Origin of the sequence: Lysinibacillus sphaericus (assembly GCF_000600105.1) — a bacterium.
Taxonomy (GTDB): Bacteria; Bacillota; Bacilli; order Bacillales_A; family Planococcaceae; genus Lysinibacillus; species Lysinibacillus sphaericus.
This window is the reverse complement of the sequence record NZ_CP006837.1, coordinates 1,038,089-1,095,759: the sequence shown is the minus strand read 5'-3', so window position 1 is coordinate 1,095,759 and position 57,671 is coordinate 1,038,089. Positions and strand designations below refer to the sequence as shown.

Annotated in this window: 60 protein-coding genes (2 of these 60 running past the window's edge); all 60 read right to left on the bottom strand. The window is 38.7% G+C overall.

Going from position 1 to position 57,671, the window contains the following annotated elements; translation table 11 throughout:
- A protein-coding gene (locus T479_RS05015; RefSeq protein WP_024362012.1) for a chemotaxis protein CheC crosses the window boundary here: on the bottom strand, positions 1–484 show its 5' portion. Its footprint begins 149 nt before the window's first position; only the first 484 of its 633 coding nucleotides appear in the window; it begins with the start codon at positions 482–484; its stop codon lies off the left edge, out of view.
- A 10-nt stretch (positions 485–494) separates the two neighbouring features.
- Complete coding sequence (locus T479_RS05010; RefSeq protein ID WP_024362013.1) at positions 495–941, bottom strand: chemotaxis protein CheW; 447 nt, start codon at positions 939–941, stop codon at positions 495–497.
- A 27-nt stretch (positions 942–968) separates the two neighbouring features.
- Positions 969–3,035, bottom strand: coding sequence for a chemotaxis protein CheA (locus tag T479_RS05005; RefSeq protein ID WP_025218800.1), 2,067 nt, complete (start codon positions 3,033–3,035; stop codon positions 969–971).
- A 16-nt stretch (positions 3,036–3,051) separates the two neighbouring features.
- The gene (locus T479_RS05000) at positions 3,052–4,206 is read right to left on the bottom strand and encodes a protein-glutamate methylesterase/protein-glutamine glutaminase (RefSeq protein WP_025218799.1); all 1,155 of its coding nucleotides are present in this window, start codon (positions 4,204–4,206) and stop codon (positions 3,052–3,054) included.
- Positions 4,207–5,082 (bottom strand): MinD/ParA family protein, encoded by an 876-nt coding sequence (locus T479_RS04995; protein WP_024362016.1) that lies wholly within the window; start codon positions 5,080–5,082, stop codon positions 4,207–4,209.
- Positions 5,079–6,275, bottom strand: a complete 1,197-nt coding sequence (gene flhF, locus T479_RS04990; RefSeq protein WP_025218798.1) for a flagellar biosynthesis GTPase FlhF — start codon at positions 6,273–6,275, stop codon at positions 5,079–5,081. Before flhF ends, T479_RS04995 begins: the two co-directional genes overlap by 4 nt.
- Positions 6,272–8,305, bottom strand: coding sequence for a flagellar biosynthesis protein FlhA (gene flhA / locus T479_RS04985; protein WP_024362018.1), 2,034 nt, complete (start codon positions 8,303–8,305; stop codon positions 6,272–6,274). Before flhA ends, flhF begins: the two co-directional genes overlap by 4 nt.
- A gap of 24 nt (positions 8,306–8,329) precedes the next feature.
- Positions 8,330–9,418, bottom strand: coding sequence for a flagellar biosynthesis protein FlhB (flhB, locus tag T479_RS04980; RefSeq protein ID WP_024362019.1), 1,089 nt, complete (start codon positions 9,416–9,418; stop codon positions 8,330–8,332).
- Position 9,419: 1 nt separating this feature from the next.
- The gene (gene fliR / locus T479_RS04975; protein WP_024362020.1) at positions 9,420–10,196 is read right to left on the bottom strand and encodes a flagellar biosynthetic protein FliR; all 777 of its coding nucleotides are present in this window, start codon (positions 10,194–10,196) and stop codon (positions 9,420–9,422) included.
- Between the two features lie 4 nt (positions 10,197–10,200).
- Positions 10,201–10,470 carry a flagellar biosynthesis protein FliQ gene (gene fliQ, locus T479_RS04970; protein ID WP_024362021.1) on the bottom strand — a complete coding sequence of 90 codons (270 nt, stop codon included), beginning with the start codon at positions 10,468–10,470 and terminating at the stop codon, positions 10,201–10,203.
- A 13-nt stretch (positions 10,471–10,483) separates the two neighbouring features.
- Positions 10,484–11,149 carry a flagellar type III secretion system pore protein FliP gene (fliP, locus tag T479_RS04965; RefSeq protein WP_024362022.1) on the bottom strand — a complete coding sequence of 222 codons (666 nt, stop codon included), beginning with the start codon at positions 11,147–11,149 and terminating at the stop codon, positions 10,484–10,486.
- Positions 11,146–11,817, bottom strand: a complete 672-nt coding sequence (locus tag T479_RS04960) for a flagellar biosynthetic protein FliO (RefSeq protein ID WP_227665413.1) — start codon at positions 11,815–11,817, stop codon at positions 11,146–11,148. Before T479_RS04960 ends, fliP begins: the two co-directional genes overlap by 4 nt.
- 10 nt (positions 11,818–11,827) lie before the next feature.
- The gene (locus T479_RS04955; protein ID WP_004269288.1) at positions 11,828–12,190 is read right to left on the bottom strand and encodes a response regulator; all 363 of its coding nucleotides are present in this window, start codon (positions 12,188–12,190) and stop codon (positions 11,828–11,830) included.
- Positions 12,191–12,211: 21 nt separating this feature from the next.
- On the bottom strand, positions 12,212–13,444 hold the full coding sequence (gene fliY / locus T479_RS04950; protein WP_024362024.1) for a flagellar motor switch phosphatase FliY: 1,233 nt from the start codon (positions 13,442–13,444) through the stop codon (positions 12,212–12,214).
- Positions 13,437–14,432 (bottom strand): flagellar motor switch protein FliM, encoded by a 996-nt coding sequence (fliM, locus tag T479_RS04945; RefSeq protein WP_024362025.1) that lies wholly within the window; start codon positions 14,430–14,432, stop codon positions 13,437–13,439. The genes fliY and fliM overlap by 8 nt, the downstream gene beginning before the upstream one ends.
- Positions 14,433–14,465: 33 nt before the next feature.
- Positions 14,466–14,894, bottom strand: coding sequence for a flagellar basal body-associated protein FliL (gene fliL, locus T479_RS04940; RefSeq protein ID WP_024362026.1), 429 nt, complete (start codon positions 14,892–14,894; stop codon positions 14,466–14,468).
- Positions 14,884–15,105 carry a flagellar FlbD family protein gene (locus T479_RS04935; RefSeq protein ID WP_025218797.1) on the bottom strand — a complete coding sequence of 74 codons (222 nt, stop codon included), beginning with the start codon at positions 15,103–15,105 and terminating at the stop codon, positions 14,884–14,886. The genes fliL and T479_RS04935 overlap by 11 nt, the downstream gene beginning before the upstream one ends.
- A gap of 208 nt (positions 15,106–15,313) precedes the next feature.
- A complete protein-coding gene (gene flgG, locus T479_RS04930; protein ID WP_025218796.1) occupies positions 15,314–16,261 on the bottom strand; it encodes a flagellar basal body rod protein FlgG in 948 nt (315 codons plus the stop codon).
- 85 nt (positions 16,262–16,346) lie between these two features.
- Positions 16,347–16,718 carry a TIGR02530 family flagellar biosynthesis protein gene (locus tag T479_RS04925; RefSeq protein WP_025218795.1) on the bottom strand — a complete coding sequence of 124 codons (372 nt, stop codon included), beginning with the start codon at positions 16,716–16,718 and terminating at the stop codon, positions 16,347–16,349.
- Between the two features lie 15 nt (positions 16,719–16,733).
- The gene (gene flgD, locus T479_RS04920) at positions 16,734–17,402 is read right to left on the bottom strand and encodes a flagellar hook assembly protein FlgD (RefSeq protein WP_025218794.1); all 669 of its coding nucleotides are present in this window, start codon (positions 17,400–17,402) and stop codon (positions 16,734–16,736) included.
- Between the two features lie 3 nt (positions 17,403–17,405).
- Positions 17,406–18,689, bottom strand: coding sequence for a flagellar hook-length control protein FliK (locus tag T479_RS04915; protein ID WP_025218793.1), 1,284 nt, complete (start codon positions 18,687–18,689; stop codon positions 17,406–17,408).
- Positions 18,690–18,716: 27 nt separating this feature from the next.
- Positions 18,717–19,325 carry a MotE family protein gene (locus tag T479_RS04910; RefSeq protein WP_024362032.1) on the bottom strand — a complete coding sequence of 203 codons (609 nt, stop codon included), beginning with the start codon at positions 19,323–19,325 and terminating at the stop codon, positions 18,717–18,719.
- A gap of 4 nt (positions 19,326–19,329) precedes the next feature.
- Positions 19,330–19,779 (bottom strand): flagellar export protein FliJ, encoded by a 450-nt coding sequence (gene fliJ, locus T479_RS04905; protein ID WP_024362033.1) that lies wholly within the window; start codon positions 19,777–19,779, stop codon positions 19,330–19,332.
- Position 19,780: 1 nt separating this feature from the next.
- A complete protein-coding gene (gene fliI, locus T479_RS04900) occupies positions 19,781–21,106 on the bottom strand; it encodes a flagellar protein export ATPase FliI (RefSeq protein ID WP_024362034.1) in 1,326 nt (441 codons plus the stop codon).
- 5 nt (positions 21,107–21,111) lie between these two features.
- Entirely contained in the window at positions 21,112–21,897 is a 786-nt protein-coding gene (gene fliH / locus T479_RS04895; RefSeq protein ID WP_025218792.1) for a flagellar assembly protein FliH, read from the bottom strand.
- Positions 21,890–22,903, bottom strand: a complete 1,014-nt coding sequence (gene fliG, locus T479_RS04890; protein WP_024362036.1) for a flagellar motor switch protein FliG — start codon at positions 22,901–22,903, stop codon at positions 21,890–21,892. Before fliG ends, fliH begins: the two co-directional genes overlap by 8 nt.
- Before the next feature lie 15 nt (positions 22,904–22,918).
- Positions 22,919–24,511, bottom strand: a complete 1,593-nt coding sequence (gene fliF, locus T479_RS04885; RefSeq protein WP_025218791.1) for a flagellar basal-body MS-ring/collar protein FliF — start codon at positions 24,509–24,511, stop codon at positions 22,919–22,921.
- Between the two features lie 147 nt (positions 24,512–24,658).
- On the bottom strand, positions 24,659–24,964 hold the full coding sequence (gene fliE / locus T479_RS04880; protein ID WP_025218790.1) for a flagellar hook-basal body complex protein FliE: 306 nt from the start codon (positions 24,962–24,964) through the stop codon (positions 24,659–24,661).
- A gap of 24 nt (positions 24,965–24,988) precedes the next feature.
- Positions 24,989–25,450 (bottom strand): flagellar basal body rod protein FlgC, encoded by a 462-nt coding sequence (flgC, locus tag T479_RS04875; RefSeq protein WP_024362038.1) that lies wholly within the window; start codon positions 25,448–25,450, stop codon positions 24,989–24,991.
- Between the two features lie 3 nt (positions 25,451–25,453).
- Positions 25,454–25,846: a flagellar basal body rod protein FlgB gene (flgB, locus tag T479_RS04870; protein WP_024362039.1), complete on the bottom strand. Its 393-nt coding sequence runs from the start codon at positions 25,844–25,846 to the stop codon at positions 25,454–25,456.
- A gap of 874 nt (positions 25,847–26,720) precedes the next feature.
- Positions 26,721–27,500, bottom strand: a complete 780-nt coding sequence (gene codY, locus T479_RS04865; protein ID WP_024362040.1) for a GTP-sensing pleiotropic transcriptional regulator CodY — start codon at positions 27,498–27,500, stop codon at positions 26,721–26,723.
- An 86-nt stretch (positions 27,501–27,586) separates the two neighbouring features.
- A complete protein-coding gene (hslU, locus tag T479_RS04860; RefSeq protein WP_024362041.1) occupies positions 27,587–28,987 on the bottom strand; it encodes an ATP-dependent protease ATPase subunit HslU in 1,401 nt (466 codons plus the stop codon).
- A complete protein-coding gene (gene hslV, locus T479_RS04855) occupies positions 28,987–29,532 on the bottom strand; it encodes an ATP-dependent protease subunit HslV (RefSeq protein ID WP_024362042.1) in 546 nt (181 codons plus the stop codon). The genes hslU and hslV overlap by 1 nt, the downstream gene beginning before the upstream one ends.
- A gap of 22 nt (positions 29,533–29,554) precedes the next feature.
- Entirely contained in the window at positions 29,555–30,454 is a 900-nt protein-coding gene (gene xerC, locus T479_RS04850) for a tyrosine recombinase XerC (RefSeq protein ID WP_024362043.1), read from the bottom strand.
- A 285-nt stretch (positions 30,455–30,739) separates the two neighbouring features.
- Complete coding sequence (gene trmFO / locus T479_RS04845; RefSeq protein ID WP_024362044.1) at positions 30,740–32,053, bottom strand: FADH(2)-oxidizing methylenetetrahydrofolate--tRNA-(uracil(54)-C(5))-methyltransferase TrmFO; 1,314 nt, start codon at positions 32,051–32,053, stop codon at positions 30,740–30,742.
- Positions 32,054–32,071: 18 nt separating this feature from the next.
- On the bottom strand, positions 32,072–34,150 hold the full coding sequence (gene topA / locus T479_RS04840; protein WP_024362045.1) for a type I DNA topoisomerase: 2,079 nt from the start codon (positions 34,148–34,150) through the stop codon (positions 32,072–32,074).
- Positions 34,151–34,241: 91 nt separating this feature from the next.
- Positions 34,242–35,138: a DNA-processing protein DprA gene (gene dprA / locus T479_RS04835; RefSeq protein WP_025218789.1), complete on the bottom strand. Its 897-nt coding sequence runs from the start codon at positions 35,136–35,138 to the stop codon at positions 34,242–34,244.
- 222 nt (positions 35,139–35,360) lie between these two features.
- Positions 35,361–36,263, bottom strand: a complete 903-nt coding sequence (sucD, locus tag T479_RS04830; protein ID WP_024362047.1) for a succinate--CoA ligase subunit alpha — start codon at positions 36,261–36,263, stop codon at positions 35,361–35,363.
- A 17-nt stretch (positions 36,264–36,280) separates the two neighbouring features.
- Complete coding sequence (gene sucC, locus T479_RS04825) at positions 36,281–37,441, bottom strand: ADP-forming succinate--CoA ligase subunit beta (RefSeq protein WP_024362048.1); 1,161 nt, start codon at positions 37,439–37,441, stop codon at positions 36,281–36,283.
- A gap of 140 nt (positions 37,442–37,581) precedes the next feature.
- Complete coding sequence (locus T479_RS04820) at positions 37,582–37,905, bottom strand: EscU/YscU/HrcU family type III secretion system export apparatus switch protein (protein ID WP_024362049.1); 324 nt, start codon at positions 37,903–37,905, stop codon at positions 37,582–37,584.
- Positions 37,902–39,797 carry a TP0910 N-terminal domain-containing protein gene (locus T479_RS04815; protein WP_025218788.1) on the bottom strand — a complete coding sequence of 632 codons (1,896 nt, stop codon included), beginning with the start codon at positions 39,795–39,797 and terminating at the stop codon, positions 37,902–37,904. Before T479_RS04815 ends, T479_RS04820 begins: the two co-directional genes overlap by 4 nt.
- 15 nt (positions 39,798–39,812) lie before the next feature.
- The gene (locus tag T479_RS04810) at positions 39,813–40,568 is read right to left on the bottom strand and encodes a ribonuclease HII (protein ID WP_025218787.1); all 756 of its coding nucleotides are present in this window, start codon (positions 40,566–40,568) and stop codon (positions 39,813–39,815) included.
- 280 nt (positions 40,569–40,848) lie between these two features.
- Positions 40,849–41,724 carry a ribosome biogenesis GTPase YlqF gene (gene ylqF / locus T479_RS04805; protein WP_024362052.1) on the bottom strand — a complete coding sequence of 292 codons (876 nt, stop codon included), beginning with the start codon at positions 41,722–41,724 and terminating at the stop codon, positions 40,849–40,851.
- 121 nt (positions 41,725–41,845) lie between these two features.
- Entirely contained in the window at positions 41,846–42,412 is a 567-nt protein-coding gene (gene lepB / locus T479_RS04800) for a signal peptidase I (protein WP_024362053.1), read from the bottom strand.
- Between the two features lie 106 nt (positions 42,413–42,518).
- Positions 42,519–42,863: a 50S ribosomal protein L19 gene (gene rplS, locus T479_RS04795; protein ID WP_024362054.1), complete on the bottom strand. Its 345-nt coding sequence runs from the start codon at positions 42,861–42,863 to the stop codon at positions 42,519–42,521.
- A 126-nt stretch (positions 42,864–42,989) separates the two neighbouring features.
- Complete coding sequence (trmD, locus tag T479_RS04790) at positions 42,990–43,718, bottom strand: tRNA (guanosine(37)-N1)-methyltransferase TrmD (RefSeq protein WP_024362055.1); 729 nt, start codon at positions 43,716–43,718, stop codon at positions 42,990–42,992.
- On the bottom strand, positions 43,718–44,233 hold the full coding sequence (rimM, locus tag T479_RS04785; protein ID WP_024362056.1) for a ribosome maturation factor RimM: 516 nt from the start codon (positions 44,231–44,233) through the stop codon (positions 43,718–43,720). The genes trmD and rimM overlap by 1 nt, the downstream gene beginning before the upstream one ends.
- A gap of 222 nt (positions 44,234–44,455) precedes the next feature.
- On the bottom strand, positions 44,456–44,689 hold the full coding sequence (locus tag T479_RS04780; protein ID WP_004269410.1) for a KH domain-containing protein: 234 nt from the start codon (positions 44,687–44,689) through the stop codon (positions 44,456–44,458).
- A gap of 15 nt (positions 44,690–44,704) precedes the next feature.
- On the bottom strand, positions 44,705–44,977 hold the full coding sequence (rpsP, locus tag T479_RS04775; RefSeq protein ID WP_024362057.1) for a 30S ribosomal protein S16: 273 nt from the start codon (positions 44,975–44,977) through the stop codon (positions 44,705–44,707).
- Positions 44,978–45,071: 94 nt separating this feature from the next.
- A complete protein-coding gene (gene ffh, locus T479_RS04770; RefSeq protein ID WP_024362058.1) occupies positions 45,072–46,430 on the bottom strand; it encodes a signal recognition particle protein in 1,359 nt (452 codons plus the stop codon).
- A 12-nt stretch (positions 46,431–46,442) separates the two neighbouring features.
- On the bottom strand, positions 46,443–46,778 hold the full coding sequence (locus tag T479_RS04765) for a putative DNA-binding protein (RefSeq protein ID WP_024362059.1): 336 nt from the start codon (positions 46,776–46,778) through the stop codon (positions 46,443–46,445).
- Between the two features lie 190 nt (positions 46,779–46,968).
- The gene (ftsY, locus tag T479_RS04760) at positions 46,969–48,213 is read right to left on the bottom strand and encodes a signal recognition particle-docking protein FtsY (RefSeq protein WP_025218786.1); all 1,245 of its coding nucleotides are present in this window, start codon (positions 48,211–48,213) and stop codon (positions 46,969–46,971) included.
- Entirely contained in the window at positions 48,210–51,791 is a 3,582-nt protein-coding gene (smc, locus tag T479_RS04755) for a chromosome segregation protein SMC (RefSeq protein ID WP_025218785.1), read from the bottom strand. Before smc ends, ftsY begins: the two co-directional genes overlap by 4 nt.
- Positions 51,792–51,794: 3 nt before the next feature.
- On the bottom strand, positions 51,795–52,559 hold the full coding sequence (gene rnc, locus T479_RS04750; RefSeq protein WP_024362062.1) for a ribonuclease III: 765 nt from the start codon (positions 52,557–52,559) through the stop codon (positions 51,795–51,797).
- Positions 52,560–52,832: 273 nt separating this feature from the next.
- A complete protein-coding gene (acpP, locus tag T479_RS04745; RefSeq protein WP_024362063.1) occupies positions 52,833–53,069 on the bottom strand; it encodes an acyl carrier protein in 237 nt (78 codons plus the stop codon).
- A gap of 60 nt (positions 53,070–53,129) precedes the next feature.
- Positions 53,130–53,876 (bottom strand): 3-oxoacyl-[acyl-carrier-protein] reductase, encoded by a 747-nt coding sequence (gene fabG / locus T479_RS04740; protein ID WP_024362064.1) that lies wholly within the window; start codon positions 53,874–53,876, stop codon positions 53,130–53,132.
- Positions 53,869–54,822 (bottom strand): ACP S-malonyltransferase, encoded by a 954-nt coding sequence (gene fabD, locus T479_RS04735; protein WP_025218784.1) that lies wholly within the window; start codon positions 54,820–54,822, stop codon positions 53,869–53,871. Before fabD ends, fabG begins: the two co-directional genes overlap by 8 nt.
- A 19-nt stretch (positions 54,823–54,841) precedes the next feature.
- Complete coding sequence (gene plsX / locus T479_RS04730; protein ID WP_024362066.1) at positions 54,842–55,834, bottom strand: phosphate acyltransferase PlsX; 993 nt, start codon at positions 55,832–55,834, stop codon at positions 54,842–54,844.
- Positions 55,831–56,409: a transcription factor FapR gene (fapR, locus tag T479_RS04725; RefSeq protein WP_024362067.1), complete on the bottom strand. Its 579-nt coding sequence runs from the start codon at positions 56,407–56,409 to the stop codon at positions 55,831–55,833. The genes plsX and fapR overlap by 4 nt, the downstream gene beginning before the upstream one ends.
- A gap of 127 nt (positions 56,410–56,536) precedes the next feature.
- Positions 56,537–57,671, bottom strand: the 3' portion of a protein-coding gene (gene recG, locus T479_RS04720) for an ATP-dependent DNA helicase RecG (RefSeq protein WP_025218783.1). Its footprint extends 911 nt past the window's final position; the window shows 1,135 of its 2,046 coding nt (coding positions 912–2,046); the start codon falls outside the window, past its right edge; the stop codon is at positions 56,537–56,539.

Below are 57,671 nucleotides of genomic sequence, written 5' to 3'. Positions count from 1 at the left end.
ATTCAATTAAGCCAATACTAATAATAGCACCAAACATATCTACACTTAGACCAGGCACAGTTGGATAAATTTTTAAATTTGTAAAATCTGATAACGCGGATAAATATGAACCAGATAAAATATTCCCCATTTCCTGCATGGCAGATAAACCTAACTCCGAAACAGGTGGGTTTTTAAAGTCGAATGATTCATCCTGTATTAGACGTCGGATAAAGCGATTAGCTTGTTCAATCGGAAGTATGAAAAACATGCTTCCTTCAGCATCTCCCTCAATGCGTAAAAAAATCCCAACTACAACGTTTTCAGAACCACCAGCAAGCTCCATCATGTCATTAAACGACACCATTTCAACCTTCGGGACACGCATATCGATTTTTTTACCAAGTAAATTGGAAAGAGCTGTTGCAGCATGGGCAGCTCCAATATTTCCAATTTCCTTTAATACGTCTAAATGTAGTGATGTAATCTTTTGATTAAGTGTCATAATCGAATCCCTACTTTAGTGGATTTAATACTTTCTCTAAATGTAATAATATTAATAATCGTTTACCTATTTTGGCTACGCCAGAAATAAACTCTTCTTCAAGAGATCCTACTACCTCTGGTTGAGGTTCGATTGAGCTTGCTGGAATATCCAACACATCGTTCGCTGAATCTACAACAAAGCCTACTTCCATGTCTTCTAAAGAGATAATGATAATACGAGTCGTTTCTTCGTGCTCAGAGATTGGTAATTCAAAACGTTCGCGTAAATCAATAATTGGTGTTACGACACCTCGTAAATTGATGACACCTTTTACATATTTCTCTGTTTTAGGTACACGTGTAATATGCATCAGTTTCTCGATACCTTGGACGTGTGATACTGGAATCGCATATTCCTTATCTGCTAATTGGAAGACAATTACTTTAATATTTTCTTGTTCAACTGCATTTGTCATAGTAAACACCTCTCTTATTCATTCACCTTATTTTATAAGTGCATTGCAATCCACAATTAGGGCTACTTTACCATTACCTAAAATTGTTGCACCTGAAATTGCAAAGATATTCGTTAAGTAGTTTCCTAATGATTTCAGTACAATTTCTTGTTGGCCAATGAATGAATCGACAACTAAACCAGCAAGTTTCTCGCCTTTACGAACAATTACTACTGAATGGAATTCATCATCTTGTAGCTCTTTACGAGGTACTTCGAAGATTTCTTCTAAGAATACAAGTGGAACCACTTTACCACGGAAGTCAATCACCTTTTGGTTATGTGCATTCATAATATCTGATGAACGGATAATCGATGTTTCAATAATTGATGATAGTGGTATCGCATAAATTTCTTTTTCTATTTCCACAAGCATTACCGAAATAATAGATAATGTTAACGGCAATTGAATGGAGAAAATAGAGCCTACATCTTGTGTAGATTCAATCGAAATGTTACCACCTAACGATTCAATCGTTGTTTTGACAACGTCTAGCCCTACACCACGACCTGATACATCTGAAATAACATCTGCCGTTGAGAAACCAGAAGCTAAAATAAGCTCATTAATTTGATTGTCTGACATAGCAAGAGATTGTTCACGCGTAACAACTCCTTTTGAAATCGCTTTTGCCAACACCTTTTCACGATTAATGCCAGCCCCATCATCTTCAATTTCAATAAAGACATAGTTACCACTGTGATAAGCACGTAACACCACTGTGCCTTCTTCTGGCTTTCCTTTTGCACGGCGTGCAGTAGGGTTTTCAATGCCATGATCGACAGAGTTACGGATTAAGTGAACGAGTGGGTCTCCAATTTCATCGATTACTGTTCGATCAAGCTCTGTTTCTGCGCCAATAATCTCAAGGTTTATTTTCTTATTAAGATCACGAGATAGCTGACGAATCATTTTAGGGAAGCGGTTGAATACAGTTTCCACAGGGACCATTCGCATTGTTAAAATAATCGTTTGTAGGTCACCCATAACACGGCTCATTCGTTCAACAGTTTCGTTTAACTCCCCATGATTCACTTCAGTTGCAATGGATTGTAAACGTCCACGATCAATCACAAGCTCCTCAAATAGATTCATTAAAATATCCAGACGTTCGATATTTACGCGAATCGTTTTGTTTCCTACAGGTGCATGACTTTTATCTGCTTTGGCAGGTGTTGATTTTGCTGGTGCAGGCTTAGCCGGAGCTTCAACTGGTGTATCTACTACCTCTACTGGCGTTGTTGCTGTAGCCGTTGCTGTAGCGGCTACCTCTTTATTTGCTTCATATTGTTTTTCACTGAATTGCTCTTGATTAATCTTTGCAACACTTACTTCATCAACTTCAGAAACCTTCATTAACTTCTTCTGCATATCTTCTGCTGATTCTTTTGTTACGAACGCTACATAAAATTGTTGATCGAATTGTTCATCTTCAAGCTTCTCAACAGATGGCGTTGATTTAATAACATCACCATCTTTTTCAAGAATCTCGAATACCATAAATACACGTGCTGCTTTTAATAGACAATCTTCACGCAGTCTTACTGAAATTTCAAAAGCATTAAATCCTTGTTCCGCAGATTGCGTTATAACTGTTTGCTCGAAGCTATCATATTCTAGTACGCTTGGTACTTCAGGTGTAGCTACAGTAGCTACTACTTCTGGAAGAGCTTCCTCACCAGATTCAATGCGCTTTAACTGTGCGACAGTGGAAGAAACATCTCTTTTACCGTCTCCGCCATTAGCAATATCCATTACCATTTCTTCTAAATGATCCACAGATTCAAATACAATATCTAAAATTTCTGGTGACACATGAATTTTTTCATTTCGAATTGCATCTAGGACATTTTCCATTTTATGCGTTAAATCTGCTAAGTCTTCGAAGCCCATAGTCGCTGACATACCTTTTAATGTATGAGCCGAACGGAAAATTTCTCCTACGATAGCCAAATCATCTGGGTTTTTTTCTAGTTCTAATAAATGCTCACTACAAGCTTGTAAATGCTCTTTACTTTCTTCGATAAACATCTCTAAATATTGATTGACTTCCATTAAGAGGACACCCCTTTTAAGGCAAATATTTCATAATTGTTTGTGCAATATCATCTACATCAGCGACTTCATCGACAAGCTGCGTTTCCACCGCAGCTTTCGGCATACCATACACTATGCAAGTTTCTGCTGACTCTGCAATAGCAACTACATTTCCGGTATTTTTTAATGCTTTCAGTCCCTTCGAACCGTCATAGCCCATACCCGTCATAATGACTGCTACCTTATCAAAATCTTTAAATTGACTTACATCTTCAAACATCACATCTACAGATGGGCGATGACCAGAACGTGGTGGTTCGTGATTATCTAAAACGATGCCAAATGAGGTACCAACTTTTCTTAACCTTAAATGGTATCCTCCTGGGGCGATATAGGCCACGCCATTTTGTAAAATATCGCCTTGCTCTGCTTCTTTTACCGTAATCTCGCTCAATTGGTCTAAGCGGGAAGCCAGCGATTTTGTAAAGCCCGCTGGCATATGTTGAACAATAAGAATTGGCGCTTGAATTGTTTTCGGAATTTTAGTAATTACTTCTTGTAGTGCACGCGGTCCACCAGTAGATGTCCCAATCAACACAATTTTTTTACTAACTTTACTCCATTCAATATGTCCCTTAGTGACATTCGTACCTGTTGCGTTCACATTGACTGGAGGGGTAGCTTTACGTTCCTTCGACAATTCTTTTCTTATTGAAGTAGGCGATACAATTGGTTCTTGTTGTCTTTTGCTAATTGATGGTTTTTTCAATTTAGAAATAGGTACCAACGAAGCTTGTTCAACTTTATGGACAAGCTCAGATTGGATTTTATGTAAATCAAGAGAAATTGTTCCGCTAGGTTTCGCAACAAAATCAACCGCTCCATACTCGATTGCAGTTAGTGCATTTTCAGCCCCTCGCTGGGTTGTACTCGAAAGCATGACGACAGGCACTGGACAAATTGTCATAATCTCATTTAATGCATCGAGTCCATTCATTTCAGGCATTTCAATATCCATTGTCACGACTGTTGGTTTTAATGTTTGGATTTTCTTAATCGCATCTTTTCCATTTCGTGCTGTTCCAACTACTTCAACCCTCGAGTTTCCAACAAAAAAGTCACTAATTAGCTTTCTCATAAAAGCAGAATCATCAACGACTAAAAGCTTGCTTTTATGTACAAAGTCCAATTAATCACGCCCTTTCGAAAAAATACTTCTAAGTTTAGATAAGAATTTACTTGCTGACTGTTCATGTGCATGCACTTCCTCCATACGTTGTTCCATAAACCGAGCCACTATCAGTTGAAGTGTTTTAGAAATAAGTGCTTCTGGATATGCGATTGAAAATGGTACTTGCTCGCGCACAGCATTACGTACAACAGGGTCCTCAGGTAAGGAGCCTAATACTATAACCTCTTTGTCTAGAAATCGTTTCATCGTAAGCTTTAAACGTTCAATCGTTTCGATCCCTTCTTCTTTAGAAAAAGCACGATTACAAAGTAAATAAAATTGCTTATCCATATCGCGAACATGAATATATTTCATCATCGAATAAGCATCTGTAATAGAGGTTGGTTCAGCTGTTGTAATCACTATAATTTCATCAATAGATGTTAATAACTCTAATGACCATTTTGTCGCGCCAGCTCCCATATCAAATAGAATATAGTCGAAGTTTTTTTGGAGTTGTTCAAAAGCATGAATCAGTCTTTCAAACATTGCCTCCGACCATTCCAGCACACTCGACATGCCAGAGCCACCAGCAATACATTGTAAACCATGTGGCCCTTCAAATATTACCTCATCTAGTGATTTATTTCCTTCTAAGTAATCTTTTAAACTATAAGAAACATTTTTTCCAATTAATATATTGATATTCCCCATCCCAATATCCATATCTACAATTGCTACTTTTTTGTCCTTACTCGCTAAATTAATTGCAAAGTTCATTGAAAAGTTACTCTTACCAACTCCACCCTTACCGCTTACAACGGCAATTGTTTTACCTAATTCACCTTGCCGCTTCAGCATTTTCAAGCGTAATGTTTCTGCTTGATCTCTCATTTTTCTTCACCTTGGAAAAACATATTAAGCACTGCTTCTAAATCAGCTTCTTCAATATCTTCTGGTACTTCTTGACCATTGGTATAGTAAGCAAGTCCTTTATTATATTTAATCATTAAATTAATCATTGTGCCAATAGAATTTGTTTCATCAATCTTCGTAAAAATAAATTTTTCAATTGGCACACTTTTAAATTGCTCAATAATATTGGTCATATCCTTTTCTTTTGCCGTCATAGCAAGTACTAGAAAGGATTCAGCTTGATTATCAAACTTAATAAGGCGTTGTAGATCGTCTACATATTTTGCTTCCTTATAATTGCGGCCAGCAGTATCGATAAAGACTAAATCTAAATGGGACAATCGTTGCACAGCTTGCTCGTAATCTGTCGAATTATAAGCAATTTCAACAGGTGCTTGTAATAGGCCGGCATACGTTTTTAACTGCTCAATGGCAGCAATTCGGTATGTATCAGTAGTAATAAAGCCTATTTTTTTCTTTTTCTCTAGAACCGCTCGAGCTGCCATTTTAGCAATTGTCGTTGTCTTGCCGACACCCGTTGGTCCTAGCACATTAATATATTTACGTTCATAGGATAGGCCACCAATCGGCAAACCTTCTAGTTTTTTACGCAGCAAGTTTTTTGTAATTAGCTTGCATTGTGAAAAATTGATTTCTGAAGCTTCTTTGAAATGCACAAAAAGCTCATCACCGATCGTTGTGATGAGCTCCTCATTTAGCTCTTGCTGTCTTAAGTATTCAATGAAGGATAAGAGTTCATCGGGATATTGAGCTTGGGTAGCCTTCTTGTGCATTGATTGCATTAACGATTTTAAATCTGCAATTTCCTTCCTCAGTTCTTCAGACATACCTGACTCATCTTGCAAAGTTATTTCTTGCGTAGGCTGAGCATGTTGAATTTTAGCTTGCACAGCATTTGTAATCTCTAGTAAACTAGCATTTTCTTTTTTAACAGGAATCATAGGCATACTTGCAGGTGTTGGAGCCGTATTGCTTGGCTCCATCGTGTCAATCCCTGCAACAACCTCAAAGCTCTTCTTTTTAACAAGCCCAAAAAGTTTCTTTGTTACGACTACTTTTGAATTCAAAATGACAGCGTCGTCGCCTAAATCAGCACGCACAAGCTTCATTGCTTCTGGTATGGAAGATGCATAATATTTTTTCATTTTCATTCAACATTCACCACCCCAACACTTTGAATTTCAATAGAAGCATCAAGTTCATTATAAGATAGTACCGGAATCTGCGGGAAATAGCGTTCTGTCAGCTGACGTAAATACATACGAACTGCCGGAGAGCACAAAATAATAGCAGATTGTTCCATAAATGACACACGCTCTACCTCTGATGCAATGGTCTCTAGCACCGTTTGAGAATCTTGAGGATCCATTGCTAAATAATTGCCGTGATCCGTTTGCTGAATGCTATCTGCAATCATTTTCTCTACTTTACCCGATACAGTAATGACTTTCAATGATGAGCTGTCTCCTACATATTGAGAGGTAATTTGACGAGCTAATGACTGACGCACATACTCTGTTAATATATCGGTATCACTTGTTAGTTTTGCATAGTCTGCTAATGTTTCGAAAATAATCGGCAAGTTACGGACAGAAACATTTTCTCGAAGAAGCTTGCCCAATACTTTTTGGATTTCTCCAGTAGATAATGGTGTGGGTGTTAATTCTTCGACTAAAATTGGATGTGTTTCACGTAAATGGTCAATTAATTGTTTCGTTTCCTGACGTCCTAATAATTCATGCGCATTTGCTCGAATCATTTCTGTTAAGTGTGTTGACACAACACTTGGTGGATCAACAACCGTATAACCAGACATCTCAGCGTCCTCTTTCACTTGCTCAGTAATCCATTTAGCAGGAAGACCAAATGACGGTTCAACAGTATCAATACCCTCGATTGAATCATCATCTCCTGGGCTCATCGCTAAATAATGATCGAGTAGAAGCTCCCCACGAGCCATTTCATTACCTTTAATTTTTATGCGGTATTCATTTGGCTGAAGTTGAATATTATCACGAATACGAACAACTGGAATAACAATCCCTAGTTCCAATGCTAGTTGGCGTCGAATCATGATAACGCGATCTAATAAGTCCCCACCTTGGGCTGCATCTACTAGTGGAATTAAGCCATAGCCAAATTCAAATTCAATTGGGTCCACATTTAATAAATTCACAACATTTTCAGGGCTCTTCATGCCGTCTGTTGCCACTTCTTCCTCAATTTCAAGTAATTCTTCCTCATCCTCTGGTTTCTTACGTTCCATCATGTAAGCACCTGCAACAAGTGAAATACCAATTGGTAACGTTACCCAGTTAGGAATTGGCGTGAATAAACCAAGTAAAATAATAGTACCCCCAGCAACATAAAGAAGCTTTGCTTGAGCGAATAGTTGTCCTGTAATATCTTCTCCTAGACTTCCTTTAGAGGATGCGCGTGTTACTACAATCCCTGTTGCTGTTGAAATAAGAAGTGCAGGGATTTGTGATACAATACCATCACCAACCGTTAGCTTTGAGAAATGGGTTGCTGCTTCCGCAAATGGTAAGCCCATTTGCACAACACCAATAATAATACCAAATAATAAGTTGATAATTACCATCACCATGGAGGCAATTGCATCCCCTTTTACGAATTTCGTAGCACCATCCATCGCTCCGTAGAAATCCGCTTCTCCCGATACTTTGTCACGTCGTTCACGTGCTTCTCGCTCAGATATTACACCTGCGTTTAAATCAGCATCAATACTCATTTGTTTACCGGGCATCGCATCGAGTGTGAAACGAGCAGCTACTTCTGCAACACGTTCCGCCCCTTTTGTAATAACGATAAACTGAATCAATACAAGAATTAAAAACACTACTAAACCTACGAGAACATTCCCGCCAACTACGAAATCCCCGAAGGTTTCAACAACTGATCCAGCATCTCCATTTGCTAAAATTGCACGCGTTGTGGAAACACTTAAGCCAAGTCGAAACAGGGTTAACAGAAGAATAACGGAAGGGAAAATAGAGAAATCTAACGCTTCCTTCATACTCATTGCTGTTAAAAGTACTATTAATCCTAACGTAATATTAATGACGATTAAGAAACTTAGCATCCACGGAGGAAGAGGGATGATGAGCATCGCAACGATTAAAATAACCGCACCTAAAACCCCTATATCGCGAACCTTCATTTGTGTCCCTCCTACATAAAAGCTTTAAATTTTCCGCTTAATACGATAAACATAAGCGAGTACTTCTGCTATTGCTTTGAAAAATTGTTCTGGTACTGAATCGCCTATTTCTACCTGATCATACATGGCTCTGGCTAATGGTCTGTTTTCTACCATTATGACATCATGTTCTTTCGCAATCAGTTTAATTTTTTGAGCAACAAAGTCTGTCCCCTTCGCCACTACGCGAGGGGCATCCATACTGTCCTCATCATACTTTAGAGCGATCGCATAGTGAGTTGGGTTAGTGATTACGACATCAGCATTTGGCACTTCTGACATCATTCGACGCATTGCCATTTCACGCTGACGTTGCTTGATTTTTGATTTAATCAGCGGGTCACCCTCACTATTTTTATATTCATCTTTAATATCTTGCTTAGACATTTTTAGATTTTTTTCATACTCATGTTTTTGATACATCCAGTCCAATAAGGATACACATAGTAACACAAGAGAAGCCGCGATCCCCATAATGCCAACAAGTTTACCAACTGTAACAAGGGTCACCCACGGACTTTTAAATGATAGTGCTAAAACTTCATGTAAATTTGACCATATGATAATTGTTGTTACTCCACCAATAAAGGAAATCTTTAAGATTGACTTTATAAGCTCAACAATGGCTTTTACAGAAAAGATTTTTTTTAAGCCTTTAATTGGATCCATCTTTTTTAAATCAAATTTCATCGGCTCTAATGTGAATAAGAAACCAAATTGTAGAAAATTACCTGCTAAGGCTCCTACAAACGCAATTGCCATTATTGGAACAATGACATAAGCCATTTGTACTAATGTTTCGGTAAATAGATGCATGACACTGTCAATCGTAAGTGTTTCTACACGTACGTTATGGATAAATGTTTGCCTAAAAAAAGCTAACAGATCGTCTCGCAATGATCCTGCAAAGAATAATAGAAAGATAAACACCATGAGCATCACAATCGCACTGGATATGTCCTGACTCTTAACGACCTGCCCTTTTTTTCTAGCATCTTGTCGTTTTTTAGGTGTCGCCTTTTCCGTTTTTTCACCTGCAAAAAACTGTAAATCTAAATCCAGTAGTAGCAACATCTTATCCACCACCTAATATCGCCATTAAATCGCGCATTCCATAAATCATAATCGTAATCAACTTTTGAATGACTTGTATCATAACCGCCATCATTGTGAAGAGCACTAAAAAACTGACACCAATTTTAATTGGGAATCCAACCACAAAGATATTTAATTGTGGCACCGTTTTTGCCGTTATACCAAGTGCTAAATCCACTAAAAATAACGTTGCTACAACAGGTGCTGCCATTTGAAACGCAATAGCAAAGACAGCAGTAAAGGTTGTCATGACAAACTGGATATAATCATCTTGCGCGAAATTAGGAAATCCCTGATCTATAGGTAAAAACTGATAACTATAGAAAATTCCATCTAGAATCATATGATGGCCATCAATTGCCAATAAGAACAGCAATGCCAATGTATTGAAAAATTGACCGATTAATGGACTTTGCGCCCCTGTTTGTGGGTCGATAATATTGGCAATGGCAAATCCCATTTGGAAATCGATAAAGCTTCCGGCAATTTGAATTGCCGACATGATGATATAGCCTATTAGACCTAATAATAATCCAATAACAGCTTCTTTCATCACTAAAAGTATGTAATCACCATTAAAAAGAAATGGCTCTACGTCTATTGTATAATACATCATCCAAGCTAAAACGAATGCGAGGGAAATTCGTACTTTCTGCGGAATCGTCCTATATGAAAAGAAAGGTACCGTAACAAAAAAAGCAGTTACGCGCACTAGTACTAATAAGAATACCGTTATTTGAGGGACTAGTTCATTCATGTACTCACCCTATATAACGCGTTAAATTCTCAAAAATGTCTCTCGCATAGCTCGTAACTTGTGATAACATCCACGGACCAAAGAAAACGATGGCCACTAATACTGCGACGATTTTTGGAACGAATGCTAATGTTTGCTCTTGAATCGAAGTTGTTGCTTGAAATATACTTACCGCTAAACCAGAGATTAAAGCAACTAATAATAGCGGTCCGCTTGTTAGAAGGATAATCATAATGGCACGCTCTGCTATTGAAATAACCATTTCACCTGTCATACTGTATCATCCCCTAAAAACTTTGTAGTAATGATTTCATTACGAGGTACCAGCCATCAACGAGTACAAATAATAAAATCTTAAACGGCAATGAAATCATAACCGGTGGTAACATCATCATCCCCATCGACATTAATGTACTTGCGACAATCATATCGATTACAAGGAATGGAATAAATATCATAAAACCAATTTGGAAAGCAGTTTTAATTTCACTGAGTGCAAAAGCAGGTACGAGCATAGTAAGTGGAATTTCCTCTACAGATGCTGGCTTTTCTGCCTTATTATATTGTAAAAACAGATCTAAATCTTTTTGCCTTGTATGCTTACTCATAAACTCTTTAAACGGCACACTTGCCTTCTCATATGCTTCTTCTAGCCCAATTTCTTCAGCAAATAGTGGCTGTAATGCCTCTTTATTGACCTCTTGAAATGTAGGAGCCATGATAAAGAAGGTTAAAAATAAGGCAAGTCCAACAATAACCTGATTAGGAGGCATTTGTTGTGTCGCCAACGCTGTACGTACAAATGAGAGCACAATGACAATCCGCGCAAATGATGTCATTAAAATTAAAATGCTCGGGGCAAGTGACAATACAGTTAATAATAAAAGGAGCTTAATAGAAGTTGAGACATTGGTTGGGTCGCTGTTGGAAAAATAATTGACTATATCATTCATTTATCATCATTCTCCTTTTGCTTCCATCTCTCTAATTCTTCACTACGCTCCTGTTTAATTTCAGAGATTTTTTTTTCAAAAAGTTCACCAAACGAATCTTGTTGTGTGCTTGTTGATGAATTTTGTTTATTTTTTCTCTTAAACTTAGAAATTACTTCTGCTATATAAGGTGATGTTGCCGCAAATTCCTGTTTTTCGTTATAGAGCGCTAACAGCTCTTCAACTTCTTGCGGATCGGTAATTTCTCGAATCAGTTGGACATCTTCACCGACACCAACCAAATAAATCGTTTTACCTATTTGCAACAGTTGAACAGACTTTTGTGCCCCTAACGATAAACCGCCTAAATTTTGTACCATTTGATTTCGTTGAAAAGTTAAATTTCTTTTATTTAAAAACTTCATCAACCCATAAAATAAAGCTACAACAAAAATAAGCGCCAAAACCATTTTTATGTATTCCCATGCAGAAACATCTCCAGCTGCTGAAACAACTGTATCTTCTTTCGCAGCTGGGTCTGAATTTTCCTTACATTCCTCTGGTTTTTTCATACAATACTCAATACTATTTGTATCGGTATCTGCATGAACAGAAACTGTTGGTGGATACACAAATAGGAAGGTTACAAGAAATGCGAAAATCATCGTGACACGAAATGATTTTAACATTTGCATGAAATCATCCTAGTGCTTTTTGAATCGCTTCAATTACACGATCAGCTTGGAAAGGCTTAACAATGAAGTCTTTCGCGCCAGCTTGAATTGCATCGATTACCATTGCTTGTTGTCCCATTGCTGAACACATAATTACTGTTGCGCTTGGATCAGTACCTTTAATCGCTTTAAGAGCCGCAATACCATCCATTTCAGGCATTGTAATATCCATTGTTACTAAATCTGGCTTTAACTCGTTGTATTTTTCAACAGCCTGTAGACCATCGGCAGCTTCCCCTACAACTTCAAATCCGTTTTTGGATAAAATATCCTTGATCATCATGCGCATAAATGCAGCATCGTCTACAATCAAAATTCTTTTAGACATGGTTAACTCCTCCAATTGAAACTATCTTAAATTATTTAAACGCTCTGCTTGACTTAAAACATCTGTAATGCGGACACCGAAGTTTTCGTCAATAACAACCACTTCGCCTTTGGCAATTAGACGACTATTTACTAGAATATCAACTGGTTCCCCTGCTAATTTATCTAATTCTATAATCGATCCACTAGCTAGTTCTAAAATCTCTTTAACAGAACGTTTCGTACGTCCTAACTCTACAGTAACTTGCAATGGAATATCAAGTAGCATATTTAAATTTCTAGCCTCAGATTGAGAGATTACATTTGGATCAAAGCTAGCAAACTGTGCTTGCTGAACATTTACAGGTTGAACTGGTCTTTGTTGCATCTGAATTTGTTGTTGTTCTTGATACATTGGTGGTTGCTCTTGATACATCGGCTGTTGCACTGGTGCAGCCGGTTGTTGATATGCCGGTTGCTGTGCTGGTGGCGGTGTATGTTGAACTGGTGGTGGCGCAATAGGCGCTTCCGGTGCAATGGTAGCTGCAACTGGCTCTGCAATCGCCTCTGTTTCACCTAATAATGATTTGACAATATTTTGACTAAACTTCAGTGGCAATAATTGCATTAAGTTCGAATCAATTAAATTACCGATACGTAATCGGAATGAAACTTTTACTAGTAAATCGTCTTCCGGTATATTGTCTCGACCTTCATTTTTAGAAATATTCATTAGATCGATTGTCGGTGGTGAAATATCCACCTTTTTGTTGAATACTGTCGACATGGATGTTGCCGCAGAACCCATCATTTGATTCATCGCTTCTTGTACTGCACTTAGCTGAATTTCACCTAGGTCAGGCTTAGGGTTTAAACCGTCCCCACCTAACATTAAATCGGCTATAATGGCAGCATCTGATTGTTTAATAACAAGTAAATTCATACCTGTTAAACCAATCGTATATTCTACCTGTACGGCTACATACGGATGAGGAAATTCCTCTTCTAACTTATTACGGTTAATCATTGAAATACTAGGGGTAGTAATGTCTACTTTTTGTCCTAATAACGCAGAAAGAGCAGTAGCTGAACTACCAAAAGATATATTGCCGACTTCACCGAGTGCATCTTGAGCAAACGAATCAAGGTAATCCTCTACTCTTACCTCATTTTGTTCTTCTTTTGTAGAAGCTTCGCTGTCGTTCATTCTATCGTCCAACGTTTCGCCCCTTAATAACGCTTCAATTTCTTCTTGGGAGAGCATTTCATCACTCATCTTCGTCTCCTCCTTTCAAAGGGTCGATAATCTGGATTGCTAATTTTTTACCCTGTTTGCCAGGTTGTACTGTGAATTTAGGTAATGTACCTACTTTCAGCAGCAGTGGATCATCAATTTTTTGTTCTAATTGAATAACATCACCGACTTGCATCATTAAGAAATCTTCAATGGTGATGTCGCTAATGCCTAACTCAACAGAAAGAGGCAATTGAGCTTGTTTTACACGCGTTTCAAGCATTTTTGTTTGCTCTGGTGACATCTCTTTTGTATTAGTTTGCATCCAATAGCGAACAGATAGATTTGGTACAATTGGCTCTAAAACAACATGCGGAATACAAATATTAATCATACCGCTTGTCTCACCAATAATCGTATTTAATGAAATGACGACTACCGTTTCATTTGGTGAAATCATTTGTAAAAACTGAGGATTTACCTCAAGCTCTACTAAAATCGGGTCGATTTCAGCAACATTTTCCCATGCTTCGCGTAAATTGTCGAATGAGCGTTCAAAGAGATTTGTCATAATTTTTGTTTCAATTTCTGTTAAGTTATCAACATTACTATGACTTGCTCCACTACCACCCATTAAACGATCTAACATCGAATAAGCAATGTTTGGGTTTATTTCCATCAATATATTACCATCAAGTGGTGGCACTTCAAACACATTAATGAGCGTCATATTCGGAATTGAACGAACAAACTCTTCAAAGGGTATTTGGTCTACTGATGCTACTGTAATTTGTACATAGCTTCTTAACTGTGCAGAAAAGAAGGTAGTCAGTAGTCGTGCAAAATTCTCATGTATTCGGGTCAAACTTCGGATTTGATCTTTTGAGAAGCGCAACGCTCGCTTAAAGTCATAAACTTTAACCTTTCGCCCCTCGTCCTCTTTTTTAATGTCATCCGCTGACATTTCTCCGGTCGAGATTGCGGATAGTAGCGCATCTATCTCAGATTGGGATAACACATCTCCTGCCATTTGCCCACCTCCATTTCAAGCAGTTTCTAATTTTTATTGAAAGATGTAGGAGGTAATATATACTTGTTGAATTTCTCCCTCTTGCATCAATTCATTTAACTGTGTTTTTATTGCCTTTTCAAACATTATTTTACCTTGCTTGCCATCTAAATCTTTTTGTTCCATTTCTGAAAGCTCTTGAATAATTAAATTATTCGTTTGGAAATCACGCTTCTTTAACTCTTCTGCAGCGTCCTTGCTAGTAGTTTGGATTTTTAGCGTCATGCGCACAACCCTTTTATCAGCAAGATTGGTCATAATTTCAGGAACATCAACAGAGGCTTCTACAATATCGTCTATTGATGGTTCAAGTGATGCTGCCGGCTTATTGAATTGAGTAAATAATACAAACGCAATAACGCCAATAAGTATAATCGCCACTAGTACGATGATAATCATCGTTAACACTTTATTATTCTTCATCTTCTTCACCTCGTAGATGCGGGTTTGATAGTACTTGTATATTGTTATAAAAAGCTGTTGCCTTTTGTCGCACCTCATCTTCACTCTGTAACACAATAATTTTTGTTCCTGTTGTTAAAGTAATAGTCGTATCTGGGAAAGATTCGACTGTTTCTATGTATAAAGCATTTATTGTAAATGCTTTGCCATTTAGTCGTGTTAGTTCAATCATTGAAATAGGGCCGGTCTAGCGCAAGAGCCGGCCCGACCCTCCCTCATATTGAAAATTATGTTTTATAGCTCGAACGCCCTCTACGCATAACCTCTTGTGACATCATCCAAAGCTCTACTAAATTACTAGCAGCTATTTGGTTGCATACTTAAAGGCTTAAAAACTATGATATAGCAGCTTTCGAAACTAGAAGTAACTAATTTCTAAACTATCGTTTTAAGTTAACTAACTCTTGAAGAACCTCATCTGATGTAGTGATAATACGCGTATTCGCTTGGAAACCACGTTGCGCTACAATCATTTCAGTAAATTCTTCAGATAAGTCTACGTTGGACATTTCAAGTGCCCCTGCCGTAATTGACCCCATACCTGCTACTGTAGCAATTTGTCCATAAGGTGCTCCAGAGTTCGCAGTTGCTTGGAAGTAGTTACTCCCTACTTTTTCAAGACCACCAGCATTAGGGAATTTAACCATAACAATTTGACCTGCATATTGTCTATATCCATTGGCATCCACATATTCAACCGTTCCATCCGGACCAATACTCAACTCTTTTGCAGTTGTTGGGATTTTAATTGGGTTATTACCGTCAAAAGTAAAAGTATCGTTTTCTCCAAGTAAATCCTCCGTTATTCCATTCAGCGGGCTGGCATTTTTATCTGCTTCTGCATTACTTTCAGTTGAGTCAGTTCCATACAATGTATCATTGGCATGCCCCACTAAATATTTCCCCTCTGCATTCACTAAATAACCTGCATTATCCATGTAGAAGTTACCTGCACGCGTATAAACAACGTTTGTATAGTTTTCTGCAACACCATCCGTATTTGTTACAGAGTCAGCTACCATAAAGAAGCCTTCACCTTGAATGGCAAGATCCAATGGGCGGTTTGTCGTTTGACGTGATCCAGAACCGTGAACTGTATCAATTGCTGCAAGTGTTGAACCAAGACCTACTTGTATAGGGTTTGTACCACCACGAGTAGGTGTTGCAGCTGAAGCACCTCCGCTTGTTTGAGATAGGATGTCTTTGAAAATCACGCGACCTTTTTTAAATCCATACGTGTTTACATTGGCAATATTATTGCCGATAACATCTAGCTTTGTTTGGAAGTTTTTAAGACCTGAAATACCTGAATACATAGAACGTAACATAAGTTGTCGTTCTCCCTTCATTTTTGAATTGTGTGCCTCTGTCAGTCAGCAACACATAGGCTTCCTTACTAAAGAAGGTCCAGCCTTAAAGCACGATTGTGCCATCAATATTAGTAAACAGTTGTTGCTTTGCTTCCGTGCGATCCATTGCTGTAATAACAGTAGCATTTTTAGCACTGACAATTAAAGCTGCTTGATCCATCAAGACTAATGGTTGTTTGACACCTTTGGAATGTGCCTCAAATACCTTGTCAGATACAACCTGCCATTCCTGTTCAGTAATCGCGATATTACGCTCTTTAATGCGTTCATAAGCATGCTTACTGACTTTTAGCTCCTGTTGATTCGTCGCCTCATGTAAATGCGCGCTAAACGATTGCTGTGTATTGGTAGGTGTAGGTTGCTTTTGGCGAATAGTTGGATACAATGGGACACGATGAATTGAAAATTTATCCATCTCTCTCCACCACCTTTATTCGCTAATTACTGTAAATTCTTTCCCTGCTAGTTTTTTGCCATTTGCTAATTCGTAATAAATAATGCCATCTTTATTAGATACAGAAGTGATTCTACCTTGTGCATCTTGTTCCCCGTCTTTGTACGTAACATTTTTGCCGATTAGCATACTCGCTTGTACAAGCGGTGATTCAGTTGATGTATTGTTTTCACCTGTGCTCGTTTCTTTATTACCAAGAATAGCAGAGATATTTCCAGGGAATATTTCCTTGCCATCTGCTAATACAAACACGGCTTCCCCATCAACAAATTTTAAAGATTGGATAACGCCTGAGCCTTCTATTACAATCGGCTTATTATCTTTATCCACTTCTTTTGAGATTTCATGCCATTTTACTTCTTTGCCAACAAATGATGTATAGTTCATAAGCTGCGATTGTTGTTGAGACATCAATAATGATTCCATCGCCTTTGTCATATTTTGCATTTGTTCTAAAGACGAGAACTGTGCCATTTGAGCAATAAATTCTCGGTCATCCATAGGATTTGTTGGATCTTGATGTTGTAATTGTGTAATTAATAACTTTAAAAATGCATCTTTACCGAGCTCACTATTACCTGTTTGTTTAGTTGGTGCACTATAGTTTGAATAGTAGAGATCATTTGTAATTTTCGTTTCAGCCACTGTTTACACCTCCTCAATGTCTAAATAATCATGGAAGGACATACTCTCTTCGTTATCCTCATTTTGTTGCTCTTGTTCTTCTTGCTGTTGTCGCTTAAAAAAGTTGTTAAAGAAGTGTTGATCTCGCTGTTGTCTATCAGCATCCTGCAACGACTGTGCAATATCGAGTCGCTCCACTTGGATATTTTGCTGAACAAACGCTTGCTTTAACTGATGTGCTTGACTGTCAAGCAGTTCACGCCCGTGCGCAGTAGATGCTAGTAGACGCGCAGTTAAAACACCGTCATTTTGGACAAGCTCGATTCGAATTGTACCAAGATTTTCAGGATATAATTTTAATGTTAAACGTGTAATCCCTTGCGCATTAGAAATTTGAGCTTTATTGATGATTGCCTGCATTTCTTTCAGTAATGCTTCCGATTGAGCTGGCTTAGCTGTTGGCAAAGTTACTTGGAATGTATCTGCTTTTGTTTGTACTGTATTTGCTGTCACCATTTCACTAGCATTTGTATCGCTTTGTTTCGTCACTTGTACTTGCTGAATGACTTGTTGGAAACCTTGCAACGGCAATGTAACGGTTGTTTTTGTGGTAACTTGTTGCGCAGTTTGAATCGTTTCAATTTGCGTTTGCACCGTTGTTAAAAATTGTTGAACGTTTGACAAGCTATTTTCTTGAGACATTGTTAAATCTGTTTTTTGTCCAACCAATTGTGTTAGTTTTAATACTTGAAGTAGGGTTGTAGCCTCTTCGGGCGTTACTTGTCCTTCCCCTTGTAAAGCAGCTACCAACTGTGTCTGTAACACAGGTGCTTGAGCGTCTACTAAAGTGAGTAGCTCCCATACATCGCTCGCTTGCTGTTCTTCCCCTAGAAGTTGTTGAACCAATTTCTGAAGTTGCTCTTTATCTACATTCAATGCAGCCATTAAATTGTCTAAATTCAACATTTCATCCATAGCTACTGCTTTGCCATCTTCCCCTATTTGAAGCATTAACAAGCCTTCGTCATGTGGGATTTCTAACAAATCTAACAATTCCTCGATAGATTGAGTATTTAATAATTCCCCTAGTTCAGTTAACTTATCGCCATCTTGTGTTTCACTGCTTTGTGATATGTTATTTTGCTGGTTCGTTGAAGCTACTACTTGTCCAAATACAGATCCAAATTTTGATACTTTATCTTGAGCTGTTCCTGCATTTGTTTTTACTTCAGCATTACTAGCTGACACAGCTTTCGGTGAAGCAGTGTTTACTTTAGAAGCCGTCATATTCATCATTGCAATATTCATGTTTTCACCTCCTTTTCAATTGTTTTTTTATTGTTTAGCCATCAGTTCAGTATATTTCGCAGCATCTTGTGGTTCCATTTTCTCTAAAATAGCAGCTAACTTATCAGGTTTTAAACTTGATAAAATGCGCAATGCCTGTGCATCGCTCATTTTTATAAGCACCGGTGCTGCTGCTTTAGGTGACATCTTATCAAAAGTAGACAAAATATCATTGAAATCACGTTTCACATCATCTTGTTCTCTATTTAATTTTTCTATTTCAAACAGTAATTTCTCTTGTTCTGTCAACAATTTTTCTTTCTCAGTTGTCGTGTCATCTAATTTTTTTTGTAATTGCGCTATTTCGGCTTCTTTTTCTTGTATTTCTGCCTGTAAACTTACAACTTTGGAATCATCAATTACAACAGCATCTTTCGCTTGTTGTGCCTCTGATTCAACAAAAGGTAAGCTACTTACTGCCTTTTTTCCTAAATCAAAGACGTTCGTATTCATTAACGTTGCTACAACAAGTAACACCGCGACTACAAACATAACAGGTATTAATATCCAGATAAAAAACTTTTGGAAACCTCCTGATTTACGTGGTGGCTGTTGTACTTCTAATTCAGTTTTAATACGGTTTTCTTTTTTCGCCATGAAATCACCTGATTTCTTTCTTGAAATACGTAAGTGAAGAAATTTCATCTAAAAATATGCTCTCGATGCGATCTTGTTCTTGTTGAAATGACTTATAATCTTTTTCACGCATTTTTTCAAATTTACGTACTTCCAAGTTTTTTTCTAATAGTTTTTCTTCGTACCAATTCATTTTAGAACGTGCCTGTACAACCTTTTGTTGTACGTCGGCAATAGTCTTTTCAAGGCTATCAATAAAACGAGCATAGTGATGAATTTCTTCTATTGATGATCCTACAACTAAACGTTCTTGCTGAAATTCTATTAAATTCTCTTTCTTTTTCAGCAAGTCATACAACTTTGTTGCAACCTCTTCAAAAGAACGAACAGCTTCTTTATAGGCAATTTCAGTTTCATTTTTTTCTTGTTCTCGAATGGTTAACACTTTTTCAAAACGATACATATAACTAACCAACCTACTTGCCACCACCGTTCGATAATGTAATCAACTCATTCATACTTTCCTCAAGCGTCACCTTATCTAAATACCCTTGCTTTAAATAAGCCGTAATAAGCGGTTCATAATAAATGGCCTCATCAATCTCTTTAGATGTCCCACGTTTATAGGCACCGATATTAATTAAGTCCTCAGATTTGTCATATGTATAATAAAGCTCACGTAAACGCTCGGCCGCTTTTTTATGCGCTGGCTCTGCCACATGATTCATTAAACGACTGACGCTTTTCAGCACATTAATAGCAGGATATTGGCCCTTATTGGCAAGGTTTCGGTCAAGTACAATATGTCCGTCTAAAATACCTCGCACTGTATCAGCTATAGGCTCGTTCATATCATCACCATCAACTAGTACCGTGTAAAAGGCAGTAATCGAACCTTTTTCATTTGTCCCCGTACGCTCTAATAACTTTGGTAAAATCGCAAATACAGATGGCGTATAACCTTTTTGAGCAGGGGGCTCTCCTGTTGCAAGCCCTATTTCCCGCTGTGCCATTGCAACACGCGTTACTGAGTCCATCATCAACATGACATTTAAGCCACGATTTCTAAAGTACTCTGCAATAGCTGTTGCAGTAAACGCTCCTTTAATACGCATTAGTGCTGGTTGGTCTGACGTAGCTGCCACAACAATTGAGCGGCTTAACCCCTCAGATCCTAAATCTCTTTCAATAAATTCGCGCACCTCACGGCCACGCTCTCCAACTAAAGCAATGACATTTAAATCCGCTTGTGTATTGCGTGCAATCATGCCTAGTAATGTACTTTTACCTACCCCAGAGCCGGCGAAGATACCTACACGTTGTCCGTTACCGACAGTTAACATACCATCAATTGCTTTTACTCCAACCTCAAGTCTTTCATTAATTGGCGGACGAGTAAGGGGATTGGGTGGATCTTGTTCTGTAGGAACAGACATTAATCCTTTCGGTAACAAAGTACCATCAATAGGATTCCCCATTGAATCTAGAACCTTCCCAATTAACTCTGGTCCCACTTTAATTTCAAGCGGCGCCCCTGTTCCCTCTACTAAGCAACCAATCGATATTTCTCGAAGCGAAGTATAAGGCATCAAAACAACAATTTCATCTTTGAAGCCAACAACTTCTGCCAAAATGATTTGATGGCCGTTTTTCGACGTTTCAACATGAATTTTACACACATCACCGATGGAACTATCGGGACCTTGCGACTCAATCATTAAGCCGACAACTCTCGTTACTCTACCAAACTTTTTGAAAGTCGGTATATTTGGAATTTGTTCGATTAATTGAGCCGTTTTCATGTCGATCATTCCTTACTTTCTAATATTTCATGTAGCTTGATTCTTAATTCATTTAATTGCTCGTCAATACTAACAACTATCCGACCATAATTTGTTTCGATATAGCAATCTGTTTCATTTGCAAAATCTTCGTTAACAAAAATCATAAATGGTACGTCTGTTGGGAACATTTCGGCCAACTCATCACGATTAGATGTAATTAAGCCATAATATGTAGGAGAAACGTAGATTTTAATCTCCTTCATTTCTCTCGCTTCTTTAAGACCTCTACGAACAATGGATAGATATAATTCATCGTTTTGCTCTAATGAAGTCCCTATAATACGTTCTGCAGCAGTTAAACCTAGTTCTAAAATAATTGCTTCTTGATCTTCGATATATTTTTTCGCATTTTCCCCAGCTTGTACAATGATTTCATTCGCTGTTTGAAGGGATTGCGCCATTGCTTCCGTGGCTCTGTTTGTACCATCCTCATAGCCTTGACCATACCCTTCATCATACGCTTCTTGTACACGATTTGGGCGTTCTTCTTCCCAGCTTTGTTTCATATGCTCAATTTCTTGGAAGTGCATTTGCATCTCTTGTTCAAAGGCTTGTCGTGCCGCTTGAATTTCAGCTCGAGCCTCTGCAAGTAAACGATCACGTTCGGCAAATACATCTTCCATCGTCGTTTGATGATGGGATGTTTCATCTGTTTCCATTTCGGGTATATCAAACATATCACGTATTTGTATCTTCTTTACATTATCGCCATTGGACTGTGTGTATACAGAACGGATGATTCTAGACAATGACGTCATCTCCTCCACCACGTGCAATAATAATCTCACCAGCATCCTCTAAGCGACGAATAACAGCAACAATTCGCGATTGAGCTTCTTCTACGTCACGCAAACGAACTGGCCCCATAATTTCCATTTCTTCTTTGAAAGTATCTGCCATTCGTTGTGACATATTTCGGAAGATAATATCTTTTACTTCTTCGCTTGACACTTTCATTGAAAGGAGTAAATCTTCGTTTTCACAATCACGGATAACACGCTGAATCGAACGGTTATCAAGCGTAACAATATCTTCGAATACAAACATGCGTTTTTTGATTTCTTCTGCAAGCTCTGGGTCTTGAATTTCGAGTGCATCGAGAATCGTTTTTTCTGTTTGTCGGTCTACACCATTTAATACTTCAACGACTGCGTCGATACCACCAGTTTCTGTGTAGTCTTGCGTCACAGTTGAAGATAGTTTACGTTCTAAGACAGACTCAATTTCACTAATTACTTCTGGTGAAGTTGACTCCATCATCGCAATACGTTTAGCTATATCAGCTTGTACTTCTTGTGGTAATGAAGATAAAATAACACCCGCTTGTCCTGCTTCTAAATACGAGAGAATAAGGGCAATTGTTTGTGGATGTTCATTTTGAATAAAGTTAAAAATTTGTGCAGGATCTGCTCTACGTGCAAAGTCGAATGGGCGCACTTGTAAAGAAGAAGTCAAACGATTAATGATTGTTTGAGCTTGTTCAATACCTAGTGCTTTCTCTAATACCGTCTTCGCGTAGCCAATACCGCCTTGTGTAATATAATCTTGCGCAAGTGCAATATTGTGGAATTCTTCAATAATTTCTTCTTTTACATTTGCTTCTACTTTTTTAACACTTGAAATTTCTAACGTTAAACGTTCAATTTCTTCCTCAGTTAAATGTTTATAGACAGAAGCTGAAACCTCAGGCCCTAATGAAATTAACAAGAGTGCGGCCTTTTGTTTTCCGGTTAATTCCTTATCTTTCTTGGACACAGCAGAACCTCCTAGTTAGTCTTCCGCAATCCAACTACGCAGTAACTTTGCAAAATCATCAGGCTTTTCTTTCGCCATTTTTTCAAGTTGCTTACGACGCATTGTAGCTTCCGTTTCAATTTCTTCATTAATATCATCAATCATCAATTCTTCTTGTTCTTCTAGGATACTTAACTCTTCTTCTTCCTTCGCACGTTTACGTGAACGGATAATAAAGAATGCAAGTAATAGAATAACAGCTAGTAAAATACCTCCAACTACCCAAACCCACCATGGGATAACAGGTGTTTCATCAGCAGTATCAGCTACCTTACCATTTAACGGTTGGACAGAAACAGCCACTTTTTCATCAATTTGCTCTTGAGTAAGTTCCGCTGCTACATCCTTTGAAATTGTTGTACGAACAATTGTACTTAAAATTTTCTCAATGTCTTGTTGTACACCATCAGGTAATGATGCAGCGTCTGTAGCTGTAGGTGGTTCAACAATTACTTGGATGCCAATATCTTGAATTTTATATGGTGCTTCTTGAATATCTTTACGAATACGGTTGACGTCATTATTAATAGTTTCTTCCGTACGTTCATAATCACCATTTCCTGTTGCACCCTCATTGTATGTTGTGAAATTATCTGTAGTTGTTTCAGCCTCAGGTGTACCCATTGCTGCATTACCAGTACCAGAATATTGCTCTGTAATACGTTGGGCGCTAATCGCAATCCCTTCCATATTCTCTTCATCAACTGGTGTCACTAAGTTCTCTTCACGATTTTCCTTTTTAAAGTCAATGTCTGTTGTAACAGAAACAATTACTTTATCTTGTCCCATCAGTGTTCCTAGCATATTTTGCACTTGACGTTGTAGGTCACGTTCAACCAATTTCTTCATTTGTAATTGACCTTCAGCTGTTGTTGTCGATGTACCATCTGTTGTTGCAGCATTTAAATCAAAGTACTCTGAGAATTGATTCGAGATCACAATGTTATCAGTTTTTAAATTCGGAATACTTTTTGAAACTAAGTTGTACATTGTTGCAATTTGTTGTTCTGTAAACTTATAGCCAGGATCTGTATTCAATACAATGGATGCAGTCGCATCTTCTTTTACATCCTGTATGAAAACTCCTTCTTCAGGAAGAGTGATCATCACTTTTGCATCTTTTACGCCCTCTAGATTTTTGATAAGCTTAGCGATTTCTGTTTCAGTTGCGGCTTTTTTCAATAAATTGAATTCATTGTCCGTCATACCGAAGCCAGAACTATTAGCAAAAGAGTAATCGATTGTTCCAGTCTGAGGATATCCTTCTGATGCTAGTTGCACCAATAAAGAGTCAACCTGTTCTTGAGGCACTAATATAGATGTGCCTCCTGGGGCAATTTCATATTTTACACCTTTAGAATCCAATGCTTCTTTTACTTGCCCAATTTCTCTTGTGGATAAATCTTTATAGAGCGGAACATATGTAGTTTTTGTTGCAAAAAACGTAATGATGGCTGCAAGTGCTATCACACCTACTACAGAACTAAGCATTACTATTTTTTGTGTTTTACTCCGACTTTTCCAAAATTGGCTGGTGTCGGTTTTTATTTTCGTCAATCGTTCATTCATTATGAATCCTCCGGTTATAGTGAATAACCTAGCAATCAATAATTCGCGATAACAGTGGAATCTCATGGAAGTATTGAATATAAATGTGCCGTTCCATGAGAAGCCTAATTAATTGGATTGGTGTCTTTCTTCACCAACGCAATTAAATTAGACACTCATTCGCATTATTTCTTGGTAAGCTTCAATCACCTTATTGCGAACTTCAAGTGTTGCGTTTAATGTAATGCTCGCCTTTTGAGATGCAATCATTACTTCGTGCAACTCCACATCTCCACCAGTTATTAGCTTTTGTGTTAAATTATCAGAAGTGATTTGCTGATCATTCACTTTCGCTATTGCCTCTTTTAACGAATTCGCAAAGCTTTGTTGCGCTTCGTAAGGTGTCGTTTTTAGTTTATTTGTTTCATTTACAACCTGAGTAGGTGTCATTAGTGAAACGGACGAAATTGCCATTATGTATCCATCCTTTCTTTATGTTTATTTACCAATCTCCAACGCCTTTGTCAGCATGGACTTATTTGCATTTAAAACTGTTATGTTCGCCTCGTATGAACGAGTAGCAGACATTAAATCTACCATTTCTTTTAACGGGTCAACATTTGGCATGTTGACATAGCCTTCTGCATTTGCATCCGGATGTGTCGGATCATACACTAATTTGAAAGGTGTTTCTGTATCTTCCTTAATTTGCGATACTTTTACGCCATTCCCCACGCCACCTTTAGCATTTTTTCCGAGTGCAACATTAAGAAACTTTGAAAATTGCCCTTCCTGCGCGGAAAAAGTGACAGACTTCCGGCGGTATGGCTCCCATTCCCCATTTACTTGTTTAGCACGAGTTGTATCCATGTTTGCCATATTGGAAGAAATAACATCCATGCGTAACCTTTGTGCTGTTAAAGCAGAGGCAGTGGTATTCATTCCATGAAATATAGACATTTATTACTTACCTCCTTTAATAACTGTATTGAGTGTATTTAACTTACCATTTACACGGTCGATTAAAGCATTGTAGTAGATTTGATTTTCTGCTAATTTCGTTTGTTCAGCATCCATATCTACAGCATTTCCGTTATTTCGATATCGTAAGCCGTCAACATTATGGACACCTGGTGTCGATTGTCTTATTTCGAAATCATAATGTCTACTATCTGTGCGATATGCCGAAATAGAAATTTGTTTCTCTTTCTCCAACATATCCTTAAAACTTACACTTTTCGCCTTATAATTTGGTGTATCGACATTCGCAATGTTATTTGCGATTGTTTTATGATTCAAAGTTGCATAGGAAAGTCCGTTTTCCAGGCTACTAATAGTTCCTCCAAATAAGTTCAAAACCATTCACCTCATTTTAATTCAATCTATGTACTTCTTATTTTATCCAATAATACAATTGTAATTAAGATGATACGTAGTGTCTATTGTCTTTTGTCATTTTTTAATAGTAGATACGCCCTATTTTTTCAGAAGTTTAACCGGGACAAATATGCCCCATCCCTTGGGGCACTAAGCGTCGATGCGTTTCGTCTTATTTCTAGTTATTTTACACTATTTCGACAGTGTTTACTGTATTAGTATCAATTATCTCCCTGTTTATTACTAGACAGGGTTGGATATAAATGACAAATTGTGATTTTTCGGTTAAAAAAAGTCCCTTTTTACTATTTTTAATATGATTATATAAGTAACCTTCTAGAAATGTAATTATGAAAATTTTCGCACATCGACAAAAAAGGCTATTGAAATGCATACCCCATTGTCAGATGTACTATCTTCAAACTGAGTACTTTTCAGTTGCTTCTCTGAAAAATTCTTTATATGCAAAGATTGAATTACGCGGAAATTAGCAAGTTATTCTCGGATAAGCATTAATTCTTTGCTTAACGGATTTTAATTGTCCCTTTGTTTTGCTAAAGCTACCTCCCCTTTTCCACAATAAACAGACCTTAGGATGCAGTTATTGCACTTACAGAAGATGGATTTTAAATTTCCCTACTAAAAAAGCCCTACCATATTTTTCCCTATTAAAAATACAAGATTGGTACCATTCACAAAAATGACACATATACCATTTGTTGAGATACCATTTGCACGTAAGAAAAGCTAAGTAAGGCTTAACATATTAACAATGTATATAGTTGAGATAACTAAAACAACGCTTAGTTACAGTGAAAAGCTCCCTCAAAATCATTTGAGGGAGCTTTTTTAATTATTTCATTTTAATTTCAGCAAGTGCATTTAAGAACTTATCGTTTAATACTTTAATGTAAGTTCCCTTCATACCTAGAGAGCGTGATTCAATGACACCCGCAGATTCTAGTTTACGTAATGCATTGACGATTACTGAACGTGTAATACCTACGCGGTCAGCAATTTTTGAAGCAACTAATAAACCTTCGTTACCATCTAGCTCTTCAAAAATATGTTCAATCGCTTCTAATTCACTATATGAAAGTGAGTTAATCGCCATTTGTACAACAGCTTTGCTACGCGCTTCTTCTTCAATCTCTTCTGATTTCTCACGTAAAATTTCCATACCTACTACTGTTGCACCGTACTCAGCTAAAATTAAATCATCATCTTCAAATTGAGCTGATAAACGGGCTAAAATTAAAGTACCTAAACGTTCACCGCCACCAACGATTGGAACGATTGTTGTTAAAGCGCTTTGGAATAAATCTTTATTTTCTACAGGGAACGCAGTATGTTCATTATTTATATCTAGGTTTGAAGATGTTTCAGAAATTGTAAATAAGCTATGTGTATATTCTTCTGGGAATTGACGCTCTTCGAACATTTTTTTCATACGCTCATTTTCAATTTGTTGGTGAATTGAAATACCTAAAAGCTTACCTTTACGGCTCACAATATAAACGTTGCTGTCAATAATATCACCTAGTGTGTCAGCCATTTCTTTAAAGTTTACCGGCTTACCTGCAGATGCTTGGAGCATCGAGTTAATTTTACGTGTTTTTTCTAATAAGTTCATTATGTGTTCCTCCTATAAATAATCCATACCGTATTTATTTAATATTCTAAAGTTTTTTACAATTGAATGATACTAACAAGCCTTGCCTATAGTATAAACTGTGACAAATCTTTGTTTTTTACAATACCCGCTAGCTTCTGGTCAACATAAGCAGCTGTTATTTCAATTTGCGCCGGTGCTATTTCAGAAGCTTCAAACGATAATTCTTCTAACAAGCGTTCTAAAATTGTATGCAAACGACGTGCACCAATATTATCGGTTTCTTGGTTAACCTCTGTAGCAATTTCTGCAATTCGTTCAATTGCATTTTCTGCAAAATCGATTGCTACACCTTCTGTTTCTAACAATGCTTTATATTGCAAAATAAGTGATTGATCTGGTTCCTTTAAAATACGAACAAAATCTTGCTTCGTTAATTTTTCTAATTCAACACGGATAGGGAATCGCCCCTGTAATTCTGGAATCAAATCGGATGGCTTTGACATATGGAAAGCACCTGCTGCAATGAAAAGCATGTAGTCTGTTTTGACCGCCCCATACTTTGTCGTCACAGTAGAACCTTCGACAATCGGCAAGATATCGCGCTGAACACCCTCGCGTGAAACACTGGCAGAAGAGTTCGTGTCTTTGCTTGCGATTTTATCGATTTCATCAATAAATATAATCCCAGATTGTTCTGCTCTAGCAATCGCTTCTTGTGACACCTCATCTGCGTCAATCAGCTTATTTGCTTCCTCTATAGTTAAAATACGACGTGCATCTTTTACTTGCACTCTGCGTTTTTTCTGTTTTTTAGGCATTAAGCTAGACAACATGTCTTGCATCCCACTATTGGCAGACATATCCATTCCTGTTCCTTGCAATGCATCAAAAATCGACGGACTTTGCTCCGTTACTTCAACTGTAACCCACTCATTTTCTAATTTGCCATTGCGTAAATCAATTGCGATTTGCGCACGTTTTGAGCGCACTTCCGTTTCTTCAGAAGATGTATCATCATGCGTTTGTTGTTCTTTGCCACCAAATAACATTTCAAACGGATTTTGCATAGCCTGTTTTTTACGTAAAGAAGGGACAAGTAATTTTACAATGGCTTCATTTGCCAATTCTTCCGCTTGCTCCTTCACAGACTCCATCATCTCTTCCTTCACTAGACGATGAGCAGCCTCTACAACATCGCGTACCATTGACTCCACATCGCGTCCAACGTAGCCCACTTCTGTAAATTTCGTTGCTTCAACTTTCACGAATGGTGCATTCGTAAGCTTTGCAATTCTTCTTGCAATTTCAGTTTTCCCAACTCCAGTTGGTCCAATCATTAAAATATTTTTTGGAATAACCTCAGCCTTCATATCATCCGCTAGAAGAGAACGACGATAACGATTTCGTAATGCAATAGCTACCGCTCTTTTCGCCTCATTTTGCCCTACGATAAAACGATCCAAATGCTCAGTAATTTGTCTTGGCGTTAAGTTTTGTGGTGTCATTAGTTAAGTGCCTCCACGATAATATTATGGTTTGTAAATACACAAATTTCAGCGGCAGTTTCTAACGCTGCCTCCGCAATCTCTCGGGCAGTCATTGTTTCACCTGCATATTTTTTTAGAGCTCGACCTGCTGATAATGCATAATTCCCACCAGAACCAATTGCTAAAATACCATCGTCTGGTTCGATCACTTCTCCCGTACCAGATACAAGGAGTAGTGTACTTTTATCCATTACAAGTAACATCGCTTCTAATTGGCGTAGCATTTTATCACCGCGCCATTGTTTTGCTACTTCTACAGCAGCCCGCTGTAAATTCCCATTATATTCGTTTAATTTCGCTTCAAACATTTCAAAAAGTGTAAATGCATCAGCTACCGACCCCGCAAAGCCTGCCAGCACCTGACCATTAAACAGACGTCTGACCTTCCTTGCAGTTCCTTTCATGACAACCGCATTGCCAAGTGTCACTTGACCATCGCCAGCCATAGCGCACCCGCCGTTATGATGTACCGCAAATATCGTAGTCGCATGGATTTGTCCCATTTGCCTTCCTCCTTAGCCTCTATTATGCCCTTGGATGGGCATTCATATATGTTTGACGAAGATGCTCATTTGTTACATGCGTATAAACCTGTGTTGAAGTTAAATGCGCGTGGCCCAGTAACTCCTGCACCGTCCGTAAATCCGCGCCATGATTCAGTAAATGTGTAGCAAAAGTATGGCGAAGCATATGTGGGTATATTTTCGTATGGAGTGAGGTCTTGTCAATCATTTCATTTAAAATATGACGTACCCCTCGTGGTGTAAGTTCCCCACCACGCATGTTGACAAATAATTGCTCATGATTTGTTTGTTTCATCAAACGTGGACGAGCCTGCTCTATGTAGTGCTGTATAGCCACACTCGCAAATTGACCAAATGGTATAATACGTTCTTTTCTTCCTTTACCCATTACCCGAACAATAGAATAACGGAAATCTATATCCCCTACCATAATGGATGTGAGCTCACTCACACGAATGCCCGTTGCATATAATAACTCTAAAATCGCCATATTGCGCAACGATTTCAAATCATCGCCTACATTCGCATCAAAAAGCTGCATTAATTCTTGTTCGTAAAAAAAACTTGGTAAACGTGATTCTTTTTTCGGATGATAGAGCGATCGAAAAGCGCCATCATCCAAGCCGTGCTGTTTATTTAGAAAGCGAAAAAAGGAGCGGATTGATGAAATCTTCCTTGATACAGAAGTTCTTGCTTTCTTTTCATCGTACAACTTCGTTACATATAGACGTGCATGTATATACTCAACACTAGCTAAATCATTAACGCCTTCTGCCTGTAAAAACGCTAAAAAATCCAGTAGGTCTGATTCATATTCTCGCACAGTATGAACAGAGAAGTTTTTTTCTACCTGGATGTAAAGCATAAACTGTTCAAGTGCTTCTTGGGACGAAACTAACATGAAAGATTCACCACCAATGAATTATTCGTAACCTTCTCTCATTACTATTACCAACAAATTCAAATGGTAAAACAATTGCGGCCATCTAAATCAATTTGTTGCTTTAGTAATCTTTAAAAAACATACATATTGACACTATACCTATCTTCGTAATATAGCAAGTGAAAATGGTTATATTTTGAGAAAATCTCTATACAAAATAATAAAATACGTGTAAATAAGCATTTTGTCTACATAAAAGAAAAAGCCTCTAAGAGTATATCAACTTTTAGAGGCTTTTGGCAATTAAATTGTTTGTGAATTCACAAAATTTTGAATTGTGCTCATTGCACGTGCAGCATGCATTTCTGCACGTTCTGGTTTTGAACGACGTCCAGGTGGTAATTCAGGGAATATGCCAAAGTTGACATTCATCGGTTGGAAGTTTTTCGATTGTGCTTCTGTTATATAACGCGCCATACTTCCTAATGCCGTTTCGAATGGGAAAATAATTGGCTCTTGTCCCAATGCTAAACGTGCCGCATTAATGCCAGCAATTAAACCGCTTCCTGCTGATTCTACATAACCTTCTACACCCGTCATTTGACCAGCAAAGAAAATATTTTTTTGTTCACGTAACTGATATGTTTTCTCTAAAACTTTCGGTGAATTAATGAAAGTATTTCTGTGCATTACACCATAGCGTACGATTTCAACATTTTCTAGTCCAGGAATTAGTTGTAGTACTTCCTTTTGCGGCCCCCACTTTAAGTGCGTTTGGAAACCTACGATATTGTAAAGGGTACCCGCTGCATCATCTTGGCGCAATTGTACTACCGCATATGGTCGTTTACCTGTTTTTGGATCTTCAAGCCCTACTGGCTTCATCGGTCCAAATAACATTGTTTTTTCACCACGAGCTGCCATTACTTCGATTGGCATGCAGCCTTCAAAATAAATTTCTTTTTCAAATTCTTTTAATGGCACAACTTCTGCTTCAATCAATGCTTGGCGGAAACGATCGAATTCTTCTTTTGTCATAGGACAGTTTAAATAAGCCGCTTCACCTTTATCATAACGAGATTTTAAATATACTTTATCCATATCGATGCTATCTTTTTCAATAATTGGTGCAGCTGCATCATAGAAATATAAATAGTCGAGACCTGTTAATCCTTGAATTTTTTCAGCTAGTGCTTTTGAAGTGAGTGGGCCTGTTGCAATAACCGTAATGCCCTCTGGAATTTCTGTAACTTCTTCATGTATTACTTCCACTAGTGGGTGATTTTTTACCGCTTCCGTTACATAGCCTGCAAACTCATGACGGTCAACTGCAAGTGCACCACCTGCTGGTACTGAGCATGCATCAGCTGCTTTTAAAATAACAGAGTCTAATAAACGCATTTCTTCTTTAATAACACCTACTGCATTTGTCAGTGTATTAGCACGTAACGAGTTTGAACAAACAAGCTCTGCAAATTTATCAGTATGGTGGGCAGGTGTTTGTTTAACAGGGCGCATTTCATAAAGTTTAACTTTTACTCCACGTTTAGCAATTTGCCAAGCCGCTTCACTTCCTGCAAGGCCAGCACCTATTACATTTACAACTAGTTCAGTCATGTTCTTACCATCTTCCTATCATTGTGTTGGTGTCTCTTCATAGTCACATTTCGTACACTGAATTTGTACACCTTTTTTTAATTTTTTCTCTACTAATAATGCACTACATTTCGGGCATGGTCTACTAATCGGTTTATCCCATGATACAAATTCGCATTCTGGATATTGATTACATCCATAAAATAAACGCTTTGTTTTACTTTTACGCTCAACAATTTCACCTGTTTCACAAGAAGGGCATTTAACCCCGATTGGCTTCATAATTGCTTTTGTATTTCGGCAATCTGGGAAGTTCGAGCAAGCCATAAATTTTCCATAGCGCCCCAGTTTGAATACCATTGGTGAACCACATTTTTCGCAATCCTCACCAGCCGGTTCATCTTTAATTACTACTTTCTCCATTTCAGCATCCGCATGCTTGACATGAACTTCAAAGTCTTTATAAAAATCATCGATTACTTCAACCCATTTACGACTACCTTCTTCAACATCATCGAGATCTTGTTCCATTTTTGCTGTAAATTCGATATTGATGATATCAGGGAAAAATTCCAGCATTTGTTGGTGGACAATTTCACCTAGCTCTGTCGGCATAAATCTTTTGGCATCAAGCACAACATAGCCGCGGCGTTGAATTGTATCGAGGGTCGGTGCATATGTCGACGGTCGTCCTATTCCTAACTCTTCCATTGTTTTCACAAGACGCGCTTCTGAATAACGCGGTGGAGGCTGTGTAAAGTGTTGCTTCGGTTCGATTTCAAGTGATGTCACCTGATCGCCGATTTCCATTTCCGGTAGAAGTTTCGTCGTTTCTTCTGTTTGATCATCTGTACCTTCAATATAGAGTTTCATAAATCCGGCAAATTTGACCTGTGAACCGTTTGCACGGAATAAAGCATCATTATTCTGAAGATCTACAGCCACTGTATCTAGAACAGCAGGGGCCATTTGACTCGCAATAAAGCGCTCCCAAATCAAACGGTATAAGCGTAGCTGATCGCGACTAAGCACTGTTTTTAACTCATCCGGTGTTCGCATCGTACTTGTTGGACGAATGGCTTCATGGGCATCTTGCGCATTCGATGCTTTTTTGGCCTGCTTTGTTTCTGTCGAGATATATTCTTTCCCATACTTTGTCTCAATATAAGAAACCGCTTCCGCTTTTGCAGTTTCAGATATACGTGTTGAATCTGTACGCATGTACGTGATTAAACCGACTGTACCTTCTTTTTTACCAATATCAATACCTTCATACAATTGCTGTGCCAGCATCATCGTTTTCTTCGCACGGAAATTTAACTTTCGCGCTGCTTCTTGTTGTAAAGAAGATGTCGTAAAAGCAGGCGCAGCATTTCGTTTACGTTCTTTTTTCGTCACATTGACAACTTCAAATGCTGTACCTTTGACATTTTTTAAAATCGACTTTACTTGCTCTTCATTCGATAATTTGATTTTTTCTTTGCCGTTACCGTAATACAGTGCATCGAATGTCTTTTTGCCCTTTTCAAAAGAGCCTTCAATCGTCCAATACTCTTCTGGTTGGAAGTTTTTAATTTCATTTTCACGATCAATGATCATACGAAGTGCAACCGATTGTACGCGACCTGCTGATAAGCCCTTCTTTACTTTTTTCCAAAGAATTGGGCTTATATTATAGCCTACTAGACGATCTAACATCCGACGTGTTTGTTGAGCATCCACTAAGTCCATATTAATGGCACGTGGGTTTTTAAAGGAATCTAAAATCGCATCTTTTGTAATTTCATTAAAAACAACTCGACAGTCTGAATTAATATCAATATTTAATGCCGTCGCAAGGTGCCAAGCAATCGCTTCTCCCTCGCGGTCTGGATCGGCCGCTAGATAGACTTTCTTCACTTTTTTAGCCGCAGACTTCAGTTCCTGTAAAACAGGTCCTTTTCCGCGAATTGTAATATATTTAGGTTCGTAATTATTTTCAGTATCTACACCCATTTGACTTCGTGGTAAGTCACGCACATGTCCAACAGATGCTTTTACTTTATATTTTTTTCCTAAATAACGTTCAATTGTTTTTGCTTTTGCTGGTGATTCTACAATCACTAAATAATCCGCCATCTATGTCTCCCCCTTAGCGAGGTCTATTGCTAATTTTTTAAGTTACCTGTTGCAAAATGTATAACAGATTTTAAGATAATGCAACTTTTTTTCAATTTTTGCTAGAAAAGAGCGAAAGTGTTTCAACGATTTGGTGACCATCGCACACGGGTATAGCTCCTTCTATAAGTAATTTATTTGTCCCTTTTGACTGCTCTTTATTAATCGGTCCGGGAACGACAAATACATCTTTGCCTTGCTCTAATGCGCATTCTGTCGTAATTAACGTCCCACTTTTTAGCGCAGCCTCCGTGACAACGATTGCTTGAGTCAGACCACTTATTAGCCGGTTACGCATAGGAAATTGCCATTTTGCCGGTCGCATATAAGGTGGATACTCTGTAACAAGTAAATGGTTTTCTGCCATGTGCTGAGCAAGTGCTTGGTTTTCCTTAGGATAGACATAATGAAAACCATGACCTAACACGGCAATTGTTTGTCCACCAAATTTAATCGTCGCTTCATGAGCCATTGTATCAGCACCTCGTGCAAGCCCACTGACAACCGTATATTCGTGCGCAACAAGCGGAGGGACGATTAAGTCCATTGCCGTTCTTGTATAGGCTGTAGCCTTTCTAGAGCCTATTATAGCTATCCGTTTATCTCTTGCTAGCAGAGCAGACTGACCTTTCACATACAATACAGTAGGTGGACTAGGTATTTCAAATAATTGCGCCGGGAAATATGGGTGATTAAATGGTATGGGGAAAATATTTGCTTGTGCGTAAGCCTCTTCAAATGGCAAGTGTCGAACACGTTGAAAATTCCGAATCATTAGCAGCGCTTTTTGCCATGTTATTTGCAATGCACCCGCAATCTCTTCAGGGTGCGCTTCTTCAAAATAACTCAATACATCCACCGGGGACAATAATTGTTGAAGTTTTTGGAGTGGTAATGGATATATATAATGCATAGCTAGTAATCTCTGTGTATCTACTGAGAAAATCATTTAAAAACCTCCTTTATAATAGAAGAAATTAAATGACCGCAATTGTTATTTCAGCACAAAAAAATAGAATATGACCCGTCCTGTAGCTTCGCCTTGTCGACTTTTGTTGTGTGCGTTTAGCATGTAACTGTACAAACACCGCCGTTTGTAAAGCTACGAACAGGTTTACCATCTACCGAGACAGAGAAAAAGATGTAGCCACAATGTGCTACATCTTCCATTTTAATGGGTTTTACATTTTTCGTATAGCCCTTTTTCTTTAATTACCTTAATAAGTGTTTCGCCGATAACAGAAGGTGTTTCAGCAACTTCAATACCAGCTTCGTTCATTGCTTTAATTTTTTCAGCAGCCGTTCCTTTACCGCCAGAAATAATGGCACCTGCATGTCCCATACGTTTCCCTGGAGGTGCTGTTTGTCCACCAATAAAGCCAACAACCGGCTTTGTCATATTTGCTTTAATCCACTCAGCTGCTTCTTCTTCAGCAGTACCACCAATTTCCCCAATCATGACAACTGCATATGTTTCAGGGTCATTGTTGAATGCTTCAAGGGCATCGATAAAGTTAGTCCCATTTACAGGGTCTCCTCCGATACCTACAGCCGTTGTTTGACCAATACCAGCTTGCGTCAATTGGTGTACCGCTTCATACGTTAATGTGCCAGAACGTGAAACTACACCAACATGCCCTTTTGTATGAATATAACCAGGCATAATACCAATCTTACACTCATCAGCCGTAATAACACCTGGACAGTTTGGACCAACTAGGCGTGTTTTTTTGCCTTCCATAAAGCGTTTAACCTTCACCATGTCAAGGACAGGAATATGTTCTGTAATACAAATTGTTAATTCTAGCTCAGCATCAACAGCTTCTAAAATGGCATCTGCTGCAAAAGGTGCTGGTACATAAATAACCGATGTTGTTGCACCTGTTGCTGCTACAGCCTCAGCTACAGTATTGAACACAGGTACGCCTTCAATTTCAAGACCTCCCTTACCAGGTGTTACGCCTGCTACGATTTTTGTACCATAATCAAGCATCTGCTTCGTATGGAATAGCGCTGTTTCGCCTGTAATCCCTTGTACAATTACCTTTGTATCTTTATTAATAAATACAGCCATTGTTCTCCCTGCCTTCCTTAGCCTACTAGTCCCACAATTTTTTGTGCACCGTCAGCCATTGAGTCTGCTGCCACGATGTTTAAACCTGATGCATTTAAGATTTCTTTACCAAGCTCTACGTTTGTACCTTCTAAACGTACTACTAACGGTACAGATAAACCGATTTCTTTGGCTGCTGTTACTACACCATCAGCGATAATGTTACACTTCATAATGCCGCCGAAAATATTAACGAAAATACCTTTTACATTTGAGTCAGAAAGGATAATTTTGAAAGCTTCTGTTACTTTCTCGGCTGTTGCGCCGCCCCCTACATCAAGGAAGTTAGCGGGGCTACCGCCATAGTAACTAATTGTATCCATCGTTGCCATTGCTAGACCCGCACCATTTACCATACAGCCAATGTTGCCATCTAGTGAAATATAGCTAAGATCATATTTCGATGCTTCGATTTCTTTTGGATCTTCTTCATCAAAATCGCGTAATTCGACAATATCTTTATGACGATACAACGCATTGGCATCAAAATTAAATTTAGCATCTAGTGCTACAACCTCTCCTTGTCCAGTGACAACAAGTGGATTAATTTCTACTATTGAAGCATCTTTGTCGATAAATGCTTGATATAAACCTAACATTAATTTAACAGCTTTCCCTACTAGGTTTGCTGGAATATTCATATTAAACGCCATACGACGTGCTTGGAAGCTTGTTAGTCCAATTACTGGATCAACAACTTCTTTGAAGATTTTTTCTGGATTTGTTTCAGCTACTTCTTCAATATCCATACCGCCTTCTTCTGAACCCATAAATGTTACACGAGAAGTAGCGCGGTCTAATACTAAACTTAAATAATACTCTTTTTGGATATCAGAGCCCTCTTCAATATACAAGCGTTTTACTTCTTTACCTTCTGGACCTGTTTGATGAGTTACTAAAATTTTACCTAATAACTCTTTTGCGTATGTACGCACCTCATCAAGGTTTTTTGCGATTTTGACACCACCAGCTTTACCGCGTCCACCTGCATGAATTTGCGCCTTGACCACGGTTACATTTGAGCCAAGTTCCTTCGCTACCTTCACTGCCTCATCAGGGGAAAAAGCAACTTTTCCATTGGGTACTGCAACACCATATTTTCTCAGAATCTCTTTCCCTTGATATTCATGGATATTCATAATACATCCTCCCATCAAACATTTGCATAAAATTGTTTTACTAACATAATCTATTCTAACGAAAGATTCTGATAAAGTCTACACTTTGTCTTTTGTTCGAATTTTATCTAAAATTATGACGTTTTCTTCTACTTCGTGTACTAAAACAGAGAATTCTTGAAATCAGAATTCTTTATTTTTTCTATATTTTTGCTATGTTGTTGGTCTAGATGATAAATAAAAGCAAACACTTCAGCCACCGCTTGATATAATTCTTCAGGTATTGACTCATTTAAATCTAATTGTCCAAGTAATTGAACAAGATTCGGATCCTCATATATCGGCACATCATGTTCACTTGCACGGGCCAATATATTTTCAGCCACTTTCCCTTTTCCTTTTGCTACGACAGATGGGCTATCAAATTGTCCTTGTTTATAAGTGAGGGCAATCGCTTCTTTACGCGTCTTTTTTTCTTCACTCATATGCGGAAATCCACCCCACTAATTTCCTCCTGCTGTTGTACTACAGGGGTTGTTTTTTCAAGTTGGGCTTTTTCAAATTGTTTAATAAAGACTCCCGATAGCTGATAATTTTTTTTTGCAAGCCCTAATTTCAATGCTGTTTTTAGAGGTTCTGCCTGAAAAGCAATATCTGAATTTTCATTAAATACTGTGACAGTGACGACACGATTTTGAACTTGCATATCAATTACGGTTTCTTTCATTGACTCCATTTGTAAATAAAACAATATTCGTGCGTAGTTGGCATCAATCTTTCCGTCTTCTTTCATACGCCCATTCCATTGTAACGTGGCATCCATTTTCTTTCCAAAAAATTCAAGGGGCACTTGCATCACGAGCTGGTGTTGATGACCATTTTCTCCTGACACAAGTTGCATCCCATTCATGCGTGTCATTAACAGCTCAGCTGCTTCCCTTAGTTGTGGCGTTATTTGAGCTTCTTGAAGCAATGTATGAAGCTGTGGTTTTAATTGGTGTGCAATTGCTTGCAAATCCGCTGATTTACTACTAAGCGTAGCCTCGTAACTAATGCCTAAACTTTTCAATACCGTTTTAAGGGCATGCTCCATCGCTTTACTATCCATTGAATTTCGTACATGTGCATCAGCTTCTGTAAGCATGCGTTGAATAGTTGGTTGTGGTGCCTCCGCACTTTGTTTTACAAGATTTCGCATCAGCGCGTCATTTTGTACTGGAATTGTCGACTCTTGCTTAAACAGTGATAATAAATGTTCTTTTACAGAAAGCGCATTACCATCTTGCGTAAATAACCGTTCGGGTGCATTGTGAGCGAACGCTTTGATTAGTTGCTCTTGCATTTGCTTCGCAAAGATTTCCAATGTTTGTTTATTAGTTGGTAATTGATTAAATCGATCAATCATTTGGTTCAGCTGTTGCTTTTGCTCATTGCTCAATAAATTTTGGCTCGCTGTCCAAGATTTTAGCTGTTCAATAAGCTGTTGCTTATTTTCTGGTTTTGTTGCTAAAATTGTTTGGATTACTTGGCCAGCCTGCTGAAGTTGACCTTGTTGCACAGCTTTTGCTTCATTTAGAGACGACCAATTTTGTAAAGTTGCTTGTTGCGGTAAAATACCCGCTTCTTTTAATAGAGTTAAAGCTTGTAATCGTTCACTTGTTGATGCTGCGTTATTAGTTAAAAGTTGAATCGATTTTGCGAGCAGTAACGTACCTGTTTCTGCCTCGAAGGGTTTTGCAATGGCTAACACTTGTTGCATCAAATTTTGTTTCACATTGGCTTGTAATGCTGTATCCTTCGCTAATAACTGTGTAAAATTATCCATTATTGCCGACATACCGGATGTTTTTTGCCCACTAACAAGTGCTTGAAACACATCTTGCGTCATTGGCATTTTTAGCTCAACCATTTTTTGAAGCGCTTGTAAGGCATCCATCTTTGTCACACCTTCAGGCAATGCCTTCATCCACATTTCAGCTTGCATAAGTTGCTCTTTAGAAATCGGTATTTGAGCCTTAATAAAGTGCGCTAACACCTGTTGCATTTCTGACGTTTTTGGCAAATTCATCGAATCTAGTAGCTGATTTATTTGTTGGTTTGTAGAAACCTCTTGCCCCATCGGTCCTGTAACAACTTTTAACTCTGTTTGAGGGCTTGTCCCTGTTACTTGAAAGAAATGGGCATCCCCTGCTTTTAGCGGTACTTCCAGTTTAGCAATCAGTTTTTGATTGCCTACTTGGACCTCTGCCGTTTGATCTGGATATAATTGTTTAATCGTGCCATGAAATACTTGTCCTTGCTTTAATGCCAGCGGTTGATTTGCTGGAGTTAAAGTAGTTTGTTGCATTTGTATTGGATTAAACGATGTTGCTGTCATCTAATTACTCCTTTCTTACATCGATTTTATAGGTTCAAAAGACTTGCGATGATGTATAGTTGGTCCGAATGTTTCAAGTGCCTCTAAATGTTGTTTTGTACCGTAGCCCGCATGCTGTGCAAAGCCATACATAGGAAATTCTTTGTCCAATTGTTCCATATACTCATCCCTAGCTGTTTTCGCTAAAATAGAAGCTGCTGCAATGGCTAAACTTTTTGCATCGCCTTTAATAATCGAATCCTGTGGAATGGTGATTGGTAGTGTCATAGCATCGACTAGCACATAATCCGGTTTAATGGACAAGGATTCCACACTTGTTTTCATCGATTGCTTTGTTGCTTCATAGATGTTCAGTGCATCAATCATTTGTGCTGATTGAAAATGAATGAAATAGCTAATGGCATGTTCTTTCACCAATGCTGCAAAAACATTGCGTTTTTCCTTTGTTAACTGCTTCGAATCATTTAATCCTACAAGAGCTTCACAGTTTTTTGGCAAAATAACAGCTGCGGTTACAACAGGTCCTGCTAAAGGCCCGCGCCCTGCTTCATCTACACCTGCGATGAAGGCATTTTCACCACCATAGCACTGATCGAAGTCAATCTTCGCTTGATGCTCTTCCAATAGCTGTCGTTTCTTTTCTTGGCGTTTATTCCAACTATGCCATGCTTTCTGCACACCTGCACGTTCGTCGGTTGCAATTGCCGCCATCCATTCTTGCCAATCCTCAGCTATTTTTAGTGCTGCTGTAATCTCTTTAATCGTTTTCATCATTTTACTCCCTTTATCTTACTCTATATCATTTATCGGCAATATCTACTATTCCTAAAAGAAAAAGGCTAGGACAAAAGGAAAAAGTGTTAGATTGACGGCAATCAATCTAACACTTTTTTGCATTGCTGTAAATGTTTGTTACGGTGTTTGCTTTTCACCTGATACCTCTTTCACTATGTGCACCTCTGTAGGATTTACCAACTAGTGCTCTCGGTTAGTGGAAGTTACAAGCAATTTTGTCTCTTTTAAAGGTTTGTCCCTATCACTTTTTCACATATTATTGCTGTATCGCTTCTTTTTCAAGCTGTTCATCAACAAAGTCAAATGTTAGCTTTCCTAATAGTAATCCACGAATATCTCGTACGATTAGCTGGGCTACTTGATCGTAGTCGATTTCTCCACCTGCTCCAAAAACACGACGAAGCTTGCCGATATGGTCAAACGTTTCCACTAAGTCGTCATGCATAAACTGAAAACCATAGCGTTCTTCCATACGTGTTGGATAATGTGTCGATAAAAATCGTAACCCATATACCGCCAAATCTTCCATGTTAGTAATGGTATCTTTAATAGCACCTGTTAAAGCCAGCTTATAGCCTACTTCTTGGTCTTCAAACTTAGGCCATAAAATTCCTGGTGTATCTAGTAATTCTAGTTCCTTGCCGACTTTTATCCATTGTTGCGCCTTTGTCACACCAGGCATATTGCCTGTTTTCGCAATATTTTTCTTTGCTAAGCGATTAATAAGTGTGGATTTTCCCACGTTTGGAATTCCAACAATCATTGCTCTAATGGCTCTCGGCTTCATCCCTCTTGACTTCATGCGGTCAAATTTTTCTTTTAATATTTCTTGTGCTGCCTTGGTCACAAGTTGTAGTCCTTTTCCTTCAAGCGAATTGATTGCCACTGCTTTATGGCCATGCTGTGCAAAATATTCTACCCATTTGCGTGTTTCGTGCTCATCCGCCATATCTGATTTATTTAAAATAAGTAGACGCGGCTTTTGGTTAATGACCTCATCAATCATCGGATTTCTCGAAGATAATGGTAAGCGTGCATCGATTAATTCAAATATAATATCTACTAGCTTTAATTTTTCTGTTACTTCACGGCGTGCCTTCGCCATATGCCCTGGAAACCATTGTATAGTCATTTCTATACCTCCTAAATAAGAAAAGCGCATTCGCCCAATTCAGTGCGAATGCCTTAAAATCGAATAAGAAAACGTATGCTCTTAGACGTCAAGAAAGGGAGTATTAGCCCCCTTTCAAACATTACTTCACAATTTTAATATCACTATACGGCCAGAAAATAAGGCTTGTATTACCTATAATTTCTTTTTGATCGACAATACCTATGTGACGGCTATCTTTACTATATCGACGATTATCGCCCATCACAAACACATAGCCTTCTGGAATTACATCATGCAGTGATGCATCAATGTCATTTAACGTAAAATCTTCCGTTAATGTACCTTCAGTAATTTCAGCTTTGTATGCATCTAAATAAGGCTCATCTATCGGTTCTCCGTTAATGTATAACTGATCGTCTTTATATTCCAATGTTTCACCAGGTAAGCCAATTACACGTTTAATGTAGTTTTTTTGCTCTGGTGCATGGAACACCACGATATCAAAGCGCTTAGGCTCTCCAATTTTATAACCAATTTTGTTGACAATCATTCGGTCGCCATCTTCAAGGGTTGGCATCATGGACTCACCGTCAACTGCAATTGGTGTAAATAAAAAATAACGAATAACTGCTGCAATCGCAAATGCAATTAAAAGAGCCTTTGTCCATTCCCATAATTCATTCTTTTCTTTCACTTGTTTTTCCATTATGAATTGCCCCCTTGTCTATCTTCATTTTAGATGATTATTATTTAAGATGACAAGCAAAAAGAAAAGGAGCTTGCAATACAAGCCCCTCACTTTTAAGTCATAATTATCGAATTTCTTTAATACGAGCAGCTTTACCACGTAGGTTACGTAGGTAGTAAAGTTTAGCACGACGTACTTTACCACGACGTACAACTTCTAAGTTAGCGATTTTTGGTGTGTGTACAGGGAATGTACGTTCAACACCTACACCGTAAGAAATTTTACGAACTGTGAAAGTTTCGCTAATACCGCCACCACGACGTTTGATAACTACACCTTCGTATACTTGGATACGTTCACGAGTACCCTCTACTACTTTCACGTGTACCTTAACAGTATCACCAGGACGGAAAGCTGGTAGATCAGTACGAAGCTGAGCTTTAGTAATTTCTGTAATAATGTTTGACATTGTTTTCTCTCCTTAGACAGATGCTCTTGCACGCAATGTATGCCACAGCGGAACACCGTAATTCAGCACTTCACATAGAAGCACAGATTAGATGTTATCACATATATGGCATGCAAGCAAGCATCTTTATTGTTGTTTTTTAAGTTTTTCCAAATACAATTTTTGCTTGTCTGTTAATGGATAATGCTCGAGTAAATCAGGTCGACGCTCGAATGTTCTTTTTAACGATTGTTCTTCGCGCCATTGTTCGATTTTCGCATGATTGCCTGATAATAATACTTCTGGTACTTGCATGCCTCGGAATTCAGCAGGTCGCGTATAATGTGGATGTTCTAACAGACCCGTTGAAAAAGAATCTTGGATATGGGAATCTGCTTGTCCCAACACGCCAGGTAAAAGGCGTACGACACTATCGATAACCGTCATCGCACCTAACTCACCACCTGTTAACACAAAATCACCAATCGATATTTCATCGGTAACGAGGTGCTGACGAATGCGTTCATCGTAGCCTTCGTAGTGACCACATAAGAACACTAATTCACTTTCTTGCGCTAGCTCTTCCGCTTTTTTTTGGGTGAAACGTTCACCCTGTGGACACATTAAGATAATACGTGGCTTTTTACCCGCTGTAATAGCCTCTACAGCACTAAACATCGGCTCTGGCTTTAACACCATCCCTGCACCGCCACCATACGGATAATCGTCTACCTGATTATGCTTGTTGCCAGAAAACGCACGAATATCTGATACTTCTAGCTTTACAGCCCCTTTTTCTTGAGCTTTTTTTAGTATCGATGCACCAAATACACCCGAAAACATATCAGGAAATAGACTTAATACGTGAATATGCATCATAGTAAGCCTTCCATCACATGAATAACAATTTTCTTTTCTTCCACATCAATATTTTTGACGATGTCTTCAATATATGGAATGTAATGCTCTTTTTTAGCACCCTTCACTACCCACACATCATTGGCACCTGTTTGCAGAATATCTTTGACTTCACCAATTGTTGCACCTTCTTCAGATACAACCGTACAGCCTATAATTTCATGGAAGAAAAATTCATTTTCTTGTAATAAATCATCGGTCATTTGATCTTTCGTGATTTTGAGCATTCCTTCTTTGAACGGCTCGACAAAGTTGATATTATCCATACCTTCAAATGTTAACAAAATAAAGTTTTTATGACGGCGTACGGATTGAATTGTTACCCACGTTGGCTTTTTATCGTCTTTTTTAAACGCTGCAAGCTTATTCCCGACCGCAAAGCGTTCTTCTTCAAAATCTGTCGTCGATAAGATACGCACTTCACCACGAATTCCGTGCGTGTTCACAATACGACCTACATTAAACCATTCCATTCATTTCACCTCTATACCGTTATATATCCGTACTATATAAAAAAAGGAAGGAACCAGCAAGCTCCCCCCTCTTCTATCCAGATTTTACGCTACACATTTACAGCTCCTACGAATTCTAGCAACAACATAGTCGTTAAAATTGTTCAGTGCAAAATGGCGACAGGTTGCATAATTGCTACATTGTTACCTTATTGCGCGTAAACGAGCGTGAAAATCTTTTTATCAATCCAATATATCGACGTAAGTCTTTTTTTGATGGTGACTACCTGCCGCTGAATAAACAATTGTACGAATCGCTTTCGCTACTCGCCCTTGTTTGCCTATGACTTTCCCTCGATCCTCTGGATGAACAAAAAGTTTATAAACAATTCGATTTGCATTTTCGTCCGTCTCAATACGGACTTCTTCTGGATAATCGACTAACGGTAAAACGATTGCTTCAATCAGCTGCTTCAAAGACGTCTCCCCCGATTATTTACTGAATTTTTGGTTATGGAATTTTTCCATGATACCTTGTTCTGAGAACAAGTTACGCACTGTATCTGATGGTTTTGCACCGTCAGCTAACCATTTAAGAGCTTTCTCTTCATCAATGTTTACAGTAGCTGGTTGAGTTAGTGGGTTGTAAGTACCAACTGTTTCGATTGAACGACCGTCACGTGGTGAACGAGCGTCTGCAACTACGATACGATAGAAAGGAGATTTTTTAGCTCCCATACGTTTTAAGCGAATTTTAACTGCCATTTTAATAGCACCTCCGAATAAGTTTCACACAAGATAGTATATTATCAATGTTTATGTTGTTTGTAAAGTGTTTTTTCTTAACACCTATAAAATATTATTTAAACAATGAATCAAAGCCAGGTAATTTCATCTTTTTCTTGCCCTTACCTGTCGCCATACCTGTCATTTGCTTCATCATTTTTTTCATTTCGTCAAATTGTTTTAACAAACGGTTGACCTCTTGAATAGACGTACCTGAACCTTTGGCAATGCGCTTTTTACGGCTACCATTAATGATTTCGGGATTTGTCTTTTCAGCAGTTGTCATAGAGTAAATAATGGCTTCTACACGGCCCATTTGCTTATCATCTACTTTGACATTGTCTAAGCCTTTAATTTTACCTGCACCTGGTAGCATTTTTAATATTTCGTCGAGCGGGCCCATTTTTTTCACTTGTTGTAATTGCTCAACAAAATCATCGAGTGTAAAGCTTTGCGTTTTGAACTTTTCTTCCAGTTCTTTCGCCTTTGCTTCATCGACGTTTGCCTGCGCCTTTTCAATTAGTGATAACACGTCACCCATGCCTAAAATACGAGATGCCATACGCTCCGGATGGAACGGTTCAAGCGCATCCAGTTTTTCGCCCATACCGACAAATTTAATTGGTTTCTGTGTCACCGAACGAATGGATAATGCTGCACCACCGCGTGTATCGCCATCCAGTTTTGTTAAAACAACCCCTGTAATGCCGACAGCCTCATTAAAACTTTCCGCAACGTTTACAGCATCTTGCCCCGTCATGGCATCTACCACAAGGAAAACTTCATCAGGCTCTTTTAACGCACGGATATCCTTTAATTCTTGCATTAAATCTTCATCAATATGCAAGCGACCTGCTGTATCGATAATGACAACATCATGATGTTCTTCTTTCGCCAGTTCAATTGCCTGACGAGCGATTTCAACTGGTGATACATCTGTGCCTAAAGCAAAAACAGGTAAAGATAATTGCTTTCCTAATGTTTGTAATTGCTGAACCGCAGCAGGGCGATAAACGTCCGCAGCAACTAGTAATGGTTTACGGTTATATTTTTTACGTAAAATATTTGCTAATTTCCCAGTTGTTGTTGTTTTACCCGCACCTTGCAAACCGACCATCATAATGACAGTTGGTGGCTTTGTATTAAATTTAATCGGGCTTTGTTCGCCGCCCATCAGCTCCGTTAACTCGTCTTGAACGATTTTAATAACTTGTTGACCCGGTGTTAAGCTTTGCATAACATCTACACCAACAGCGCGTTCACTTACTTTTTTAACGAATTCCTTGACTACTTTTAAGTTAACATCCGCCTCGATTAAAGCAAATCGGACTTCACGCATCATTTCTTTAACGTCTTGTTCCGATACTTTACCCTTACCTTTAATCTTTTGGATCGTTCCTTGGAGTCGTTCCGCTAATCCTTCAAAAGCCACTGCTTTCGCCTCCTAATCCCATTCTTTCAACTGTTCAATAAGCGCCAACTGCTCCTCAACCGGCATACTTTTTTCTGTAATTCCAGCTGTAAGGCGCGCAAGCATTTGCGTACGTTGTTGAAATTTTTCCAGTAAACATAGTTTTTCTTCATATTCTTCAAGCATCGCTTCAGTTCGACGAATATTATCATAAACAGCTTGACGTGAAACTCCATATGATTCAGCGATTTCTCCAAGTGAGTGATCATCTAAATAATACAGTTCCATATAACTTCTTTGCTTATCTGTTAGTAATGCTTGATAAAAGTCGAAGAGAAAGTTCATGCGTGTTGTTTTTTCAAGTAGCATCGAGTTTCTCCCCCCGTTGTTAGTCATTTGTATCATAACGAAAAGCGCCCGTCTGTGTCAAGGTAATCTCCTTGTCTAAAAGCATTCTATTAGCTGAATAACGTTATTTCACCATTAGCTAGTATTTCTCTTTTAAACAATGTGTTTCACCTTTTAACAGTCGAGCGACCATGCTTTCAACTACAATCTTTTACTCTTCGCTATTTTGTAGTTCCTTATCTAAGCCTTCAGCAAATAAGCCGTATACATAGCGTTCTGCATCAAATGGTTGTAAATCATCCATTTTCTCGCCAAGACCTACAAATTTCACAGGAATGTGTAATTTATTTCGAATGGCAAGCACAATACCACCTTTTGCGGTACCATCGAGTTTCGTTAAAACAATTCCCGTTACATTTGTTACTTCTTTAAATGTTTGTGCCTGCACAAGTGCATTTTGACCAGTCGTTGCATCTAGTGCTAGTAACACCTCGTGAGGAGCATTCGGTATTTCCCGTGAAATAACTCGATGTACTTTTTCAAGTTCATTCATTAAGTTCACTTTGTTTTGTAAACGGCCCGCAGTATCACAAATTAAGACATCTGCTTTACGATTTTTCGCAGCACGTATTGCATCATACATAACCGCTGCTGGATCCGAACCTTCTGATTGCTTAATAACCTCGCAACCAACACGGTCTCCCCAAACTTGTAATTGGTCAATTGCCCCTGCACGGAACGTATCTCCTGCAGCTAAGACAACTGTTTTCCCTTCCGATTTTAGACGATGTGCTAACTTACCAATTGTTGTTGTTTTCCCAACACCGTTTACACCTACGAATAAAATAACCGTTAACTCACCATTAGGTTGCATATTTAGTTCGATTAAGTCTTCTTCCCCTTGCTCGTAAATTTCCACAAGTTTTTCAGAAATAATCGTTTGGATACCATTTGTATCTTTAATATTTTTGCGCTGTACCTCAAAGCGTAATTTATCCATTAATTCCATTACTGTTTCAAAGCCAACGTCTGCTTGTAATAATAGATCTTCTAGTTCTTCAAAAAAGTCCTCGTCTACTTTACGGTAGCGTGCCACTAAATCATTGACCTTAGAAGTAAAGGAATTACGGGTTTTTTCAAGACCCGCTTTAAATTTTTGTGTAATAGACCAAGCTGAAGGTTTTTTTTCTTTTACAGGTTCCTCTACAATCGCAATTTCCTGCACTTCTTCCTGTTTTTCTTCCTCCACAACATTCGAAGCTTGTGAATCAATGAAGTCCTCACTTGCTGATTCTTCTACTTTGTCTTGCAGCTCTTCATGACTTGATTCCTGTTGAACTGGCTCTACCGTATCTTCAAGCTTTAATTCGGTAGATGACTCTTCGACTAAATTTTCTACTTTTTCTTCTGTTGGATTTCCAATTAGCTTATCTTTTAAACGTTTAAAAAAACTCATGCTTGTTCGCTCCTTTGCTCCGCAAGTACGGGTTCATCTTCTAATTTTACTGATACAAGTTTTGATACACCTGATTCCTGCATCGTAATACCATACAGTACGTCAGCTCCCTCCATTGTACCTTTACGGTGTGTAATAACAATGAATTGGGTATTGCGACTAAACTTTTTCAAGTATTCGCTGTATCGAACAACATTTGCCTCATCCAATGCCGCTTCTACTTCGTCGAGTATACAGAACGGCACAGGTCTAATATTTAAAATGGAGAATAGTAAAGCAATCGCGGTAAGTGCACGTTCACCACCAGAAAGTAAACTTAAATTTTGCAACTTTTTCCCTGGCGGTTGCGCAACAATTTCAATGCCCGTATCAAGCATATTGTCAGGATCAAGTAATACTAAATCTGCCTGACCGCCCCCAAACAATTCACGGAATACCCGTTTGAACTGCTCTCGAATGGCAAAAAATGTTTCACTAAAGCGTATTGTCATTTCTTCATCCATTTCTTTAATGGCTTCGTGTAAAGTATCCTGCGCTTCGAGTAAATCCTCACGTTGCTCTGTTAAAAAAGAATGTCGTTCTTGGACACGCTCAAATTCTTCAATCGCACTTAAGTTTACAGGACCTAATTCTTCAATAGATTTTTTCAATAACTTGACGCGACGTCGCATATGCTCTTCGTCTTCAATAGTTAAAGCGACTTCCAGTGCCTCTTCAAACGTTAGTTGATAGTTTTCTTCGAGCTGATTTTTAAAATTACTCATCTCAAATTCTACGCGATTGCGCTTTAATTCATTCGCACGTATTGCTTCAATGAAGCCTTTATGTATACGTTGCAATTCCTTTAGCTGCTCTTCTAACGTTGTTAATTCCTGTTGTTGCGCCGCTTTTTCTCCCTTTTTCTGGGTAATTGTCACTTGTAACGTTTCTCTTCTAGCTTTCCAAGTTGCGACCTGCTCTTCCACTTCTTCATCACTCAATAATTTTGTCGATTCATCAGATTGAAGCCAGATTATTTCCTGAGAAATATTGTCGACTTTTTGGCGAGCTTTGTTTAATTGTAGGGCAAGTTCAGCGGTCGCAATTTGTACTTGCGACATTTGCTCCTGCATTACCGCTAACTCTGAACGTTTTTCTGCCGTTTGTTCGCGCAGAACATCTTTTTCTGTTTCACTTTGTAGTTTAATTTTACCTAATTGTTCTACCGTCTCGTTTATCGCTACTAATTCTTCAGCTAGCGCTGCTAAACGTGCAGTAGCTACTTCCTTTTGAGCAAGCAGCGCTTCCTCACGTGTTTTTACATCTTGCGTTTCATTTGAAGCAAAGGACACTCGGGCGGATAGACTTTTTTCTACAACCTCTAATTCTCGAAGGCGACTTGCCTGTTGCATTTCTTCTTTCCGCAGTTGTTCGCCTTCTAGTTTTAATTGTTCTACTTTGTCACGTAATGTGGCCAATGTCTCTTTTTCCGTTGCTACAGCCTGCTCTGCACTATAAATCGACGTTTCTAATGCTTCTAGCTTAGCAATCAGGCCATCGAGCTCGGCTTTTCTTGTAAATAGGGAAGATTGTTGTTTCGCTGCACCACCCGTTAAAGAACCTCCAGCATTGACAATATCCCCTTCGAGCGTTACGACACGGTAACGGAAACCACATAATCGCGCAATTTGACTTGCCCCTTCTAAATGCGCTGCAACGATGACATTGCCAAGCAAATTTTCAACAATGGAACGATTGTCCTCATCGAACGTGACAAGGGCATCTGCCATTTGTACGAACGCCGGATGCTCCGTAGCAAGCTGAATGGCTGACGGATTAATTTTGCGTGATTTCATAACCGTTTTTGGTAAGAATGTCGCACGCCCCGCTCTTTTTTGCTTTAACCAACGGATAGCTTGTTGGGCGTTCTGTTCGTTCGTCGTCACAATATGTTGGGAGGCGGCACCTAAGGCCGTTTCAATCGCTTGCGAATATTTGCCATTGACCTGAATCAATTCCGCCACTGCGCCTTCAATACCAAATAATTCACCTTTATCACGCGCCAGTAATACTTCCTTAACACCATGGAAGAAGCCAGAGAAATCAGCTTCTAGCTCTGCTAATGTATCTTTTCTAGCTTTTAATTGTTGTTGGTGCTGATACGCCTTATACAGCATTTCTTGCTTATCATTAAAAGAAAGATTCACTTTTTTAAACTGCATTTGCAATGCTTCATATTGTTCGAGCTTCTGTTGCAATGCAGTCGTTGTTGTTGTATGTAGGCCAACAAGTGTTTCTTTCTCCGCCACAACTTCAATCAATTCTTGACCAATCTCATCCGTTTGGTCTGTCATACGAGCTGCCATTGCTTTTTGTTGTGATAATTGTTGTTCGATATTTTTTAATTCATTTTTGACTGTTGCTTCTTCGTTTAATGAATCGATATAGCGGTTTTTATGCTCTTCCATTTCCTGTTCAATTTCTGTAACTGAACGGTTTAAGGATTGCTCTAATTGCTTAATGATTTGCTTTAGCGTTAAAACTTCTTGTTGTTTTTCTACAAACAATTGTTTTTTCTCAAGTTCTTGCGCAACTAATACCTCTACTTCATTTTGCGCTTCAAGTAATGATGTATTCAACTGCTGTAATTGATTCGTTGCATTTTGGCGTTTTTCAGCCATTAAAGCTTTACGACCATCCCAACGTTCCATTTCCATCGTTGCATCTACAAGCTCAGATTGTGCAGCATCCAATAAAACATCCAACTCTTTTAAATGTTTCCGAATATCCGTCGTTTGGGTTTCTAGCGCTTGAATATCCTTTGCTTGTTTTTGCTCTGTTTCAGATAGCTGCGCATACTCTTCTTTCAATGCATGCAAAGATTGTGCACAATTTTTTAAATCGTGCACAAGGATCGCAATATCAAAATCCTTTAGTTCCGTGGACATTTGTACATAGTCTCTTGCGCTAGAAGCTTGTATTTGCAAAGGCTCCAAACGGCTATCCAACTCATGTAAAATATCTAAAACACGGTAAAGGTTTTCATCTGTTTCTACAAGTTTATGCTCTGCTTTTTTCTTTCGTAGCTTATATTTTAAAACACCAGCCGCCTCTTCAAATATTGAGCGGCGATCGTCCGGGCGGCTATTTAAAATTTCATCGACACGGCCTTGTGAAATAATTGAAAAAGCCTCTTTCCCAAGTCCCGAATCCATAAACAAGTCCGTAATATCCTTCAGGCGACACTGCTGGTTATTTAATAAATATTCACTATCACCTGAACGGTATACGCGTCTTGTTACGCTGACCTCTGTATACGAAAAAGCAAGTTGCTCATCAGTATTATCTAAAATTAATGTTACCTCTGCAAAGTTTAGTGGCTTTCGAGAGTCACTCCCAGCAAAAATAACATCTTCCATCTTTGCCCCACGTAACGACTTTGCCGATTGCTCCCCGAGTACCCAACGAATAGCATCAGTTACATTACTTTTCCCACTGCCATTAGGTCCAACAACAGCTGTAACACCTGGTACAAAGTCAATACCAATGCGCTCCGCAAAAGATTTAAAGCCAATCACTTCGAGTCGTTTTAGGAACATCTATTAAGCCTCCTCTTTAGCAGTATGCTCACGCATTGCGCGCATCGCACATTGTGCTGCTTGTTGCTCGGCTTCTTTTTTTGATTTTCCTCGACCAATACCAAGCTCTTGTCCATTTAATAACACGCTTGATACAAAGGTACGGTTATGCGCTGGGCCCTTTTCATCAATAATTTCATAATGAAGTAAACCGTTATTTGTTTGCTGTACCATTTCTTGTAGTTGGCTTTTAAAATCCATCACATGCGAAAAAGCACCGACTTCTACCTTTGGGAACACGATTCGTTCTAAAAATGTCACGACCGTTTGCAAATCCTGATCTAAATAAAGAGCACCTACAAATGATTCAAAAACATCTGCAAGTAGCGCTGGGCGTTCCCGTCCACCTGTTAATTCTTCACCTTTTCCAAGCAATACAAAGCGACCAAATCCTAATTCATTTGCAAAAATAACAAGGGATGGTTCACAAACGATTGAAGCTCGCAATTTTGTTAATTCGCCCTCACTCATATGCGGGTATTTCTCAAAAAGGTATTTAGAAACAGACAGTTCAAGTACAGCGTCGCCTAAAAATTCGAGACGCTCATTATCCGTAAACAATTTACGGCGATGCTCATTCACATAAGATGAATGCGTGAATGCTTGATACAATAAATTTTTATTAATAAATGTGATGTTTAATTCATGCTGTAATAGCTCGAATTGATTGCGTACTTTTTCAGGAAGTACGCCTGATTTCTGCATAGTTCCTTTTCTTCTCATAGCCATTGAACAATCTGCCTTCCTAATAGTTTCTACCGTCTTAGTGTACCTTTTTCAAGGCATTTATGCAAAAGTATTTCGGCATAAATACAATGTTTTGGAAGTTTTTTCGTATTTTTTTAACAAAAATAAAAAAGGTACGTCCATCGTTCGAAAAACGAACCATTTCGTACCTTTAAAATACATCAAAGCATATACGCTTTTGCCATTATGCTTTGATGTAAGTCTACAATGGTATCAGATTTTGTATTATCAAAATCTGTGTCATCTACCAGAAAATTAGTTAATTTTACCTTCGATGTATGAAATAGCAGAACCAACTGTTGAAATTTTTTCAGCATCTTCATCAGAAATTTCCATATCGAATTCGTCTTCAAGCTCCATTACAAGCTCAACAACGTCTAATGAGTCTGCACCTAAATCATCACGGAAAGAAGCTTCTAGTGTAACTTCACTTTCCTCAACACCTAAACGGTCTACGATTACTTTTGTTACGCGCTCTAATACTGTAGTCAAAACGTTCACCTCCCCTCAAATGATTATACAAAAAATTAAAAATTATGCTATAGCATATTATTACATCACCATGCCGCCGTCAATATGTAGCGTTTGGCCTGTCATATAGTTTGCATCTTCAGAAGCTAAAAACGCAACTGCTTTCGCAATATCCTCAGGTTGCCCAAGTTTAGCGAGAGGAATTTGTGTCAGCATGCCTTGTTTTAAATCTTCTGGAAGCTGTTCTGTCATTTCAGTTTCAATAAAACCTGGAGCAATGGCATTTACTAAAATATTACGTGACGCAAGTTCTTTTGCCGTCGTTTTTGTTAAGCCAATGACGCCTGCTTTTGCCGCTACATAATTAGCTTGCCCTGCATTACCAGCAACACCAACGATAGAAGAAATATTAATGATGCGCCCTGCACGCTGCTTCATCATTTGACGAGTGACTGCTTTTGTACAAAGGAATACACCTTTTAAGTTTGTATCGAGTACATCGTCCCATTCTTCTTCTTTCATGCGCATCAATAAATTATCGCGAGTAATTCCTGCATTATTTACTAAAATATCAAGCGCGCCAAATGTTTTGACTGCCGCATCCATTAATGCAGTAACTTCCTCTGTTTTGGAGACACTTGCTTGAACGGCAATCGCCTCTCCACCATTTGCTTGAATTGTCGCAACTACTTCCTCTGCTTTTGCCTGTGAGCCGCTATAGTTAACAACAACCTTCGCACCTTCATCCGCAAGCTTTAATGCAATTGCACGTCCAATTCCTCGTGAAGCACCTGTTACAACCGCAACTTTACCTTCTAATTTACGCATTGATTGTCCACTCCTTCGACGCTTCTATTACCGCTTCTAATGACGCTTCATCATATACACAATATGTTGCCACTGAACGATCTATTTTCTTAACTAAACCACTTAACACTTTACCAGGACCACACTCAATAAATACATCCACGCCTTGCGCAATCATTTCGCGAACGGATGCTTCCCATTGTACAGCGCTATACACTTGTTCAACTAATTCCTGTTGAATAGCTGGTACATCTTGTAATTCTTTCGCCTTCACGTTGCTAATTACCGGAATTTGTGGTTCCGATAAAGTAATTTCGGCTAGCGTAGCTTGTAATTGTTCTGAAGATGGTCGCATTAATTCTGAATGGAAAGGTCCACTTACTACTAACGGAATTGCACGTTTTGCACCCGCTTCTTTTGCAGCTACAGAGGCCTTATCAACGCCTTCCTTAGTACCAGAAATAACTATTTGTCCTGGACAGTTGACGTTTGCAACTTGAACTACATCACCTTCAGCTGTAACTTTAGCAGTTACTGCATGTAACGCCTCAAGCTCCATTCCAAGAATAGCTGCCATTGCACCTTGCCCTGCTGGTACAGCTTCGTTCATGTATAAACCACGTTTATGAACAACAGCTACAGCATCCTCAAACGAAAGCACACCTGCGATGACTAATGCACCGTATTCTCCAAGAGAGTGACCCGCAGCATAATGTGGCGTAATGCCTGCAGCACGCAATTTTTCAGCAACCATAACACCTGTCGTTAATAATGCTGGTTGCGCATGGTATGTTAGCGTTAACTCTTCAGCAGGTCCTTCTAACATTAATTTAGATAAGTCAAAACCAAGTGTCTTGTTAGCACTTTCGTAGAAGGCCTTACTTTCTTGCGAATTGCTTATAAATTCTTGACCCATGCCAACCGTCTGTGAGCCTTGGCCTGGAAAAATAAATGCAATTTTCGTCATTTCTTACTAATCCCCTTTGTTAATCAATTTCTAAGTGACGTACTGTATCGGTAATAGTTGATATCACTGTATGCTCTACCATCGTATTGGCTTGACGGATTGCACTATAGATTGCTTTCGCATTGGATGATCCATGCGCTTTAATTACAGGTGCTTGTAAACCAAACAAACCTGCACCGCCATACTCTGTATAGTCCATTTTATTTTTTAAGTCACGTAAATTATTTTTCATTAACATTGCTGAAATTTTCGTTTTGGTAGAAGACATAAATGCCTCTTTTAGCATTGTAAACAACGCACCCGCTGTTCCTTCTATTGACTTCAGCACCATATTGCCTGTAAATCCATCTGTCACAACGACGTCTGCTACCCCATCAAGTAAATCACGCGCCTCAACGTTGCCGATAAAATTCAAGTCCGCTTCTTTTAATAAGGCAAAAGCGGCTTTCGTTAAATCATTGCCTTTTTTATCTTCAGTTCCGATATTTAAAAGACCAATACGTGGCTTTTGTAAACCGCCTACCTTTTTGGCGTATATATCACCCATAATCGCATATTGCAGTAAATGTTCTGGTCGGGCATCTGCATTCGCTCCTAAATCGAGCATTAAAAATCCTTTGCCATCAAGTGTCGGTAATGTCGTAGCTAATGCAGGTCGAGCAATACCTTCAATACGCCCTACCTTAAACAAACCACCTGCCATTAATGCACCTGTATTTCCCGCCGAAAGACAGGCATCTGCCTTCCCTTCTTCCACTGCATCCATCATGCGTGCCATCGATGAATCTTTTTTACGTCGTACAGCACGTGCAGGGTCATCTGTGCCCTCGACCACTTCTTCACAATGAATAACCGTTAAGCGGTCATGCATTTTCAAATAAGGGTCAAGCTTTTCTTGCTGTCCATATAACTGAATTTCCAAATTTGGAATTTGTTCTAATGCTAATAATGCACCTTCCACTACTGACTTTGGTGCATTGTCGCCACCCATTCCATCAAGTGCTAATTTCATTCTTGTTCACCTTTACCTTTCGTGCGGTACATATCGAATTCACCAACCAAAACTGTTTCACCATTTACAGTAGATACAATTTCTACTTTTGTACGATGGCGTTCATCATCTCTTCCAACAACGACCGCCTTAGTAATAACACGATTTCCGGCTTTTACAGGTTTCACAAATGTAATATTGGAGTGCACTGTTAATGCAAGCTCATCATCAATTACCGCTACAGCTAATGAGTTTGCTTGTGCAAATAAATGATGTCCACGAGCAATGCCATTGCGCTGAAAAACGTGCTCATCTTTTACGTCAAAAATTGATAATGCACGATTGTCTAATTCTATATCAATAATTTCACCGATTACTTCGTCAATCGGTAACGATTTCACTTCATTTTCATAAGTTTTCGAAGCCACATCTTTAATTCGTTCACGCAATTCGGGAATTGCTAATTCCATACGATCCAATCGAATGGTTTGAACACTTACCTGAAATTCCGACGCGAGTTGTTCATCTGTGACGAATGGATTTTCCGCAATCGTTTCAGATAATAATCGCTGTCGCTCTTTTTTCGTTCGTCTCAACGTCATTCGCCACCTTTTGAGTTGTTATTAGCACTTGGTACTAATATCAGTATATAGAGTATAAAAAAAGAATGCAAGACTTGTTTTCAAAAACAAGCTCTCACATTCCTTATTACACAACGCTACATTAATCAAATCGTTCGCCTTGAAGGACGCCAGACTGTTGTAGCATTTCACGCAAATATCGATACATCTCATCATGCCAAAATGCATCTGTATCAATCATTTCTGTTGCATCTTTTCGTGCCGTCTCCAGGGTTCTATAATCATGTACTAAATCGGCTACTTTAAAATCAGGCAAGCCGCTTTGCTTACGGCCGAAAAAGTCTCCTGGTCCACGAAGCTCTAAATCTTTTTCAGCTAGTCGGAAACCATCATTTGTTTCGGTCATAGACTGCATTCGCTCTTTACCCTCATCCGATTTTGGATCAGCAATTAATATACAGTAGGATTGATGCTCACCACGTCCTACACGACCGCGGAGCTGATGTAGCTGCGCTAAGCCAAAACGTTCCGCATCGTAGACTACCATAAACGTTGCATTGGGCACATTTACACCGACCTCAACAACAGTCGTAGATACTAAGACGTGAATATCGCCCTCACTAAAGCCTCGCATTATCGCATCTTTTTCATCTGCTGGTAAGCGACCATGCATTAACCCAACTTTAAAGCGTCCAGTAAAATACGATGCGAGTTGCTCATATATCTCTACGGCATTTTGAACATCCAGTTTATCCGACTCTTCAATCAAAGGACAAATGGCATATGCTTGTCTACCTGCTGTCAGCTCTAACTCTAGTTTAGCTAATACGGAACCCAATTGTTCTTTATTCATCCAATGGGTTTCAATTTCTTTACGCCCTGCCGGCATTTCATCAATTAACGAGACGTCCATTTCACCAAACGCTGTAATCGCCAGTGTTCGTGGGATAGGCGTAGCCGTCATAAAGAGCACATCAGGGTTTTCTCCTTTATCACGTAAAATTCTACGTTGCTCCACACCAAAGCGATGCTGTTCGTCCGTTATAACAAAGCCCAGTCTCTTGAAGAGAACATCAGGTTGGATCAGAGCGTGGGTGCCTATAACAATATCAATTTCTCCATCAGCCAGTGCAGCTAATAGTAGACGGCGCTCCTTCGTTTTCGTTGAGCCTGATAATAACGCGACACGTACACCAAATGGCTCAAACCAAGCAACTAAGTTTTCAGCATGTTGCTCTGCTAATATTTCCGTCGGTGCCATTAGCGCCCCTTGAAAT

Coding starts and splice junctions, on each gene's coding strand:
- T479_RS05010 (WP_024362013.1), bottom strand. CDS start 941: ATGACAAATGCAGTTGAACAAGAAAATATTAAAGTAATTGTCTTCCAA.
- T479_RS05005 (WP_025218800.1), bottom strand. CDS start 3,035: ATGGAAGTCAATCAATATTTAGAGATGTTTATCGAAGAAAGTAAAGAG.
- T479_RS04995 (WP_024362016.1), bottom strand. CDS start 5,082: ATGAGAGATCAAGCAGAAACATTACGCTTGAAAATGCTGAAGCGGCAA.
- flhF (WP_025218798.1), bottom strand. CDS start 6,275: ATGAAAATGAAAAAATATTATGCATCTTCCATACCAGAAGCAATGAAG.
- flhA (WP_024362018.1), bottom strand. CDS start 8,305: ATGAAGGTTCGCGATATAGGGGTTTTAGGTGCGGTTATTTTAATCGTT.
- flhB (WP_024362019.1), bottom strand. CDS start 9,418: ATGTTGCTACTACTGGATTTAGATTTACAGTTTTTTGCAGGTGAAAAA.
- fliR (WP_024362020.1), bottom strand. CDS start 10,196: ATGAATGAACTAGTCCCTCAAATAACGGTATTCTTATTAGTACTAGTG.
- fliQ (WP_024362021.1), bottom strand. CDS start 10,470: ATGACAGGTGAAATGGTTATTTCAATAGCAGAGCGTGCCATTATGATT.
- fliP (WP_024362022.1), bottom strand. CDS start 11,149: ATGAATGATATAGTCAATTATTTTTCCAACAGCGACCCAACCAATGTC.
- T479_RS04960 (WP_227665413.1), bottom strand. CDS start 11,817: ATGTTAAAATCATTTCGTGTCACGATGATTTTCGCATTTCTTGTAACC.
- T479_RS04955 (WP_004269288.1), bottom strand. CDS start 12,190: ATGTCTAAAAGAATTTTGATTGTAGACGATGCTGCATTTATGCGCATG.
- fliY (WP_024362024.1), bottom strand. CDS start 13,444: ATGAGTGATGAAATGCTCTCCCAAGAAGAAATTGAAGCGTTATTAAGG.
- fliM (WP_024362025.1), bottom strand. CDS start 14,432: ATGGCAGGAGATGTGTTATCCCAATCTGAGATAGATGCGCTACTATCC.
- fliL (WP_024362026.1), bottom strand. CDS start 14,894: ATGAAGAATAATAAAGTGTTAACGATGATTATCATCGTACTAGTGGCG.
- T479_RS04935 (WP_025218797.1), bottom strand. CDS start 15,105: ATGATTGAACTAACACGACTAAATGGCAAAGCATTTACAATAAATGCT.
- flgG (WP_025218796.1), bottom strand. CDS start 16,261: ATGTTACGTTCTATGTATTCAGGTATTTCAGGTCTTAAAAACTTCCAA.
- T479_RS04925 (WP_025218795.1), bottom strand. CDS start 16,718: ATGGATAAATTTTCAATTCATCGTGTCCCATTGTATCCAACTATTCGC.
- T479_RS04915 (WP_025218793.1), bottom strand. CDS start 18,689: ATGAATATTGCAATGATGAATATGACGGCTTCTAAAGTAAACACTGCT.
- T479_RS04910 (WP_024362032.1), bottom strand. CDS start 19,325: ATGGCGAAAAAAGAAAACCGTATTAAAACTGAATTAGAAGTACAACAG.
- fliI (WP_024362034.1), bottom strand. CDS start 21,106: ATGAAAACGGCTCAATTAATCGAACAAATTCCAAATATACCGACTTTC.
- fliF (WP_025218791.1), bottom strand. CDS start 24,511: ATGAATGAACGATTGACGAAAATAAAAACCGACACCAGCCAATTTTGG.
- fliE (WP_025218790.1), bottom strand. CDS start 24,964: ATGGCAATTTCGTCCGTTTCACTAATGACACCTACTCAGGTTGTAAAT.
- flgC (WP_024362038.1), bottom strand. CDS start 25,450: ATGTCTATATTTCATGGAATGAATACCACTGCCTCTGCTTTAACAGCA.
- codY (WP_024362040.1), bottom strand. CDS start 27,500: ATGAACTTATTAGAAAAAACACGTAAAATTAACTCGATGCTCCAAGCA.
- hslU (WP_024362041.1), bottom strand. CDS start 28,987: ATGACACCACAAAACTTAACGCCAAGACAAATTACTGAGCATTTGGAT.
- hslV (WP_024362042.1), bottom strand. CDS start 29,532: ATGGGACAAATCCATGCGACTACGATATTTGCGGTACATCATAACGGC.
- xerC (WP_024362043.1), bottom strand. CDS start 30,454: ATGTTAGTTTCGTCCCAAGAAGCACTTGAACAGTTTATGCTTTACATC.
- trmFO (WP_024362044.1), bottom strand. CDS start 32,053: ATGACTGAACTAGTTGTAAATGTAATAGGTGCTGGCCTTGCAGGAAGT.
- topA (WP_024362045.1), bottom strand. CDS start 34,150: ATGGCGGATTATTTAGTGATTGTAGAATCACCAGCAAAAGCAAAAACA.
- dprA (WP_025218789.1), bottom strand. CDS start 35,138: ATGATTTTCTCAGTAGATACACAGAGATTACTAGCTATGCATTATATA.
- sucD (WP_024362047.1), bottom strand. CDS start 36,263: ATGGCTGTATTTATTAATAAAGATACAAAGGTAATTGTACAAGGGATT.
- sucC (WP_024362048.1), bottom strand. CDS start 37,441: ATGAATATCCATGAATATCAAGGGAAAGAGATTCTGAGAAAATATGGT.
- T479_RS04820 (WP_024362049.1), bottom strand. CDS start 37,905: ATGAGTGAAGAAAAAAAGACGCGTAAAGAAGCGATTGCCCTCACTTAT.
- T479_RS04815 (WP_025218788.1), bottom strand. CDS start 39,797: ATGACAGCAACATCGTTTAATCCAATACAAATGCAACAAACTACTTTA.
- T479_RS04810 (WP_025218787.1), bottom strand. CDS start 40,568: ATGAAAACGATTAAAGAGATTACAGCAGCACTAAAAATAGCTGAGGAT.
- ylqF (WP_024362052.1), bottom strand. CDS start 41,724: ATGACTATACAATGGTTTCCAGGGCATATGGCGAAGGCACGCCGTGAA.
- lepB (WP_024362053.1), bottom strand. CDS start 42,412: ATGGAAAAACAAGTGAAAGAAAAGAATGAATTATGGGAATGGACAAAG.
- rplS (WP_024362054.1), bottom strand. CDS start 42,863: ATGTCAAACATTATTACAGAAATTACTAAAGCTCAGCTTCGTACTGAT.
- trmD (WP_024362055.1), bottom strand. CDS start 43,718: ATGCATATTCACGTATTAAGTCTATTTCCTGATATGTTTTCGGGTGTA.
- rimM (WP_024362056.1), bottom strand. CDS start 44,233: ATGGAATGGTTTAATGTAGGTCGTATTGTGAACACGCACGGAATTCGT.
- rpsP (WP_024362057.1), bottom strand. CDS start 44,977: ATGGCAGTTAAAATTCGCTTAAAACGTATGGGAGCTAAAAAATCTCCT.
- T479_RS04765 (WP_024362059.1), bottom strand. CDS start 46,778: ATGCTACTTGAAAAAACAACACGCATGAACTTTCTCTTCGACTTTTAT.
- ftsY (WP_025218786.1), bottom strand. CDS start 48,213: ATGAGTTTTTTTAAACGTTTAAAAGATAAGCTAATTGGAAATCCAACA.
- smc (WP_025218785.1), bottom strand. CDS start 51,791: ATGTTCCTAAAACGACTCGAAGTGATTGGCTTTAAATCTTTTGCGGAG.
- rnc (WP_024362062.1), bottom strand. CDS start 52,559: ATGGCTATGAGAAGAAAAGGAACTATGCAGAAATCAGGCGTACTTCCT.
- fabG (WP_024362064.1), bottom strand. CDS start 53,876: ATGCGTAAATTAGAAGGTAAAGTTGCGGTTGTAACAGGTGCTTCACGA.
- fabD (WP_025218784.1), bottom strand. CDS start 54,822: ATGACGAAAATTGCATTTATTTTTCCAGGCCAAGGCTCACAGACGGTT.
- plsX (WP_024362066.1), bottom strand. CDS start 55,834: ATGAAATTAGCACTTGATGGAATGGGTGGCGACAATGCACCAAAGTCA.